The sequence below is a fragment of the Candidatus Nitronereus thalassa genome (assembly GCF_032191465.1).
GTDB lineage: Bacteria > Nitrospirota > Nitrospiria > Nitrospirales > UBA8639 > Nitronereus > Nitronereus thalassa.
Window position 1 is genome coordinate 2125790 of record NZ_JAQOUE010000001.1, and the last position, 57062, is coordinate 2182851.

General features: G+C 49.3%; 56 protein-coding genes, 2 tRNA genes and 1 other RNA gene (1 of these 59 cut by a window edge). 30 read left to right on the plus strand and 29 right to left on the minus strand.

Annotation, left to right across the window (positions count from 1 at the left end):
* From nagZ to PPG34_RS09540, 3 genes are all read left to right on the plus strand, one after another.
* A protein-coding gene (gene nagZ, locus PPG34_RS09530) for a beta-N-acetylhexosaminidase (RefSeq protein ID WP_313833024.1) crosses the window boundary here: on the plus strand, window positions 1-759 show its 3' portion. Its footprint begins 327 nt before the window's first position; the window shows 759 of its 1086 coding nt (coding positions 328-1086); its start codon lies beyond the left edge, outside the window; it ends in the stop codon at window positions 757-759.
* 263 nt (window positions 760-1022) lie between these two features.
* Window positions 1023-1418 carry a hypothetical protein gene (locus PPG34_RS09535; protein ID WP_313833025.1) on the plus strand — a complete coding sequence of 132 codons (396 nt, stop codon included), beginning with the start codon at window positions 1023-1025 and terminating at the stop codon, window positions 1416-1418.
* Between the two features lie 129 nt (window positions 1419-1547).
* Window positions 1548-2045, plus strand: coding sequence for a hypothetical protein (locus tag PPG34_RS09540; protein ID WP_313833026.1), 498 nt, complete (start codon window positions 1548-1550; stop codon window positions 2043-2045).
* Window positions 2046-2110: 65 nt separating this feature from the next.
* Here the strand turns inward: PPG34_RS09540 and PPG34_RS09545 are convergent, their stop codons facing one another.
* The 3 genes from PPG34_RS09545 to PPG34_RS09555 all read right to left on the minus strand — a co-directional run bounded on the left by PPG34_RS09545 (window position 2111) and on the right by PPG34_RS09555 (window position 3897).
* Entirely contained in the window at window positions 2111-2857 is a 747-nt protein-coding gene (locus PPG34_RS09545) for a gamma-glutamyl-gamma-aminobutyrate hydrolase family protein (protein ID WP_313833027.1), read from the minus strand.
* 59 nt (window positions 2858-2916) lie between these two features.
* Window positions 2917-3240 carry a hypothetical protein gene (locus PPG34_RS09550; protein ID WP_313833029.1) on the minus strand — a complete coding sequence of 108 codons (324 nt, stop codon included), beginning with the start codon at window positions 3238-3240 and terminating at the stop codon, window positions 2917-2919.
* 204 nt (window positions 3241-3444) lie between these two features.
* Window positions 3445-3897: a hypothetical protein gene (locus tag PPG34_RS09555; protein WP_313833030.1), complete on the minus strand. Its 453-nt coding sequence runs from the start codon at window positions 3895-3897 to the stop codon at window positions 3445-3447.
* A 265-nt stretch (window positions 3898-4162) separates the two neighbouring features.
* Between PPG34_RS09555 and tatA the strand changes: the two genes are divergently transcribed.
* Complete coding sequence (gene tatA / locus PPG34_RS18365; RefSeq protein WP_420888067.1) at window positions 4163-4990, plus strand: twin-arginine translocase TatA/TatE family subunit; 828 nt, start codon at window positions 4163-4165, stop codon at window positions 4988-4990.
* A gap of 8 nt (window positions 4991-4998) precedes the next feature.
* Complete coding sequence (locus PPG34_RS09565) at window positions 4999-5811, plus strand: HEAT repeat domain-containing protein (RefSeq protein ID WP_313833031.1); 813 nt, start codon at window positions 4999-5001, stop codon at window positions 5809-5811.
* Window positions 5812-5899: 88 nt separating this feature from the next.
* Here the strand turns inward: PPG34_RS09565 and PPG34_RS09570 are convergent, their stop codons facing one another.
* From PPG34_RS09570 to leuC, 5 genes are all read right to left on the minus strand, one after another.
* Window positions 5900-6571: a response regulator gene (locus tag PPG34_RS09570; protein ID WP_313833032.1), complete on the minus strand. Its 672-nt coding sequence runs from the start codon at window positions 6569-6571 to the stop codon at window positions 5900-5902.
* A gap of 64 nt (window positions 6572-6635) precedes the next feature.
* Window positions 6636-7031 carry a response regulator gene (locus PPG34_RS09575; RefSeq protein ID WP_313833034.1) on the minus strand — a complete coding sequence of 132 codons (396 nt, stop codon included), beginning with the start codon at window positions 7029-7031 and terminating at the stop codon, window positions 6636-6638.
* A gap of 332 nt (window positions 7032-7363) precedes the next feature.
* Window positions 7364-9370 (minus strand): monovalent cation:proton antiporter family protein, encoded by a 2007-nt coding sequence (locus PPG34_RS09580; RefSeq protein WP_313833036.1) that lies wholly within the window; start codon window positions 9368-9370, stop codon window positions 7364-7366.
* A gap of 141 nt (window positions 9371-9511) precedes the next feature.
* Window positions 9512-10141: a 3-isopropylmalate dehydratase small subunit gene (gene leuD, locus PPG34_RS09585; RefSeq protein WP_313833038.1), complete on the minus strand. Its 630-nt coding sequence runs from the start codon at window positions 10139-10141 to the stop codon at window positions 9512-9514.
* A gap of 80 nt (window positions 10142-10221) precedes the next feature.
* Window positions 10222-11625 carry a 3-isopropylmalate dehydratase large subunit gene (gene leuC / locus PPG34_RS09590; RefSeq protein ID WP_313833039.1) on the minus strand — a complete coding sequence of 468 codons (1404 nt, stop codon included), beginning with the start codon at window positions 11623-11625 and terminating at the stop codon, window positions 10222-10224.
* Between the two features lie 512 nt (window positions 11626-12137).
* On the opposite strand from leuC, the gene PPG34_RS09595 reads away from it, so the two are divergent.
* From PPG34_RS09595 to topA, 8 genes are all read left to right on the plus strand, one after another.
* Complete coding sequence (locus PPG34_RS09595) at window positions 12138-13181, plus strand: rod shape-determining protein (RefSeq protein ID WP_313833040.1); 1044 nt, start codon at window positions 12138-12140, stop codon at window positions 13179-13181.
* 13 nt (window positions 13182-13194) lie between these two features.
* Window positions 13195-14097: a rod shape-determining protein MreC gene (gene mreC, locus PPG34_RS09600; protein WP_313833041.1), complete on the plus strand. Its 903-nt coding sequence runs from the start codon at window positions 13195-13197 to the stop codon at window positions 14095-14097.
* Window positions 14094-14582, plus strand: coding sequence for a rod shape-determining protein MreD (gene mreD / locus PPG34_RS09605; protein ID WP_313833042.1), 489 nt, complete (start codon window positions 14094-14096; stop codon window positions 14580-14582). Before mreC ends, mreD begins: the two co-directional genes overlap by 4 nt.
* Window positions 14583-14658: 76 nt before the next feature.
* Window positions 14659-16542 carry a penicillin-binding protein 2 gene (gene mrdA / locus PPG34_RS09610; RefSeq protein WP_313833043.1) on the plus strand — a complete coding sequence of 628 codons (1884 nt, stop codon included), beginning with the start codon at window positions 14659-14661 and terminating at the stop codon, window positions 16540-16542.
* 4 nt (window positions 16543-16546) lie between these two features.
* Window positions 16547-17656: a rod shape-determining protein RodA gene (gene rodA / locus PPG34_RS09615; protein ID WP_313833044.1), complete on the plus strand. Its 1110-nt coding sequence runs from the start codon at window positions 16547-16549 to the stop codon at window positions 17654-17656.
* Between the two features lie 141 nt (window positions 17657-17797).
* Window positions 17798-19321, plus strand: coding sequence for an Rne/Rng family ribonuclease (locus PPG34_RS09620; protein ID WP_313833045.1), 1524 nt, complete (start codon window positions 17798-17800; stop codon window positions 19319-19321).
* Window positions 19322-19387: 66 nt separating this feature from the next.
* Entirely contained in the window at window positions 19388-20506 is a 1119-nt protein-coding gene (gene dprA / locus PPG34_RS09625) for a DNA-processing protein DprA (protein ID WP_313833046.1), read from the plus strand.
* A 71-nt stretch (window positions 20507-20577) separates the two neighbouring features.
* Window positions 20578-22875: a type I DNA topoisomerase gene (gene topA, locus PPG34_RS09630; protein WP_313833048.1), complete on the plus strand. Its 2298-nt coding sequence runs from the start codon at window positions 20578-20580 to the stop codon at window positions 22873-22875.
* Between the two features lie 61 nt (window positions 22876-22936).
* On the opposite strand, the gene clpX is transcribed toward topA, so the two are convergent.
* The 4 genes from clpX to PPG34_RS09650 form a co-directional block, all read right to left on the minus strand.
* Window positions 22937-24196 carry an ATP-dependent Clp protease ATP-binding subunit ClpX gene (gene clpX, locus PPG34_RS09635; protein WP_313833049.1) on the minus strand — a complete coding sequence of 420 codons (1260 nt, stop codon included), beginning with the start codon at window positions 24194-24196 and terminating at the stop codon, window positions 22937-22939.
* A 33-nt stretch (window positions 24197-24229) separates the two neighbouring features.
* The gene (gene clpP / locus PPG34_RS09640) at window positions 24230-24838 is read right to left on the minus strand and encodes an ATP-dependent Clp endopeptidase proteolytic subunit ClpP (protein ID WP_313833050.1); all 609 of its coding nucleotides are present in this window, start codon (window positions 24836-24838) and stop codon (window positions 24230-24232) included.
* A gap of 108 nt (window positions 24839-24946) precedes the next feature.
* Window positions 24947-26272 (minus strand): trigger factor, encoded by a 1326-nt coding sequence (gene tig, locus PPG34_RS09645; protein ID WP_313833051.1) that lies wholly within the window; start codon window positions 26270-26272, stop codon window positions 24947-24949.
* Window positions 26273-26353: 81 nt separating this feature from the next.
* Window positions 26354-26436: transfer RNA gene (locus tag PPG34_RS09650), tRNA-Leu, on the minus strand.
* A gap of 289 nt (window positions 26437-26725) precedes the next feature.
* Here PPG34_RS09650 and PPG34_RS09655 point away from each other — a divergent pair.
* Entirely contained in the window at window positions 26726-26986 is a 261-nt protein-coding gene (locus PPG34_RS09655) for a hypothetical protein (RefSeq protein ID WP_313833052.1), read from the plus strand.
* An 18-nt stretch (window positions 26987-27004) separates the two neighbouring features.
* Window positions 27005-27811, plus strand: coding sequence for a hypothetical protein (locus PPG34_RS09660; RefSeq protein WP_313833053.1), 807 nt, complete (start codon window positions 27005-27007; stop codon window positions 27809-27811).
* On the opposite strand, the gene PPG34_RS09665 is transcribed toward PPG34_RS09660, so the two are convergent.
* On the minus strand, window positions 27812-27955 hold the full coding sequence (locus tag PPG34_RS09665) for a hypothetical protein (RefSeq protein WP_313833054.1): 144 nt from the start codon (window positions 27953-27955) through the stop codon (window positions 27812-27814).
* 107 nt (window positions 27956-28062) lie between these two features.
* Between PPG34_RS09665 and PPG34_RS09670 the strand changes: the two genes are divergently transcribed.
* The 5 genes from PPG34_RS09670 (at window position 28063) to recR (ending at window position 31386) form a co-directional block, all read left to right on the plus strand.
* A tRNA-Ser gene (locus tag PPG34_RS09670) sits at window positions 28063-28152 on the plus strand.
* Window positions 28153-28276: 124 nt separating this feature from the next.
* Window positions 28277-28376: signal recognition particle sRNA small type (gene ffs / locus PPG34_RS09675), an RNA gene on the plus strand.
* 96 nt (window positions 28377-28472) lie between these two features.
* Window positions 28473-30335, plus strand: a complete 1863-nt coding sequence (dnaX, locus tag PPG34_RS09680; RefSeq protein ID WP_313833055.1) for a DNA polymerase III subunit gamma/tau — start codon at window positions 28473-28475, stop codon at window positions 30333-30335.
* A 2-nt stretch (window positions 30336-30337) separates the two neighbouring features.
* Window positions 30338-30664, plus strand: coding sequence for a YbaB/EbfC family nucleoid-associated protein (locus PPG34_RS09685; RefSeq protein WP_313833056.1), 327 nt, complete (start codon window positions 30338-30340; stop codon window positions 30662-30664).
* 113 nt (window positions 30665-30777) lie between these two features.
* Window positions 30778-31386, plus strand: coding sequence for a recombination mediator RecR (gene recR / locus PPG34_RS09690; RefSeq protein WP_313833057.1), 609 nt, complete (start codon window positions 30778-30780; stop codon window positions 31384-31386).
* Window positions 31387-31452: 66 nt separating this feature from the next.
* On the opposite strand, the gene PPG34_RS09695 is transcribed toward recR, so the two are convergent.
* Window positions 31453-31716 (minus strand): hypothetical protein, encoded by a 264-nt coding sequence (locus PPG34_RS09695; RefSeq protein WP_313833058.1) that lies wholly within the window; start codon window positions 31714-31716, stop codon window positions 31453-31455.
* A gap of 590 nt (window positions 31717-32306) precedes the next feature.
* Here PPG34_RS09695 and PPG34_RS09700 point away from each other — a divergent pair.
* From PPG34_RS09700 to PPG34_RS09710, 3 genes are all read left to right on the plus strand, one after another.
* Window positions 32307-33122, plus strand: a complete 816-nt coding sequence (locus tag PPG34_RS09700) for an inositol monophosphatase family protein (RefSeq protein ID WP_313833059.1) — start codon at window positions 32307-32309, stop codon at window positions 33120-33122.
* Window positions 33123-33161: 39 nt separating this feature from the next.
* On the plus strand, window positions 33162-33950 hold the full coding sequence (locus PPG34_RS09705) for a hypothetical protein (protein WP_313833060.1): 789 nt from the start codon (window positions 33162-33164) through the stop codon (window positions 33948-33950).
* 371 nt (window positions 33951-34321) lie between these two features.
* Window positions 34322-34909 carry a hypothetical protein gene (locus tag PPG34_RS09710; protein ID WP_313833061.1) on the plus strand — a complete coding sequence of 196 codons (588 nt, stop codon included), beginning with the start codon at window positions 34322-34324 and terminating at the stop codon, window positions 34907-34909.
* A 157-nt stretch (window positions 34910-35066) separates the two neighbouring features.
* Here PPG34_RS09710 and PPG34_RS09715 read toward each other — a convergent pair whose 3' ends face one another.
* Window positions 35067-35477: a VOC family protein gene (locus PPG34_RS09715; RefSeq protein WP_313833062.1), complete on the minus strand. Its 411-nt coding sequence runs from the start codon at window positions 35475-35477 to the stop codon at window positions 35067-35069.
* 304 nt (window positions 35478-35781) lie between these two features.
* On the opposite strand from PPG34_RS09715, the gene PPG34_RS09720 reads away from it, so the two are divergent.
* Window positions 35782-36084 carry a muconolactone Delta-isomerase gene (locus tag PPG34_RS09720; RefSeq protein ID WP_313833063.1) on the plus strand — a complete coding sequence of 101 codons (303 nt, stop codon included), beginning with the start codon at window positions 35782-35784 and terminating at the stop codon, window positions 36082-36084.
* Between the two features lie 59 nt (window positions 36085-36143).
* On the opposite strand, the gene PPG34_RS09725 is transcribed toward PPG34_RS09720, so the two are convergent.
* Window positions 36144-37025 carry a universal stress protein gene (locus tag PPG34_RS09725; RefSeq protein ID WP_313833064.1) on the minus strand — a complete coding sequence of 294 codons (882 nt, stop codon included), beginning with the start codon at window positions 37023-37025 and terminating at the stop codon, window positions 36144-36146.
* 184 nt (window positions 37026-37209) lie between these two features.
* Here PPG34_RS09725 and PPG34_RS09730 point away from each other — a divergent pair, with 184 nt between their 5' ends.
* The 3 genes from PPG34_RS09730 (at window position 37210) to PPG34_RS09740 (ending at window position 40233) form a co-directional block, all read left to right on the plus strand.
* Window positions 37210-37890, plus strand: coding sequence for a class I SAM-dependent methyltransferase (locus tag PPG34_RS09730; RefSeq protein WP_313833065.1), 681 nt, complete (start codon window positions 37210-37212; stop codon window positions 37888-37890).
* Window positions 37891-38016: 126 nt separating this feature from the next.
* Entirely contained in the window at window positions 38017-38739 is a 723-nt protein-coding gene (locus tag PPG34_RS09735; RefSeq protein WP_313833066.1) for an iron-containing redox enzyme family protein, read from the plus strand.
* On the plus strand, window positions 38740-40233 hold the full coding sequence (locus tag PPG34_RS09740) for a class I SAM-dependent methyltransferase (RefSeq protein ID WP_313833067.1): 1494 nt from the start codon (window positions 38740-38742) through the stop codon (window positions 40231-40233). It abuts the gene before it with no gap.
* A gap of 921 nt (window positions 40234-41154) precedes the next feature.
* Here PPG34_RS09740 and PPG34_RS09745 read toward each other — a convergent pair.
* Together PPG34_RS09745 and recG are read right to left on the minus strand one after the other, a co-directional pair.
* Window positions 41155-42087 carry a Ppx/GppA phosphatase family protein gene (locus tag PPG34_RS09745; RefSeq protein WP_313833068.1) on the minus strand — a complete coding sequence of 311 codons (933 nt, stop codon included), beginning with the start codon at window positions 42085-42087 and terminating at the stop codon, window positions 41155-41157.
* Window positions 42088-42231: 144 nt separating this feature from the next.
* On the minus strand, window positions 42232-44883 hold the full coding sequence (gene recG, locus PPG34_RS09750; RefSeq protein WP_313833069.1) for an ATP-dependent DNA helicase RecG: 2652 nt from the start codon (window positions 44881-44883) through the stop codon (window positions 42232-42234).
* Between the two features lie 129 nt (window positions 44884-45012).
* Here recG and rpmB point away from each other — a divergent pair, with 129 nt between their 5' ends.
* Entirely contained in the window at window positions 45013-45204 is a 192-nt protein-coding gene (gene rpmB / locus PPG34_RS09755) for a 50S ribosomal protein L28 (protein WP_313833070.1), read from the plus strand.
* A 135-nt stretch (window positions 45205-45339) separates the two neighbouring features.
* Here the strand turns inward: rpmB and msrB are convergent, their stop codons facing one another.
* From msrB to fmt, 10 genes are all read right to left on the minus strand, one after another.
* A complete protein-coding gene (gene msrB, locus PPG34_RS09760) occupies window positions 45340-45840 on the minus strand; it encodes a peptide-methionine (R)-S-oxide reductase MsrB (RefSeq protein ID WP_313833071.1) in 501 nt (166 codons plus the stop codon).
* A 245-nt stretch (window positions 45841-46085) separates the two neighbouring features.
* The gene (locus tag PPG34_RS09765; protein ID WP_313833072.1) at window positions 46086-47267 is read right to left on the minus strand and encodes a methyl-accepting chemotaxis protein; all 1182 of its coding nucleotides are present in this window, start codon (window positions 47265-47267) and stop codon (window positions 46086-46088) included.
* A gap of 351 nt (window positions 47268-47618) precedes the next feature.
* Entirely contained in the window at window positions 47619-48281 is a 663-nt protein-coding gene (locus PPG34_RS09770) for an HAD family hydrolase (RefSeq protein WP_313833073.1), read from the minus strand.
* Window positions 48278-48874: a hypothetical protein gene (locus tag PPG34_RS09775; RefSeq protein WP_313833074.1), complete on the minus strand. Its 597-nt coding sequence runs from the start codon at window positions 48872-48874 to the stop codon at window positions 48278-48280. The genes PPG34_RS09770 and PPG34_RS09775 overlap by 4 nt, the downstream gene beginning before the upstream one ends.
* Window positions 48875-48983: 109 nt before the next feature.
* A complete protein-coding gene (locus PPG34_RS09780; protein ID WP_313833075.1) occupies window positions 48984-49457 on the minus strand; it encodes a response regulator in 474 nt (157 codons plus the stop codon).
* A gap of 106 nt (window positions 49458-49563) precedes the next feature.
* Window positions 49564-50256 (minus strand): LolA family protein, encoded by a 693-nt coding sequence (locus PPG34_RS09785; RefSeq protein WP_313833076.1) that lies wholly within the window; start codon window positions 50254-50256, stop codon window positions 49564-49566.
* A complete protein-coding gene (locus PPG34_RS09790) occupies window positions 50253-52592 on the minus strand; it encodes a DNA translocase FtsK (protein ID WP_313833077.1) in 2340 nt (779 codons plus the stop codon). Before PPG34_RS09790 ends, PPG34_RS09785 begins: the two co-directional genes overlap by 4 nt.
* Before the next feature lie 152 nt (window positions 52593-52744).
* Window positions 52745-53548 (minus strand): 16S rRNA (adenine(1518)-N(6)/adenine(1519)-N(6))-dimethyltransferase RsmA, encoded by an 804-nt coding sequence (gene rsmA / locus PPG34_RS09795; RefSeq protein WP_313833079.1) that lies wholly within the window; start codon window positions 53546-53548, stop codon window positions 52745-52747.
* A gap of 179 nt (window positions 53549-53727) precedes the next feature.
* On the minus strand, window positions 53728-54075 hold the full coding sequence (locus PPG34_RS09800; protein ID WP_313833080.1) for a hypothetical protein: 348 nt from the start codon (window positions 54073-54075) through the stop codon (window positions 53728-53730).
* Window positions 54076-54177: 102 nt separating this feature from the next.
* A complete protein-coding gene (gene fmt, locus PPG34_RS09805; protein WP_313833081.1) occupies window positions 54178-55125 on the minus strand; it encodes a methionyl-tRNA formyltransferase in 948 nt (315 codons plus the stop codon).
* A 213-nt stretch (window positions 55126-55338) separates the two neighbouring features.
* Here fmt and PPG34_RS09810 point away from each other — a divergent pair, with 213 nt between their 5' ends.
* Both PPG34_RS09810 and ruvA read left to right on the plus strand, forming a co-directional pair.
* Complete coding sequence (locus PPG34_RS09810; protein ID WP_313833082.1) at window positions 55339-56091, plus strand: YebC/PmpR family DNA-binding transcriptional regulator; 753 nt, start codon at window positions 55339-55341, stop codon at window positions 56089-56091.
* A 33-nt stretch (window positions 56092-56124) separates the two neighbouring features.
* Window positions 56125-56727 carry a Holliday junction branch migration protein RuvA gene (gene ruvA / locus PPG34_RS09815; protein WP_313833084.1) on the plus strand — a complete coding sequence of 201 codons (603 nt, stop codon included), beginning with the start codon at window positions 56125-56127 and terminating at the stop codon, window positions 56725-56727.
* 144 nt (window positions 56728-56871) lie between these two features.
* Here the strand turns inward: ruvA and PPG34_RS09820 are convergent, their stop codons facing one another.
* Window positions 56872-57054 (minus strand): hypothetical protein, encoded by a 183-nt coding sequence (locus PPG34_RS09820; protein WP_313833085.1) that lies wholly within the window; start codon window positions 57052-57054, stop codon window positions 56872-56874.
* Window positions 57055-57062: the final 8 nt, after the last annotated feature.

Here is a 57062-nt window from a genome sequence, read left to right on the forward strand (position 1 = left end):
AAAGAATTACGGGCTGTCGGGATCAACATGAATATGGCTCCCGTGCTCGACGTGAACAGCAATCCCGCGAATCCCATTATTGGGAATCGCGCCTATGGAGATTGTCCCGAACAGGTCTGCACCTTTGGCATCGCCACCATGCAGGGGCTTCAAGACCATGGGGTGATTCCCTGCGGCAAACATTTTCCCGGGCATGGGGATACCACCACCGACTCGCACAAAGTCTTGCCCGTGGTTACGGCTGATCGAGCTCGACTCACCGCCATCGAGTTTGAACCCTTTCGCCAGGCCATCCAACAGGGTCTCCCCACGCTCATGACCGCCCATGTCTACTACCCGGCTCTAGATGCGGAAGCGCCAGCAACCCTGTCTCGTACGATCCTCACGGATTTACTTCGGAACGAGTTGGGCTTCCAGGGCATCACCCTGACCGATGACATGGAAATGCGGGCCATCCTTGATCATGGGTCAATCGGCGAAGCCTCAGTCCGCTCACTTCAAGCCGGCGCGGATATCGTGCTCATTTGTCATCAGCAGTCTCGACAGACTGAGGCCATCCAAGCCATCGAACAGGCGCTGGATCGTGGAGAGCTTTCCATGGACCACCTGAAGGCCAGCGTGGATCGAATTACTGCCCTGAAACATACGCGTCTTTCTACATTTCAACCCGTTGACCCCACACTCATCACTCACACCGTGGGAATTCCCGAGCACAAATCCTTTCTGGAAAAAATCCAACGAGTCGCTGCACGGGTATAATCCCCTCCCTCCCAATTTAGCTATTTTCAAAAACGTTCGGGTTCCTCACTCTCAGGGAGAACACCCGGGAATGAATCCAAAAATCGAATTTTGAAATCCGAATTTTGCATATGTTTCAAAATTCGAGATTTGCATGTTGATTTCTTCCAACTTACGTTTCCTGCCCTTTAAGGCTGGACTTTCCTATGCCCAATTTGTTTAGCTAGAGGCTTTGCATCACATAGTCCATTTTCCTGATATGTCGCATTTTTCCGGAGGAAATCATGGGGTTAAAAAAAGGAGATATCATCGATGAGCATCAACACTATCCGGATAGTTGCGGATTGATGATCAAGGTCATGTCCGGAGGAGAAGGATTTGAAAAAGTCATCTGTTGCGGCCATGAGTTGACCGAAAAGGACATCACCCCAACCTTTACCCGCGGTCGTGGCCGAAAGCGTGGGAAACTACCTCCGGCAGTACTCTTAGATGAAAAAAAACTCCACCCCGACTCTTGCGGACTTCGCGTGATGATTATGGATGGTGGAGCGGGATTTCAGGAAATTATTTGCTGCGGGCACTCACTCAAAATTAATGCCATGAAGGAATTCAAGTATGGGGAGGATCGTCGAGGTGGTGAGGCGCAGGTCGAAACCAACAGCCCCCCGGGGAATGCATAAAATTGGAGTCGCTCGTAACTTGTCGCCCGAATCTCGTGAGAAAATGAAACCGAGGCACAAGGTATTGAATACGCACCCCTAGATACTCCCACCCATTACAATTCCGGTCTTGCTTACAGGAAACCGTGTATGGCACTATCCCTCCCCGAGGCGTCCATGAGCACACTTCCTGAATTTGTTGGCACGATTCATATTTATCTCGGGCCCTACCGCGGCAATCCGATCGCGCTGTACTTGCGACAGGAGGGAGACTCCTGTCGGATTTCGCCAACCATCTATCCCTGGAATAAGTTTGTAGGGGTTGGGGAAACCGTGAATAAGGCCGCAGCGGATTTTGACCTCAAATGGAAAGAGAGCGACCTGACGGAGGACATGTATTCCGGTCCTCATTGGGAAGGCGGGATCAAGCCAGAAAAACCCAAACCACCACCAAAACCTGCGGCTCCGCCAAAACCCGCAGCACCAGAATCTGCGAAGGCCGACGCTCCTGGTGCCGTGCCTCAAAGTCCTGGCCCGGCGCCGAAACCCAGTCCTGTAGCGGCTACGGCAGAAACACCGCCCACTTCCCCATCACCCGAAACGGTCACATCAACAACAGATCCGTCCCAAGAAAACCCCACAAGCTAAACATTTCCTGGATCATAAAAGATTTCAAACAATCTGTAGGTACCGGAGAAGAGGGAAGGGTATTCTTACTTGCGCCGGGAAAAGTTTTTGGCAGCTTTGATAAGTGCCTGGAATAGCTTTTTTTGGATAGGATAGCGTTCGTACAGAAATTCGGGATGCCATTGCACACCCACCAGAAAGCGTTTGTCAGGTGCCTCAATGGCTTCAATCACACCATCCGAAGACACGGCCGTCGTCACAAGACACGAGGGAACGTCTTTCACCGATTGATGGTGCGAACTATTCACTTGAATGGTGGACTTTCCCGCAATCTGATGTAGCAAAGACCGGGGTTGGATCTTAACGCGATGAGCAGGTTTGGTGGCAGAAAAGGATGGTTGGTGGGGAATCGAAGTCTTCAATTGCGAATTAATATCTTGGAACAGGGTTCCTCCCAAGGCCACATTGATCGACTGCATCCCTCCACAAATCCCTAGTGTAGGCACATCGCCCTGATAGGCAAGCTTTGAAACGCCGATCTCCAATGTTGCACGTTGGGCACTCATCCGGTTGAACTTATAACGCTGCTTTTCACCATAAGTTTCCGGCGCAAGGTCTGATCCACTTCCCGTGATCAGCAACCCGTCCACGTGCGACACGATTCTCCGCCAGGACGCCCGATCGGGCATTAGAGGAAGAATGAATGGAATGCCCCCGGCATCTTCAATGGCCTTCGTGTACCGTGCACGTAGGAAATAGGTGGGCTCTTTTCCGCCCATATCCTGGCGATCGCCAGCATTGAAATCAGGGGTGACGCCGATGATAGGCTTCATGATTGCCTTCCCTTAAACAACAGCGCTCGTGCGGGCGACTACGAATGCACTCTATATCCTTATCTGGAATACACATCTTCTTGGTACGGACTTACACCAAAAAATCGTAATGGTCTTTTCCCAGTCAAATGATCTGGTGTAATGACATAATCGCCGTAAAAACTTGGCTCCCATACTGTTTGCGCCGCTTCGGTATTTCCTCCGGTCAGTACCCAGGTCGCACCACCAATAATTCCACCCAGTCCCGCATAAATAATTTTGGCTGGACCATAGGGAAGCGTGAGCAACGCGCTGGCAACTCCAAGCCCGGCTTGTTCCACCTGATCAGAGCCATCATCGGCCAACGCAGGCGAGAAACTACCCACCACAAGACATAGACTCATGAGTACCACGCACACATTTTTCGAACATGAGTGTCGGATTGAGGGGGACGAACCTCCACGGATGTACTTTGGGCCATTCATTGGTAATTCCTCCTTGCACTATGGAATGACAGAAATTTTTCTGAATTCAATTCGAAGAGAAGGGAAAACCCTTCCAATTTATTTAACCGATCTTTCCGAATCTTGCAAATGAGATGAGGCGCTTTAGGCTGGAAGCTCGATATCCAATTCTTGCAACACTTCTTCCTTCATCGTCGATTCCACCTTCTTGAGCATTTCCACCAACTCAGACACCAAGTCGTCATGAGCAATGCGGCTATTTTCTTGGCGAATTCCTACCTCGATCGCCAATTGGAGTTTTAACAGGCAAAGCTGTTGGATGACGATATCTTGTCCACGTTCGAAATAATCCTTCCGTTCCGGTGGTAGAAGATGAGCCAGAGAGGCTTGCAGCCACGCATCGACTTGGAAGCATTCGCGGATATCTGACACTTGACGACGGCTCAATTCCACGGCCACTTGTACGCCTCCCTTCCAACTTCGTTTTTTGACATTAAACACACAATACATCACTTCTGAATCGGATTCGTGCTGTTCTGGCCCGTAAAACAAAGTCATTCGGTATTGGGGAATTTTTGGAAAGGATAACTCTGACATGCGCGAATTGTAACATGGCGCTATTGAAAAAACCTGCACTTAGATATCCGGCAGTGACCTTTCATTCGTTCCCCAGGCCTATTTCGCTGAAGTTCGACTACTACCATAGTAGCTCGACAGGGCCATAATGGGGCATCGAACATACCCAAGCCTTGGAGTTCTTAAACCGCAATTAGGTTGACACCACAAGTTCTAGGTCATTACCATTGAGTATTAGACCTACAAAAAATGACCTAATGCACTAGTCAGGGTGAGGTAGCGTTATATGTTTGGAACAATGGGGTTCTCTGAACTGATAATTATTCTGGTAATAGTGTTAATTATCTTTGGTGCAGGGCGTCTGCCACAAATTGGAGAAGGTGTCGGAAAAGCCCTGAAGGGCTTTAAAAAGGAAGTCAATGAAATCCCACCCTCCCCTGAAGAACAACAGCCCATGCCCACCGCTGATAACGTCGCGCCAGAACAACCTGGGCCCATGTCCAATTCGGGAACACCTGAAGCTGACGCCGCGCCACCTGCAACTCAATCCGCAACCCAACAACCCTATAAACCTGGTCCCGAACGCACTCCGGGAACTTTAGCGGCGACGGTTTATAGTGGCGTCGGGCCGGAACCCGTTCAGCCCGCCTCCCCTCAACCAGCCATTGCAGCGGAGGGGGCCACTCCCTATGTGGAACAACATTCCCCTGTGACCATGGAACAGCGAGCCTCCAGCTCTGTCCCTCGCCCCATGGCCCAGTATCCTCCTGTTCCTACTGCTGCGGCACCAACCCCAACGGGCAAACGTCCTGCCGCGGTGGTGAACAAAGAAGCCGTGGCCCGCGTCCAGGCTCAGCGGGCTGCGCTGCAAGCCAAGGCCGCCAAAGCAAAAGCCGCTACGGGATCACCAGAAGACTTACAAAGTTTGGGTGAGGGACTGGGCAGTGCACTTCGCACCTTCCGTGAGGCCACCGCAGATGTCCGGAATTCTATTGATCCAGAGATGCGCACCATTCAAGCCGAGCTCGATGCGGCACAAAAAGAAGTCGAGCAAACCATTGAAGTGGCCAAACAGCCACCCTTACCTAAAGAACCTCCTCCTTCCTCTACCTAAACCCATTGATGACAAGGCCAGTTCAAACATTTTCTCCAAGTTTTGTCTTGTCGCTGCTATTGTTGGTAGGTAGCGTCGGTTGCCAAGGAGAATCCACGCACCACGACCCTTTGACACTCACCGCCACCCTCCTGGAGTTACTCAAAGATCCATCTCCCGATGTCCGACGAACGGCTGCCCTTTCACTTGGGAAAATTGGCCATTCCGCCGGAACCGAAGGCCTGGTTCAGGCCCTTTCTGATTCTGATCCATTGGTCCGAGAATATAGTGCCTGGTCATTGGGTCAAATCGGAGAAAACGTCAACACCGACGCTGCCTTCGCTTTGGTGTCTGCCCTGGGAGACCCAAACACGGCAGTAAAACATCGCGCCGCCAAAGCCTTAGGAAATATTGGTCCACGAGAGCCGACCATTCCGTTGCTTCTCGAAGGATTGGCCGTAGGAGCCATCGAAAGCCGACGTGCGGTTGTCGATGCCTTCATGAATCTTGAAGAAAAATCTGCCTATTCTGCCCTCCTTTCCTCATTGACAGACCCAGACCCCAAGGTAAGACAGGGTACCATTGCAGCCTTAGGTGAAATGGGAGATCGAAGGGCATTGCCCACGTTTGAAAAGATCTTGCTACGGGATGACAATGTAGGCGTTCGAACAGAAGCTGCTTATCGGCTTGGCAAACTTGGCAGCCAAGAGAACATTCCCTCGTTAGAGAAGGCAGCCAAACAAGATACCACCCCCATTGTTCATCTTTGGACAAGCTGGGCAATTAACAATATTACCCCGCCGCCACAAGCACCCGCATCCCCAACTACTCCTGAATCTTAAAATAGGAATGCTAGGGGTTTACAGATTTTATTAACCTTTTTTTGTAATGGGGCGAGAAACTTTGAAGAGGGGATCAGACCTACCGAACTCAACCTCGGCCTTCATTTTTCAAGGCCACCAACTGGGGAACCATTTCCTTCTCGTAGCATGCCGGACAAATTCCATGGCTGAATTTTACTTCTGAATGTTGCCCGATATACTCCTCGACTTGTTGCCAATAATTTCCATCATCACGAATTTTTTTACAATACGAACAAATTGGCAAAAGTCCATGGAGTTGTTTGATTTGGCAGATGGCCTGCTCTAATTCATGCACTCGATTGGCCAACTTTTCCTGGAGATCAAGTACACGAAATCCTACCCGCACCCGGGCTCGCAATTCTTCGGCATCAAATGGCTTCGTAATATAATCGTCTGCCCCGGCCTCCAGGCCCTTGACCACATCCTGACGTTCGGCTTTTGACGTCACAAGAATTACATATCGAGCCCTCCCATCGCCAAGCTTCTTTACCTCACGACATAATTGCAACCCATCCAATTCTGGCATCATCCAATCCAATATCGCCAGCTGCGGAGAATCAGAGCCTTGAAGCACCTTCCAGGCTTGCGCGCCATCTTCCGCTTCCACCACATGATTTCCACCTCGGCTCAACGCCGATACGACTGTTCTTCTTGAAATCTTATCGTCCTCTGCGACTAAAACGCTTCGTCTTGAGGTGGCTTCTGTTTCTCCATCACTTGGGGTATTACTCGTGCTCATTGTTTCTACCCTCGTATTCAATCAACTCAATTTAAAAATCCCCTGCGTGAACAAAAGACAGGTTTCAAGAACAAGATACCGGAATGCATTCAGTTTGACCTAAAGCCCCTCGCACCGCCATCATCATTTCCGCGAGTTCAAAAGGTTTTGGCAGCGTCCTATGTGCTCCAAACTTCTTGGTGAATTCCAGGGAAGTCGCCTCCCCAAAGCCCGTCAATCCTGACATGATGATAAAGTTAAGAGTTGGAAAATCTTCAACCAGTTCCCGGATCATCGTAAGACCACTTTTTTCCGGAAGCATTAAATCACAAATAATCAAATCCGTTGGATAGGCTCGATACTTCTCGAGACCTTCGGTGCCGTTGGCTGAATCGAAAATGGTATGGCCTTGCGATTCCAAGGCATCGCGCAGCATCACCCGAATTTGGGAATCGTCATCTATAATAAGAATAGTAGCCACGTTGCCCAAAAATTTATCGATTCATAATTCTAGATCATTTCAAAAAATCGACCTGAGATGAAAACCCTCACCCCGAAGAGGCAGGTCCGTTCCCTGAAAACCTACCTACGCTCCTTTTTACTAGTTCGGTTCAGTCTTGCCTGGTCTGAAGTGATTATTTTTGGTTTTGTTATAATTTGTTCTATTTTGATATTCCCTCCCACAACGCACAAAGTTTGGGCTCTACAGCGGCCTCTTAAAATAGAGAAACTCTCTCAATCTTATAATTGATTTCGTTGATTTTTAGAGGGGATGATGATGAAGGAATACAACGATGTTGCATCCTGAGGAAATTATTCGTGTTTGGGGTCAACCAACAAACTGATCGCGCGACGAATGTTTTCTGCCGGCCCCAAAAGGGCCAAAACGTCCCCAACCTCTAGCACAGATTTATTGCTGGGATTTGACTGAGTGACACCCGCTCTCAAGAGGGCGACCACAGAAACTCCCGTTCGTTGGTGAATCGACAACTCTTCCAAAGATTTTCCAAGGGCCGGAGAATTGTCATCGATCCGGCAGGTTTCGACTTCGACGTCACCTAACGTCCCTGTTCCTAAATGATGGGCCAATTCCGGCAATTCCCCACGTCGCAGAAGTGCATACCCTTCCCGACGAATTTGTTCGGCCTTTTCCCTGATAGTCTGCGATGGCAAATTAAAAGATTGCAACACCAGAGAGGAAATCTCTATCGAGGTTTCGAATTCTTCGGGAATTATTTCATTGGCTCCCAGCTTTTGAAGCTCTTCCAATTCTTTTAAATACCTGGTGCGCACCACGATATGCAGTGAAGGATTCAGTTCCCGCGCCAACTGTACCATCCGCCTTGCGCCAAAGGGATCGGACGTCGCAACCACAAACACCTTGGCCTGTTCGATTTGCACATGACGAAGCACCGTGGGATTTGTAGCATCCCCATACTGAAACGGCACGCCTGCACCTAATTCCATCTGGATGACTTCTCCACGAATCTCTAGGACCACATAGGGAATTTGAAACTCGCTCAGAACTTTGGAAAGATTCCTGCCATTTAATCCGTATCCAACAATTACTACATGCTCTTTGAGTTTCAGTTGCGATAGGTCCGTGCGAAAGCTCGTTCGGCCGGGAAACCATTGATGGAGTCGTTGAAGGGCCTCGGCTCGACGGGCAATTTTTGGAGACCATTGAATGACAATAGGAGTAATGATCATCGTGAGCACAGAGACAGCCAAAAACACGTTGTAGGTATCGCGATACAAAATGCCAACTTTTAGACCCTCTTGCGCCAAAATAAACGCGAACTCCCCAACCTGAGCCAATGCCACCCCTGCCAACACAGCTGAACGCACTGGCACGCCCGCGGCGAGGGCTGCCCCAGCCCCTGTCACAAATTTCCCAATGAAGACAGTGGCCACCATGGTCACAATAAGTAACGGATGATCCAGCAGAACACGAGGGTCCATCAACATTCCAATGGATACGAAAAACAGGCTGTTAAAGCTATCGCGAAAGGGAAGCACTTCGGCTAACGCTTGATGGCTATACTCCGATTCTGAGATCAACAGGCCCGCGATAAACGCACCCAACGCTAAGGAGAGTCCCACCAACGAAGTCAACCATGCGGTACCCAGTCCCAACACAATGACCGTCAGAAGAAATAATTCTCGACTTCGGGTCCGAACAATATGTTCGAGAAATCGAGGCACGAGGACTCGAGCCGCAATGACCACTCCAACGACCAAGACGAGTGATTCCAATAACGTCAATAAAATCTGTCCCATGCCGTCTGCTCCTTTATCACTTATATCACTTAAAAAAGGAGTCATAAGCATCATGGGCACCACTGCCAAATCCTGAAAAATTAAAATCCCAATGGTGGAACGTCCATGCAAGGTATCGTTCTCCTTCCGTTCCGCCAGCGCACGAAGAACAATGGCCGTACTACTAAGCGAAAGGAGCATGCCCCAAAAAATAGCGGCTTTCACAGATAGTCCAAAGACCAACCCCCCGCCCATGATCAACACCAGGACGCCAAAAACCTGAGCCGGACCCGCAATGAGGAATAACGATCGCGAAGATTTCAATTTGGCAAGAGAAAATTCCAAACCAATGGTAAATAATAGGAGGATGACTCCAACTTCGGCGAGGACTTGCACCTGCTCTCGATCGGAGATGAGGTTCAGGCCATACGGACCGACGACGGTCCCAGCGACCAGAAAACCTGCAATGGGAGGCAAGTGGACTTTTTGGAATAAAAATACTACTCCGATGGAGACTGCAAAGATCACGACGATGTCGCGTAAAACACTGATATCTTCCATGATATATCCGGGTAAGTAGGGAGGGTGAATTTCTACTATACCTGACTCACCCAAATGGCAAAAGGGGAATCCGGGTCGCACAAACCCGATTCGGTCTTTGGATGTTGAGATGCAGGCACACCATCCCAACAACTGAAGAAGTTATGAAGAGGGCAATAGATCTTGAAACAACCAGGGCGCTTCGGATGCTCTTCGCTGTTCGTAGGCCGTAATCGCAGATTCACGTTGGAGGGTTAAACCAATGGCATCGAGTCCTTTCATCAGACTATTCTTTCGAAAGGGATCAATGGTAAAGGCAAAGGTTTTGCTAAGAGACAGGGCCACCGTTTGATTGGGCAGATCAATCGTCACCTGCACGGACTCTTCCTGGGCAACGACATCAAACAATTGCTGGATTTCTTCTGCCTTGAGAACCACGGGTAAAATTCCATTTTGAAAACAGTTGTTATAAAAGATATCGGCAAAACTTGGTGCCACAATCGATCGGATACCATAATCCAATAAAGCCCAAGGCGCATGTTCCCGGGACGAACCGCATCCAAAGTTATCACGAGTCAACAGAATCGTCGCATGCTGGAAGCGAGGTTGATTCATAAAAAATCCTGGATCAGGGGAACCATCGGGTCGAATTTTCCAATCTGCAAACAACCCCTCTTTTAACCCTGTTCGTTGGATGGTCTTGAGATATTGCTTAGGAATAATTTGGTCAGTATCCACATTCACGCGATCCAACGGAGCGACAATTCCTGTGAGAGTAGTAAATGGTTCCATACGATTTCCTCAGTAATAATCTAAATACCTTAACCCCAAAATACGAGATACTCGTTTCGAGCCACGAGATAGGGTATTATTTATGTCCATTGACGAATATCGACAAAATGCCCTGCAACCGCAGCTGCTGCAGCCATGGCTGGTGAAACCAAATGCGTTCGCCCGCCTTTACCTTGACGCCCTTCAAAATTCCGGTTGCTCGTAGACGCACATCGCTCTCCAGGTTTCAGCACATCGGCATTCATGGCCAAACACATGCTGCAACCCGCATCGCGCCATTCAGCTCCAGCCTCACGGAATACCGCATCTAATCCTTCTTCCTCAGCTTGTTTTTTCACTAGCCCCGAACCGGGCACCACCATAGCATGCACTCCGTCAGCCACTTTTTTCCCCTTAAAATACGATGCGGCAATGCGTAAATCCTCAATTCGAGAGTTGGTGCATGACCCAATAAACACTCGGTCAATCTTCAGCTCTTGAATAGGCGTGCCTGGTGTGAGTGCCATATACTCCAATGCTCGTTGAAGGGAATCACGGGCCTCCCCTTCAGGATAGGTCCGGGGGTCAGGAATTGCACCATCGATTCCACTCACCATGCCGGGATTGGTTCCCCAAGACACTTGCGGGGAAATCTCCTCCGCCCTAAGGTGGACCGTACGATCGTAGGAAGCTCCGGAATCTGTCACAAGACTCGCCCAGGCTCGTACCGCTTGGTCAAACAACTCCCCTTTGGGAGCTAAAGGACGACCTTTCACATAGGCCGCAGTCGTGTCATCCGGAGCGACCATGCCGGCCCGCGCCCCGCCTTCAATGGACATGTTGCACAAAGTCATCCGACCTTCCATGGATAACGCTCGAACAGCGGATCCAGTGTATTCCACCACATAACCTGTTCCACCAGCGGTCCCAATTTTGCCGATGATGGCTAACGTCATATCCTTGGCTGAACAATACGGGGACAATGTTCCATCGACTCGGATTTCCATGGTCTTGGGACGTTTTTGCACCAGGCATTGAGTTGCGAGAACATGTTCGACTTCACTGGTACCAATCCCAAAGGCCAGCGCTCCAAACGCACCATGCGTGGAAGTATGTGAATCTCCACACACAATAGTCATCCCGGGCAACGTCAAGCCCTGTTCCGGGCCAATGACATGCACAATTCCCTGACGAATATCGTCCATGGTAAACACGGAGATATTTGAATCACGACAATTTTGTTCCAATGTTTGGATTTGTATACGGCTCATGGGATCGGCAATGGCCACCTGACGATTGGTCGTTGGCACATTGTGATCCGGAACCGCGAGAACCGCTGCGGAACGCCGAACCTTGCGGCCGGCAAGTTTTAACCCCTCAAATGCCTGAGGGGAAGTTACTTCATGCACTAAATGACGATCGATATAGAGAAGCGTGGTTCCATCTGCTTCCTCATGAACCACATGAGCTTCCCAGATTTTTTCAAAGAGGGTCTTGGCCAACATCCCTAGCTCCTTTGGGTTAATTTCGGGACCGGTATAATGCGCTGAAGAGATGTACCCTTGCAACCCCAGAAGCTAGGGGGCCTCCATATTCCGTTTTTGGACCCTTGGCTCAAATCTTTCCTTTCTGACCCCGGGAGCAGCTCCTTTTTCCTCCAGAATTTTTCTGTCCCCCCCTTTTCATAAGGTCTCATCCAGAGTAATTTGGTAGGAGACGGAGGATTTGCTATACTTTTTGAAGGGTTTCGTTTACATTTCACCCAGTTGCGTACGGATGAGAAACGGAATGAGTTCTTTTCCGTAGAGTACTCTCTTCGAAAAAGAAGTCTCTTCTTTTTTGGGTTGGCCTACCTCCGTCACAGGACGTGACCCTCATGGCACCTCAGTGGTCAGTCTTCTTGGTGATGCGACAGGGCGTAATGTCAGCAGCGCAAAAGTTCCTTTGATTACGGTGTAGTTTCATTGAATAGATTGTGTGGAAAATTTGATGGGCCATTCAAAAAATGGGGTCCCCCATGGGGTTAATTAGTCGATTCCTTAGCTTGATGTCCAGTGATATGGCCATTGATTTGGGTACCGCCCATACTCTGATTTATGTGCAGGGTAAAGGGATTGTGCTGAATGAACCCTCGGTCGTCGCCATTGAAAAGAATTCCAATAAGATTTTAGCCGTTGGGAGTGAAGCGAAACGAATGGTGGGTCGTACACCTGGCAATATCATTGCCATTCGTCCCATGAAAGAGGGCGTTATCGCTGATTTTGAAATGACGGAGCGAATGCTTCGGCATTTCATTACCAAGGTGCATAATCGCAGTATGTTTGTCCGTCCACGCATTATTATTGGTGTCCCTTCCCGGATCACACAAGTAGAGCAACGTGCAGTCAGAGAATCCGCCGAATTGGCCGGCGCACGAGAAGTCTACCTAATTGAGGAACCAGTGGCAGCCGCCATTGGCGCCGGACTGCCCATAACCGAGCCCTCAGGCAACATGGTCGTGGATATCGGCGGTGGCACCACTGATATTGCCGTAATTTCTCTTGGAGGAATCGTCTATAGCGAGTCCGTCAAAGTCGCGGGCGATCAGATTGACTCCGCCATTATTAGTCATGTGAAACGCGAGTATAGCCTGCTCATTGGAGAGCATATGGCCGAACGAGTGAAATTTGAAATTGGCTCGGCCTATCCTCTTCCTGAAAAGGCCCAGATGATGGTGAAGGGACGGGATCTCATTTCAGGGATACCTCGGACGATTGTCTTGGAAGATACCGAAATTCGTGAAGCTTTACAGGAATCCGTGTCGACCATTGTGTCGGCCATAAAAACCGCATTAGAAAATACTCCACCTGAATTGGCTGGAGACATCATTGATCGAGGGATTGTGTTGACTGGAGGGGGTTCATTACTCAAGGGATTGGATGCCCGGTTACGTGACGAAACCGCGCTGCCGATTGTGACCGTGGATGACCCACTCACTTCCGTGGTCCTCGGTGTCGGAAAGACACTCGAGGAACTTTCCTTACTACGGAGCGTGGCTTCTATGTCAACCGTCCGATCATAAAGGACACGCGTATATGATCGGCCGGGTTCGGCCTTTAGTCCTGTGGAGTTCCAGCACCAGGCGGCTCATTGTCGTCGTGGTGGTGGTTGCCTTGATCCTGTTATTTCTCCTTCCTCGACAAACCCAGGTTCTCCTCCAACATTTAGGAAGGCCCATCGCCGATGTCGTCGGCATCCCCATGGAAATCATGGCTGGAGCTGATCGTGGTGTTCGCGATTGGTGGAACCAATATATCGCCCTTCAGGGCGTCTACGAGCAAAACCGCGAGCTTCAAGCGAAAATTCAAGATCTGGAAGGGGAACTGAATCAACTTCGCGAACAAGCCCTGGCCTCTCAACGATTTGCAGCAATATTGGACTTCCAGCAAAAAAGTGCGCTCCAGACGCTGGCAGCACGGGTAATTGGGCGAAGCGCCTCGAATTGGTATCGCGGGGTAGTGTTGAATAAAGGAGAAGAGGATGGCGTGGCCGTGGAGATGGGTGTCATCACTCCAGCCGGAGTGGTGGGGACCATTGTTAAAGTGGCCAGCTCAACCAGTATTGCGCTGTTAGTCACCGACCCCAATGTCGCTGTCACCGGCCTGGTACAGCGGACTCGGGATGAAGGCATCATTCAAGGAACCGCCAATGGGTATGTACGCATGAAATATATTCCGCCTTTGGCGGCAGTCAAGGAAGGGGATGCAGTCGTGACGTCGGGCTTAACTGGAGGATTCCCTCGCGGGCTCCTGATTGGTCAGGTTCTTCGTGTTGAAGAACGTGAGGGTGATCTATTTCTCACGGCACAAGTTGCTCCGGTCGTTGATTTTGGCAAGCTGGAAGAAGTGTTAATCCTCCATTCCACGGAATCGAAAGACCAGACAGGATCCATTTCAAATCTCCTACCTTCTCTAGAAGGGGAACCTACACCCCCATGAAAACAGGGATATTCCTCGGCCTCATCCTCTTTCTCGTTCCCTTCCAAGCCACGGTGCTTGGATCGATCAGCCCATTTGGCATTCGTCCTGACCTGTGCCTCATTGCTGCCTGTCTTATGGGGTTTTTCACCGGGCAGATCCAAGGATTTGTTTTGGGATTTTTTCTGGGTTTCGTGCAAGACCTGTTTTCGGCCAGCGACTTGTGGCTGAATACCATTACTAAATCTGGCGTAGGATTTTTTGCTGGATTGATTGCAAGAAACTTGGCCAATACCGCATCCCATTCGGCCTTTTTATTGATGGTGGCATTTTCACTTTTCTCCGGTGTGATATTTCTGATGACCTCGCGGGGCGGCCTGGACTTGGTTGAACTCTTGCAGGGATTTCCTGCGGTGCTTTTGCCCCAAGCGCTCTTTGATGGACTGGTGGCCGTCGGACTCTATTGGGTCATCACTCGCTGGACACCTGAATTCTCTAGCGTTTAGGAAGCAATGCGTCAAAAGACCATCCAGAGGCCCACAGCTTGGCGACGTCATGGGTCGTTTTTGAAACGGATATGAAATGAGTGACAGTGGAGTTCCCCAAACCGGATTAGCTGAGCTTCAGCAGCGACTCGTCCTCCTTAAAATCGGAGTGCTCGTCGTCGTCAGCCTCCTGACCTTGCGTTTGTGGCAACTCCAGGTTCGCGATGGCCCGCATTATCTTGAACTCTCGCAAGATAACCGCACACGCTCTATTCTGTTACATCCGGCCCGCGGACTCATTTACGATCGGAATGGGAAATTGCTGGCAAATAATGTTCCAAGTTTCAACCTGTACGTCGAGCTCAAGGATGTAAAAAATCGTGAAGCCCTTATTGAGAAACTTGTCGAGTATCTGGATGTTGACCCGTCGGAATTAACCGAAAAAGTTCTTACGAGGAGTAGCCGGACACGACAGAAACTGAAAGGTGGTCTCACGCTTCGCGAGGCTGCTCTCATTGAATCTCATCGGTTGGAACTTCCCGGTGTCTTCGTACAACCGGAGTTCCAACGGAATAACCCTCAAGGCCCCTACGCCGCTCATGTCATTGGATACGTGGGAGAGGTGTCTGAGCGACAAATGGCCAAGGATTATTTCGAGGGCCTTCATCAGGGAAGTATCGTTGGCCAATATGGTGTAGAACGCCAATATGACCAACTCTTGCGCGGACAGGCCGGGACCAAGCTCATCGAAGTAGACGCTCTCGGTCATGAAAAACGCACGATCTCAGTCAACAAACCACAGGCTGGACATGACCTATATCTGACCATTGATTTTGACCTTCAACAACTGGCCGAAGATTTGTTAGGAACCGAAGCCGGGGCAATTGTCGCCTTGGATCCTAAGACTGGAGAGACTCTCGCCTTGGCCAGCCGGCCTAGCTTTGACCCAAACACGCTCTCTCGAGGACTGAGCTCTAAGGATTGGCAAGATATCATACGTGACAATCGACATCCGCTTACCAACCGTGCCATACAGGGTGTATATCCTCCAGGTTCAACTTTTAAAATCGTGATGGCCTCGGCAGCACTGGAAACCAATGGCGCCGAGATGTCCGATACCATTCAATGTAATGGCAGGTTTTGGTTTGGGAACCGAACCTACCGTGACTGGAAAGCCAGTGGCCATGGAACAGTGGATCTTCAAAAAGCGATAACGCACTCCTGCGATGTCTATTTTTATAAAATGGGACATCGACTGGGGATAGATACCATTGCCACTTATGCAAGCCTTTTTGGATTGGGCAAGAAAACCGGGATAGATTTACCCTCTGAACGATCGGGAATTGTGCCATCCCCAACATGGAAACAACAGGCTCGAGGAGAACCGTGGTACCCCGGAGAAACTATTTCAGTTTCTATCGGACAGGGGTTCGTCTCGGTGACCCCTCTCCAAATGGCGCAGGTCATTGCCACGATCAGTAATAATGGCGTCGCGCACCAACCTCGATTAATTCGAGGAGTACGACGGAGAAATACTGGGCAAATAGAAACTTGGCCAAAATCTCAGTCCACCTCCCTGGGTCTTAACCCAGTATTTGTCGATGGGATTCAACAGTCCTTAGCCTCCGTCGTTTCAGAGGGTACTGCCCAACGTGCCAATTCGCCACTGGTCAGGATTGCTGGAAAAACCGGAACCTCCCAGGTTGTGGCGCTTCGTCCTGATAAGGAAAAAGAAACGCCGAAGGAATTTCGTGACCATGCTTGGTTCGTCTCCTACGCGCCATTCGAAGACCCCCGCATTGCCGTGGCCGTACTGGCAGAGCACAGTGGGCATGGTGGCTCCGCAGCAGCTCCTCTAGCCCGTGAATTGATTGAAGCCTTTATCAAGAAAACCGGGCATGAAACCCCAACAGGAGATCAACGCCCCATGTCCCAATATATCCCTAACACCCCTGACACCCCTGGAGCACTACGAGGATAGACGCATGACGAGAACTCCAAGATTTGATGGTATGGATTTATCCCTTCTCGGTGTCATTGCTTCACTCCTGAGTGTAGGCGTGCTCACCATTTATAGCGTCACATCTACGGCACCCGGAGGGAGTTTTCCTATTTTTGCCAAGCAGGCAATTTGGATTGGAGTCGGAACATTAGTCTTCCTCGTCATGGCCAGCTTCGACTACCATAAACTCGCCCGGCTTTCCTACATTCTATATGGGCTAGGATTACTGCTGCTGGTGGTCGTCATGTTCAGTGGTAAAGTCAGTCGCGGCTCTCAACGCTGGATTTCGTTGGGTCCCATCGCCATTCAACCCTCTGAATTTATTAAACTCCCTCTGTTACTTATGCTTGCCACGTATTATTCCACACAGACACGAACCGGATGGTTGTATCGCGTGATCGTTCCCGGCCTGTTGGCTCTTCCAGGATTTCTGCTTATTCTCAAACAACCGGATCTTGGCAGCAGCCTCAGTTTTTTAGCCATCTATATTACCTTGCTATTAGCAGTGGGAGTAAAGTCAAAAGCATTTGGTCTCGTCTTGCTGACAGCACTCATGATGTTTCCTTTTGCCTGGGGCGAACTGTGGGGATCGCTCCATGATTATCAAAAAGAACGTATTATCAGCTTTGTGGACCCGGGTTATGATCCAGGAGGAAAAGGGTATCAAGGACTACAATCTCGTATCGCCATCGGTTCTGGAGAACTCCTGGGAAAAGGTCTCCGTGGCGGAACCCAAACCCAATTTAAATTTCTCCCCGAAGGTCATACGGATTTTGTCTTCGCCGTGTTTGCCGAAGAGTGGGGATTTTTAGGTGCTGTCGTTTTAATCATGCTGTTTTTAAGCTTATTTCTTCTCGGCCTGGACATCGCCTCAAAAGCCAAAGATATGCTCGGAGCACTTTTGGCCATCGGCGTCGTCGGCATGATTACGTTTAATGTGGTGGTCAATATCGCTATGACCCTCGGTCTCGCGCCCATTGTTGGAATTCCACTACCCTTACTGAGTTATGGGGGCAGTGCCACAATTATGACAATGGCCGTTTTGGGATTGTTGCTGAGTGTGAAACGGCGCCGATTGACCTTAATTCAATAATCTTAAATACGCTTCGCAGTCTATGGGAAACGAGTTCATCATTCCAAGATGGTTTCACTCAACATCTCTCGTGCGGACTCATCGCGAGATGGAAACCGCCTCACTCGTTGCCACATAGGACTCGGAGACGAAGGAGTCAGTATGGGTGTAGAAATTGCGTTTAACGTCACTCCGCAAGAAACGCGGGTGGCGGTGCTCGAAAACAAGGTGGTCACAGAGCTGTATGTAGACCGGGCCAAGAAAAAGGACTTTGTTGGAGATGTGTATAAAGGCAAAGTCGTAAAGGTCTTACCAGGAATGCAGGCCGCATTTATTGATATTGGGTTGGACCGGGCCGCCTTTGTCCATGTGTCGGATCTTTCCATCGGCACAGAACCAGGAGATATCTTGGTTGATAATGATGGCGACGACAAAGGCCAGGAAGTTCCTCGCCCTCGTCGGCAACATCTTCTCCCTATTGAAGATTTGTTATCCGAAGGCCAAGAGCTCATGGTACAGATTTCCAAAGGCCCCATTGGAACCAAGGGACCACGTGTGACCTCATATTGTTCATTACCCGGCCGCTTTTTGGTTTTGATGCCCAATGTGAACGACATCGGCATTTCCCGACGCATTGCCGATGACGAAGAACGCAGACGGCTGAAGGACATCATGAAACGAGTGCGAGAGCCTGGGTATGGATATATCGTACGAACTGTGAGCGAAAACGTCAGCGAGGAGGACCTTCGGTCGGACGTCGATTATTTAACCGCTCTGTGGCAGGACATTCTAAAAAAACATGAACAATACCCTGCCCCAGCCATGCTTCATACCGACCTGAGTTTGACGCTTCGTGTGGTCCGGGATTTATTTACCAAAAAAGTGGATCGCCTGCTCATTGACTCCCGAGAAGAATGTGAAGCCGTGCGAGATTTTGTGAAACGGTATCTTCCGGAGCAATCTTCCCGCATATATCATTATGATAAAGAGGAAGGACTCTTCGAGCACTTAGGTGTGGAAATGGAAATTTCCCGCGCCTTAAGCCGAAAAGTCTGGCTCAAATCAGGAGGCCATCTGGTGATCGATCATACCGAAGCCATGACCGTCGTCGATGTGAACACCGGACGGTTTGTGGGAAAACGGGATCAAGAAGAAACGATTTTAAAAACCAACATGGAAGCCGCCAGAGAAGTAGCCTACCAAATCAAACTGCGAGGAATCGGGGGCATCATCATTGTCGACTTTATTGATATGGAACGTGAACGCAATCGCGATAAGGTCTACCATGCCATGGTTGATGCCATGGCCAATGACAAAGCCAGGACGCGGATTTCACGGATTACCGATTTGGGACTCATTGAAATTTCTCGTGAACGCGTGCGCGAAGATATTCTGCGCACGTTATCCGACCTCTGTACCGACTGTGATGGGCGCGGGTATACCAAATCTGCCACCACGGTCATTTATGATATTTTTCGTGACATTCGTCGGATTGGACGAGGGCCTAGCCTCCAGAAAGTCATGGTAGGGGCGAACCCCATTATTGTAGACATGCTGCGAGACACAGAGAATGAGGGGTTAGAGCAACTCGAACGCGAATGCAATCATCGGATTGTTGTGCAATCTGATCCACTTCTTCATTTGGAACATTATGACATTGTCGTCATTGGAGAAGGATCACGATAAAGCACCACTCGACTAGTTTCCATTGACGCCACTCATGATTAACGCATTCCGAGATTAGGATTTTCCGTGAACTCTCTCGAACCTTGGCTTGTATTACGATTAGTCAAAGGTTTGAGCGATGGAACCCTCACAAGGCTCGTTCGAGAGTTTGGCTCGCCATTGGCAGTCTCTTCAGCATCCCTGCAAGAGCTTCAGAATCGGGGAAACCTCAGTCACAATTTGGCAACGGCTATTCGTCAAGGACCGAGTCCGCAAGCTCGGGCAAAGGCAGAGCATGAGGCCCATCGTTTGGAAACTGAAGGGCATACGGTTCTTACGATATTAGATCGTCTCTATCCTGAAAAACTTTCTCACATTGCCGATCCTCCCCCGATTCTTTACCTGAGCGGCACCATAGAGCCTTGTGATAATCGTGCCATCGCTATTGTGGGCGCAAGGAAGGCTTCCCCCGCAGGTCTGATCTTCACAGAAGAATTGAGTCATTCCTTGGCAAGCCTAGGATTTACGATCGTCAGCGGGATGGCACGAGGCGTGGATGCGGCGGCGCATCGCGGGGCACTGAAGGCTCAAGGACGAACCATTGCTGTCTTGGGATGTGGAATAGATCAGACATATCCTTCTGAACATCGAAAGCTGCGGGAGGCTATCGAAGCCCAAGGAGCCGTCATTTCAGAATTTTCATTAGGCACTCAACCTCGACCGTTTAATTTCCCTCGACGGAATCGGATCATCAGTGGATTGTCTTATGGCGTCGTGGTCACACAGGCAACGCGAAAAAGCGGTTCCCTCATTACAGCACGCTATGCGCTGGAACATAACCGGGAAGTGTTTGCGGTGCCAGGAAATGTCAAAGAGGGAAAACATGAAGGTCCACATAGGCTCATTAAAGAAGGCGCCAAACTCATTGAAAACGCAGGAGATATCATCGAAGAGCTGTTGCCCCAACTTGACGAGTCGTTTCAGGATCAAGTAAAACGTGCCGCCTCAGAGTCACATCAATCCACACCGGACCTCAGCACACAGGAAAAAGACATCTTCGACCTGGTGATGGATACGCCTACGTCGGTTGATGAAGTCTTGGCTCAAGCTCATTATCTTCCAGCCGAGGTAATGGGTATCTTGCTGGCCCTGGAACTGAAAGGGATCATTCAGCAAGTACCAGGGTCGTGTTATATACGACGATAAATCTGAATAATAATGTAGACCTTCCTCTAAGGATTGCTTGTTAATATCAGAAAGAGAAAGAACCGCAGCTGGTGGCAAAAAACCTAATCATTGTTGAGTCTCCTGCAAAGGCGCGAACCATTTCAAAATATCTGGGTCGCGGCTATCAAGTATTGGCTTCTGTGGGACATGTAAAAGATTTACCCAAGAGTAAGTTGGGAATTGATGTCGACAACGACTTCCAGCCGCACTATGTCGTCATTCGGGGAAAAAGCAAAACGCTGACCGAGATTAAAGCCCAAGCCAAAAAAGCGGAAAAAGTATTCCTGGCTCCTGACCCTGACCGCGAAGGAGAAGCCATTGCCTGGCACATTGCTGAAGAGTTGAATGGCAAAGCCGACAATGTGTACCGAGTCTTGTTCAATGAAATTACCGAAGGCGCCATCAAGCGGGCCTTGAAATCCCCCGGTGTCATCGACATGAAAAAGGTCAATGCGCAACAAGCCCGCCGCGTGCTAGATCGTATTGTCGGGTACATGTTGAGCCCTTTGTTGTGGAAAAAAGTTCGACGTGGACTCAGTGCCGGTCGAGTGCAGTCCGTGGCCGTACGGATCATCTGTGAGCGAGAAGCCGAACGCGACGCATTCGAACCCGTTGAATATTGGACGATCACAGCAAACTTCCAGGGGCCCAATCCACCAGTTTTTGAAGCTCGCTTGCAAGAGTTCCAAGGTGCACCACTAGAGATTCACTCACAAGATGAGTCTGACCGAGCATTGCAGGCTCTTCAAAATGCGACCTTTACGGTCTCGGCAGTTGATAAGACTGAAAAACGTCGAAACCCTCCTCCGCCATTTATCACAAGTCGTCTTCAGCAGGATGCGTCAAGAAAGCTCCGTTTCAGCGCCAAAAAGACCATGATGTTAGCTCAACGGTTATATGAAGGCATTGAAATTGGTAAAGAAGGCCCAGTCGGATTGATTACTTATATGAGAACTGACTCAACGCGAATTTCCAACGACTCGCAAACTGAAGCTGCTGATCTTATTCGTGAGAAATTTGGGGATCAGTACCTTCCCGACAAACCCAATGTGTATAAGACATCGAAATCCGCTCAAGAGGCACACGAAGCGATTCGCCCGACCTCGGCGCAACGTGACCCTGAATCCTTGAAGCCATTTTTGGAAGACGACCTCTACAAACTGTACAAGCTTATTTGGAACCGGTTTCTCGCATCGCAAATGACCAAGGGCTTGGACGAAGCCACCAAGGTCACCATCCAGGCAGGCGAGTATGGGTTTCGCGCGACGGGAACGGTGGAAAAATTCGACGGCTTTCGACGAATCTATGTAGAAGGCACCGATGTCCCCGAAAGGGGAAAAGGAGCCCTAGATCCACAAACGGTTGCCAATGACGAAGAGACCAAACGATTGCCGGAACTCGCAGTCGGGGATGATCTCAGTCTCGTGGAAATTGAGGATCAAGGTCTCATCCCCAAACAGCATTTCACGCAACCACCCCCCCGATATAACGAAGCATTATTGATTCGCGAACTCGAAGAAAAAGGGATTGGAAGACCATCGACCTACGCCACGATTATTTCCACGATTCAGGATCGCCAATATGTCCAAAAGGAAGAAGGTCGGTTTAAACCGACCGAATTGGGACAAACGGTGAACAATCGGTTGGTCACCTATTTTCCACGAATTTTTGACGTGGCATTTACGGCTCGAATGGAATCCGAACTGGATGACATTGAAGAAGGTGAAAAAAATTGGGTCTCAACCATTTCCGAATTTTACACGCCCTTTTCCAAGGACCTTGGAGATGCCGAAGCCAACATGGAGGATCTCAAGGGGAAGGAAGAACCCACGGACATTGTCTGCGATAAATGTGGTCAGAACATGGTCATTAAATGGGGACGCCATGGCCATTTCTTAGCCTGCCCAGGTTATCCAACTTGCAAAAATACGAAACCATTTACCAAAGACGAATCGGGAACCATTACCGTAGTTGAACAGGAACAGGAAACAACTGGGGAAGTGTGCGAAAAATGTGGGAATGCCATGGTAGTCAAACAGGGTCGCTTTGGCAGCTTTCTCGCCTGCTCCAATTACCCCGAGTGTAAGACCACGAAACCGTTGTCTCTTGGAGTCAAATGCCCAGCCGAAGGCTGTACTGGCGATCTTGCTCAACGTCGGACAAAAAAAGGCCGGACCTTTTATTCCTGCAGTACCTACCCGAAATGCACCTTCGCGATTTGGAACAAACCCATCAACCGCGCTTGCCCAAAATGCCAGGCCCCATTCCTCATCGAAAAGTACAGCAAGCAGGCTGGAAAGAGCATTGAATGTTATCAGGAGAGTTGCGATTTTCAGGAGGCAGGATAGTAGGGAAGACGTATCTCGTATTTTGTATTTCGTTTTTTAACGAGATACGAAATACGACTTTTTAAGTTCCCACCGCAGGCTTCATCCCTTTGGATTGCTCGAATATTTTAATCGCTTCACCCTTTTTCAGAATCACATCTTCTGTAATGACGACTTCTCGTATTTCATTCTGAGAAGGAATATCGTACATAATATCCAGCATCACTTCTTCCAGGATGGCCCGCAACCCCCGGGCTCCCGTTTTTTGGGCATGTGCCTTCGCAGCAATTGCAGTCAGCGCCCCCTCTGTAAATTTCAGTTTCACTTTGTCGAAAGACAACAACTTTTGATATTGCTTGATTAGCGCGTTACGAGGTTCTGTAAGAATTCTGACGAGTGCTTTTTCATCAAGTTCATCCAGAGTGGTGACCACCGGCAGCCGACCAATAAATTCTGGGATCAGCCCATAATGGAGCAAGTCTTCTGGTTGCACCTGCGCCAACATCGACCCCGATCGTTCATGACGAGATTTTTTGGCCTCGGATTTGAACCCCATGCGCTTTTGATTCAAGCGACGCTCAATAATATCTTCTAAACCAACAAAAGCACCTCCACAAATCACCAAAATATTTTTGGTATCGACTTGGATGAATTCTTGATGGGGATGCTTGCGCCCGCCCTGGGGAGGCACATTGGCGACTGTGCCTTCAATCAATTTCAATAACGCTTGTTGAACCCCTTCTCCAGAGACATCTCGGGTAATCGAAGGACTGTCGGACTTACGAGTAATCTTGTCGATCTCATCAATATAGATAATCCCACGCTCTGCCCGCTCAACTTCGTAATCCGCAGCCTGCAACAATTTTAAAATAATGTTTTCGACGTCTTCCCCGACATACCCTGCTTCCGTTAAGGTGGTGGCATCTGCCAAGGTAAACGGCACATCTAGATAATCCGCCAACGTTTGCGCAAGAAGGGTTTTCCCGGTCCCCGTGGGACCAACCATCAAGATGTTCCCCTTTTGGAGTTGCACATCCCCAGCATCATTTGCGGCAATCCGTTTGTAGTGATTATGCACCGCCACCGAAAGAATTTTTTTGGCACGAGGCTGACCAATAATATATTGATCGAGATGGCGATTGATTTCTGCGGGCTTACGAAGCTTTGAGGAGATCTCTTCCTTAGCCTCCTGCCATTCTTCGGCCATAATTTCATTGCACAGGCCCACGCATTCATCACAAATATAGACAGTAGGGCCAGCGATCAGTTTCCGAACCTGATCGCGGCTTTTCCCGCAAAACGAACATCGAAGATTCGCTTCTGTTTTAATTTGTTTTGCCATAATGTTTAAACAACCAGTGCCTTATTGCTGGGCTTACTTCCCGTTTGTCCCCTTGCCCTTTTCTGCCACTCGGACAATGACTTCATCGATGAGACCATATTCTTTGGCTTCATTCGCGGATAGAAAATAATCCCGTTCCGTATCCTGTTCAATTTTCTCCAAAGGCTGCCCCGTGTGCTGAGCCAAGACCTGGTTCAGTCGTTCACGAATTTTCAAAATTTCTTTTGCATGAATATCAATTTCCGTCGCTTGTCCTTGAAAGCCCCCCATCGGTTGATGAATCATGACGCGTGCATTGGGGAGAGCATACCGTTTGCCTTTGGCACCTCCTGCTAGGAGGAACGCCCCCATACTCGCGGCTTGCCCTAAACAAATGGTGGTGATCGGCGGCTTCACATATTGCATGGTATCGTAGATGCCCAGCCCAGCCGTGACGCTCCCTCCGGGAGAATTAATATAAATGTTAATATCTTTTTCGGGGTCTTCCGCTTCTAAGAATAGCAGCTGCGCAATAATGAGATTCGAAAACACATCATCAATCGGGGCTCCAAGAAAGATAATCCGATCTTTCAACAAGCGGGAATAAATATCGTACGCGCGCTCACCGCGGTTCGTCGTTTCAATTACCATAGGAACTAACATAACTGGTCTGCCCTTTCTGTTCTGATAACTGTTTTCACGGTATGGATGATCGAATTCCAAATCAGGATGGCACCCATCATGATTTGGGAGAGACACCCCCTCCCGCAATTATCCTTGAATCACTGCAAATTGATAGACGAGTTGCAAGGCCTTCTCCGACCGAAGCCGATCCTGAAATTCTTGACGCGACGACTCCCCACCCGATTTTATCATTTCCTGAATATTTTCCACTGGAATTTGAAGGCTGTGCGCTAATTTGGTGATTTCCTCTTGAATCTCTTCCTCGGAAATGGATACACCCTCTTTGTCCGCAATGGCTTCGAGGATCAAGGCGAGTTTCACGCGCTTTTTGGCATCAGGAGCAAGATCTTGCTGCAACCGCTTTACCTCGGCTTCCCAAAAACTCTGATCATCAGGGGGATGACTGCCACCCTTTTTCCTTTGCTCTTCCATTAAGCGCTGACGGACCATGGCTTTAACTTCTCGATCCACCAACACTTCGGGGAGGTCAAAATGATGCATTTCCACTAAGCGCTCGATGATTTGATCTTTATGGGCTTCCTCAATCGTTCGCTTAAGTGAGTTTTCCAATTCAGTGCGCACTTTGTCTTTCAGTGCTTGCACAGTTTCATACGGGCCGCAGTCCTTCGCGAATTCGTCATCCAACGCTGGGATAATTTTTTGCTTGACTCCAATAATAGAAAGCCGAAACGTCACCGACTTTCCCGCCAACCGTTCGTCTGGATGAGTAGCAGGATATTCTTGAATGACTTCCGCGGTTTGCCCTTCGGTTTTGCCCATCAACGCTTCGTCAATCTTGATCCCCAGAACGGGTTCGTTGGATCCCACGTTATGGAGATGACCGTCTTTCTTTGATCCCTCAACCGGTTCCCCATCGAGAAAGCCTTCAATATTCACCACGGCAAGCAGCCCTTCGTCGAGTGTAGTCTCCGCCGGAGCCGCATCAATCCTCGCCTGAGACTGGCGCAGATTTTCCAAAGCCTTATCCACATCTTCATCAGAAACGGTTCGAGGATCAGGCTTTAAGGAAATGGGATTGGGAGGACGATAGTCGCGCAATTCGATTTTCGGTTTAATCTCCACCGTGGCGGTGAAGGTGAGGGTCGCGTTGCGCTGGGCTTTCATCCGTTCGAGCGGTGGAATTTCTACCAAAACGGGAGACACGTCTGCTTCCCTCATCGCGCGGTGATAATAGTCAGGTACCAACCGTTGAATCACATCCTGCTCAGCCGCCTTCGCATATCGTTTTTCCAACATCGCCAAGGGAGCCTTCCCGGGGCGAAACCCTGGGATACGAACTTGCCGTTTGAGATCGGTATAGACCCGGTCGAATTCTTTATTGACCGCATCTTCAGGCACCTCGATCTTGATGGCGCGTTTGACTGGGCCTAATTCTGTGACTTCCAATTTCATGATGTGTGTCTACCTTATCTACTTTAATGATACTTTATAATGATAAATGAATGAGTCAATGAGAAAATTAATGAGGAAGCGTGGTGCGAGAGGGGGGACTTGAACCCCCACGGTAAACCACGAGATCCTAAATCTCGCGCGTCTGCCAATTCCGCCACTCTCGCTTCAATTAATCAATGTCCTTCGGTATGGAGGGTCATTCAAATTTTTCTTCACGCGCATCGAACCGAACAATGGCATTCCCATCGCCACAGGCCCTTGTTTGTGAGGGTGTTTTTCCTATTTACCCACACCTTGCGTGTAGTGTCAACGACTAACAAAAGACCGTGAAGCGCATCTCGTCGCTCGTATTTCGTAAGGGAAGGACATCCTGGGGAAGTGCCACAAAGACCTCTCACCATCGGTGATTCTGCCGTTGCGATTATTGCGTCAAGTAGGATAAGGTAATCCGTTATGGGACTCAAGAAACTCTACCTTGATATTTACGAACAGTTCGCCAAGAAACACGACACGGTCAAGGGCTATAGCTTTCAGGAAAACCATCAAGGAAGTATGCGCCCCAAGATGGTCACGTTCAAGGACCGGGTCAAATGGTGGACCCTTGATCGCCCGAAACGATTAAAAATGATCAAGGAAGAACGAGACCGACAGCAACAGGATATTCTCTCGATCAAACAGCCGTCTAAGTCTCAGCCTCAACCTCCTCAAGCCTGACTCTCTGCACGACGACACATGTCTGAGTTCGTCAGAGCGACATTGCTATTATATCGCCAAGCCTTACAGGCGACCGGTTCATCCCTGATCCGAAACTGGATTCTCATCATTGCCGTCATCGCACTAACCATCTTTATGTTTCTCATCACGGGGGTCGCCAGACCCTTGGGAATGCTCGGGGGGTTTTTACTGGGAGCCGCGAATGCGTTTGCCGTGGGGGCCCTTTTGGGGCTCTTGGAACAAGCCGTGATGAGTACTCGACGGATGACCTGGGAAGATTTGTGGCAGGCAGCCGGTCAATATTTCTGGGATGTCCTTACCATTGGGTTTATTGTCTTGCTCCCCTTGCAATTTCTCGAGCTCGGCATGCAAAACAACCCCTATGGCCCCATGATCGTCTCAGCCATCTTTTTCCTGCTTTTTCTTTTGCTGAATCCCGTTCCTGAAATTATTTATCAAAGCCGCCTGGGATCACCCCTCGACAGCCTAAAGGAAAGCTATGAGTTCGTGTTAGAAAATTGGATTGAATGGTTTTTGCCCTTGGCGTTTGTACTCGCACCGTTCGGGCTCTCTTTTTTCTTTGGAATATCCAGCCAAGGCGGTCGGCTCAGCGGGCTAGATTTTTTACAATTGCTACAATTACCTTTGGCAATACTAAGCCAACTCTTTCAATTCTTCGGATTTTCCTCCTCTCTTGCTACCGTCATGGTCCTCCTCTTCACCCCCATTGGGGTCGTGGCAATGATGCTCTTTCGAGGATTCCTTTTTAAAGCCCTACATGGATCATCAAGACGTCAACGCCAATTTCGGGCACGGTCTTTGTAATCATAAAGAGACTCTGGCTGCTGGTCGCTGGTTGCTCGTATTTTTTGATTTCCCCATTCTTTTTCCACCGACAGGCAACAAGCAACCAAGAAGAATCATCCGTGCACATCCAGCCGTCGGGCTTTCAATGGAAAAATGCCCCATGTGCTCTCCTTGTGGACCAGAAGGGCCCATGATAAGATGTCGAGCCTTGCTGGGAACAAGAAAAAACCTTGTTGATTCGTCAACAATTTTCTAGGGAAATAGGGTGCGGAGAGGTGCGAGAGTGGCCGATTCGGCGTGCTTGGAAAGCACGTGTACCGGCAACGGTACCATGGGTTCGAATCCCATCCTCTCCGCCATAAAAAATCGTTGCTCGTATTTCGTCGTTCGTATCTCGTAAAAGAACGAAATGCGGAATACGAACAGCTAAACAATAGCGCATCCACAGGTCGGATTCGCCTTGAAGAATTAGTGCGGAAAAGGGGCCGGGCCCTGTGCAACAGAATCTTGTGAACCCCGCCAGGTCCGGAAGGAAGCAACGGTAAGCAGGCGAGTCTGTGTGCCGCAGGATCACCTGGCCCCGGTTTTTTATTGTTAAGGTGTATTTGTATCTCGTCTTTTATTTTACGTATCTCGTATTTTTGCGAGCGACGAGCACCCAGACACGAACAACGAATAAATGGAATACCAAGTCTCCGCGAGAAAATTTCGGCCCGGCACCTTTGACGAACTCATTGGCCAGCCGCATGTTGTCCAAACCTTGCGCAATGCGATTCTTCGAAAGCAGGTAGCTCATGCCTATTTGTTTTCCGGCATGCGCGGCGTGGGGAAGACCACGGTGGCGCGTATTCTGGCCAAGGCGCTGAATTGCGAAAATGGCCCCACGACCGACCCCTGCGGACAATGCGAAAGCTGTAAAGAAGTCACACGCGGAAACTCAGTGGATGTCATCGAAATCGACGGAGCGTCCAATACCGGCGTCGATGATGTTCGAGAGCTTCGGGAAAACGTGAAATATTCCCCATTTCGTGGCACTTATCGAATTTACATTATCGACGAAGTCCACATGCTCTCGAATTCCGCATTTAACGCCCTTCTCAAAACTCTTGAAGAACCTCCGGCCCATGCTGTCTTTGTCTTTGCCACGACCGAGGTCCATAAGATCCCGGCCACGATAACCTCACGCTGTCAGCATTTTAATTTCCGCCGCATCCCGCGCCGGGAAATCATTGCTCGCCTGCTTGAAGTCGCTCAACGGAATGGGGTCAACATTGAAGAACGAAGCCTCGGTGCTATTGCCCAGGCCAGCGAAGGCAGCATGCGCGATGCCTTAAGTTTGCTGGATCAGGCCGTGGCCTTTGGAGGAAAATCGATCACCGATCAGGATATTGAAGAAATGCTCGGCTCGGTCCCTGACGAATTGGTGCGCCGATTAGTGGAAACCGTGGTCAGTCAGGACGCTGCCGCTGCCGTGGAATTGGTCGGGGAAGTGATCGATCACGGCTATGATCTTCGCGCGTATTGTGGCGCTGTCGTGGAACGCATGCGGAATCTCATGATCGCGGCCGTCGTGCCAGAAGCAGGACAGGCTGAAGGGTTGATGGATTTACCAAGCGAAGATGTCCAGCAACTGATGACCGAGGCCAAAGCTTTTTCTGTGGAGCAATTACAGGAACTCTTTCAATTGTTTGCCCAGGCTGAAGACCGTCTTCGTGCCACTGCCCATCCGCGATTCGCCTTTGAAGTGGCAACAGTTCGAGCCGCTCGTCTGCGGCAACGCCCACAAGCGGAGACCAACAGTCCTGCGAAAGACACGAGGCCCAAGCCTCAGGTCAAAAATACAGAAGCCCCTCAGGCCGCCACACCAAGACAGCCAGTCCCGGAATCGGCCACGAAACAAAAAACATCACCTCCACCGGAGCGCCAAACCACATCGGGTTCGACTCCAGCACGAAATGAGCCCCGTCCCATTCCCAGGCCCCCAATACCCAGCAACCGCCCACCACAGGCTACGGTTCCTCCTAGTGCCCCGGAGCGGCCGCCCGCCGTATCCACGACATCCCCAACCAAGGCGGCTCCACCAAGAGGTCGACCATCCCCCGCTTTGGCCCCGGCGATTCGACAGGAGGATTGGCACAAAGTCGTCGAAGCAATGGTCAAAAAATATCCGAACATCGGCACGTTTCTCGAAATGGGGATGCTGGTCAAAGTCGAAGGGCATCAAGTCATTATTGGATTTCCCAAAACCGCGTCGGTGGCCTGTTCTCGGATTCAAAAAGAAGAAACTCGGACCTTGGTCTCCACTGTTTGCCAGGAAGTCGTCGGCGCCACCGTACAACTGCGCGTGGTCGAATTAACCGAAGGTCATGAGAGTGGACCAAGCATCAAACAGATACGAGCCCAACAACAGAAACAAGATGAAGACGCCTTGCTGCAAGAAGCAAAGGCCAACCCCCTAGTGAAGCAAACCATGGAATTATTTGGCGGTGCTGTGATCAAAGCCAGCCGCATGGTCGAGAAAGTCGAGAATAAGGAGGCATAAACATGTCGAAAAATCCATTTGGCAATATGGGCAACTTGATGAAACAAGCGCAAGAAATGCAAGAACGATTGGGCAAGATTCAAGAAGAGGCCGAACATAAAACTGTGGAAGCATCCGCGGGCGGAGGCATGGTCACGGTCACCGCCAATGGGGGAATGAAAATTACCAAAATTGCGATTGACCCTGAGGTTTTGAAATCCGAAGATCCGGATATGCTCCAAGACTTATTAGTCGCAGCCACCAACGAAGCCCTTCGAAAAGCTAAAGAACTCATGGCCGAAGAAGTGAAAGGGCTGACTGGCGGCATGGGCATCCCGGGGATGTTTTAAATGACTCGTTGCTAGGTACTGGTTGCTCGTCGCTAGTAAAAAAATGAACAAAGATCGACTATCTCTCACCAGCAACAAACGACCAGCGAATTTTCTATGATGAGCAATCAATTATGAGCGTACAACAGCAATCCCAAGGCCTGTTGGCTAAACTGACGAAAGAGTTTGTCCGTTTGCCGGGCATCGGACAAAAGACAGCCCAACGACTAGCCTTCCACATGATGAAAGCCAATAAGGAAGACGCATTGCGGCTCGCCAATGCCATCCGTGACGTCAAAGAATTCGTGACCTTCTGTGTCCAGTGCCGCAATATCGCGGAATGCGAGTTATGCGAGATCTGCCAAGACCCGAAGCGAGACCGTACGAAAATCTTAGTGGTCGAAGAACCCAGCACTCTCTTTGCCATTGACCAAAGCCGTGGATATAAAGGCTTATATCACGTGTTGATGGGATCGCTCTCTCCACTGGATGGCGTAGGCCCAGCGGATATTCGCGTAAAAGAACTGGAACTCCGTGTGCAAGGCGGAGGCGTAGAAGAAATCATTGTCGCCACCAACCCCACCATTGAAGGCGAAGCCACAGCGATTTATCTCACCAAAGTGCTCAAACCCTACGGAGTAAAAATCTCTCGTATCGCCTATGGCATCCCGGTCGGCATGGATATCGAATATGCCGATGATGTCACCCTCACCAAATCCATCGAAGGTCGGCGGGAACTATAAAAACGTCGTTCGTATCTCGTCGCTCGTATTTCGTAAAAAACCAAAGACGGATTACGCTTTACGTTCTTAGCTTCCCAACAGCCTGGCAAAATCTTCGAGATCAGACTTCCAACTTTTGCCGGAGGGGTCATCCGCTTTCGCAAATTGGGAAAGACCTTGAAGTACTACACGTCGGGTTTCCTCTGACGGCAATCCATCGGCAAAGAGTTTGGGAATGCGTAACCCATGCGACACACGGTAAAGATTGGCTTGATCCATGTCCGACAGGTTGAGATGCTTCAACACGCGAAGCAATCGCCCTTGCCCCTTTTCCGTGAACGTCTCAATCACACAGGCACATAACCCTCCTACGTTGTAGCGCACTTGCGGAGATAGCTGGCTGAGGTTCGTGGAGGACGATTTGGCCTTTCCTGTGGAGACAGTTTGGGATTTCGCTGCTTTCCTGGCAGACGAAGGTTTGGACGTAACCGCCTTCTTCGAAGCTTTTTTCTTAGAAACGGCGGCCTTTTTCCCCTTAGTTTGAGTAAATGATGTTACCTTTTTCTTTTTAGTTTTAACCGCAGATTGTGACGTTGAAGCCGATGATAAAGACTTTTTTGATTTGGTGGTTGACTTCTTTTGCGCAGTAGGTTTTTTTCCTTTGACACTCTTCGTTTTTGCTTTGGCCTTGGTGGAGCTTTTTTTGCCATTAGGCTTTTTGCTTGATGCATGGGGAAACTTGCCAGAGGTCTTCGAGCCCTTGGATTTTTTAGATGGTTTGCTGTGTCTCTTTTTTGTGGCCATGAATCCTTTCTCCCAGTCGCTCAATAATAAAAAAGACAAAAAAATTTTGGTCCAGAAATATAGCCCTTTCCTCATAGGGCGGCAATACCCAAGGATCTCGTGTGGTCTTTTCTTTCCGGTATGATAGGATAGCTTTCATGTCACAATCCAAACTTCCTCCCCCTTCGGAACTGCAAGCGTTGAAAAAAGTTGCCATTGAGGCCGCCCAGGTCGGCGGCGAGATTCTGCAAAAGTACACCAAAGCCGGTTTTGCCATTGAACACAAAACCCGGCTGAGTTTGGTCACTGATGCCGACAAAGAGTCCGAGCGAACGATTGTCGCTCTCCTCAAACAAGCCTATCCCACCCATCAGATTTTGGCCGAAGAAGAAGGCATTCACTCGGCTCAACAATCCCCCTATAAATGGGTGATCGACCCCCTCGACGGCACAACTAATTTCACCCATGGGCTTCCTTTATATAATGTCTCGATAGGCCTGGAATATGAAGGCGCGTGTATTGTCGGCGTTGTCTTTGACCCGACTCGTCCTGAACTGTTTGTCGGCGTGAAGAATGAAGGGGCCACCTGCAATGGGCAACCCATTCAGGTGTCTCGGATTGCTGAATTAGGCAAATCCCTACTCGTGACCGGGTTTGGATACGATATCGCGGAAAGCGGCGACAACCTCGATGAGTTTTGCCGCTTCACGCTCAGGACACAGGGCGTCCGGCGAACCGGCACCGCGGCCATCGACCTGTGCTACGTAGCCAGTGGCCGATTTGATGGCTTTTGGGAAATGAACCTCAATCCTTGGGATACCGCGGCGGGAACCGTCATTCTGGGGGAAGCGGGGGGGAAGGTGACCTCTTATGACGGAGCGCCGTACACCATCTACAGCAAACAAATGGTGGCCAGCAATGGACTTCTTCATGAGGCCATCATCGATGTACTTGGCCAGTCAACGAAAAAATGATTCGGAAAGCATCAATGTGAAAGGCAAAGGCACACATACATGAAATTTTTTCTCAGATTGCTTGCGCTGCTTGGCGTGCTCGGCGTGATTGCCATTATCATTGTTGGCATGTCCTTGAATGCCCTTGTGAAAACCGGTGTGGAAACCATGGGGCCGAAAGTTTTGGGGGTCCCCATCACGCTGGAAGACGTAGATATTTCGCTTCTCTCTGGCGGGAAGGACATGCGGGCCAGCCTGGAAAGGCTCATTATCAAAAACCCCGCTGGCTATGAAACCGACTATGCGTTTTCTCTTCCGAATATTCGGGTTCAGGTAGATCGAAATTCCGTACTCACCGATACGATCATCATCGAAGAAATTTTAATTGCAGGCCCTGCCATTACGTTTGAAGGTTCCTTGCTCGGGAGCAACCTGGGAGACATTCAGGATAACGTGAAACACAACACGGCCTCTGCGTCAGACGATGAGACAGAAAAGAAAGGCGAACAGCATGAAGACCGAGAGAAAACCGTTCACATTAAAAAAGTGACCATGAAAGATGCGAAAATTAATTTGAGTTTGTTCGGTGGGGAAGCCGAAATGATCGAATTGACCTTGCCCGATTTTGAATTACGCGATATCGGCAATAAACCAGGAGGCACAAGTTTTCAAAAAGCCTCAGCTGAAATATTCGATGCGATTTATGCGGCTATTATTAAGGCCGTCACAGAGTCGGGAAAATTAATTCCCAAGAGTCTTAAACAGTTTGGGAAAACGGCGGAGGAGTTGGGGAAGTCGGCTGAGAAGGTTGGGAAGGAATTGTTGAAGGGGTTGTTCAATAATAAATAAGAGAACTGAGAGACCCGTCGAATTGTCATTTCGACCAAAGGGAGAAATCTGGTTTTAACCTTCGCAAAAATGGATTGGTTGAAATTTACCTTAGCAGGGTTTCGCCCCTGCAGACGAGGTCCTTTTGTTTCGGCAAAAGGACCCAAAACCATGTTCGCCCGTGCGTGGCCCTGCGGGTCCCTAGTCCACAGGATCGAATTAAATGGCTGCGCAACTCGCTCCGCTCAGACAATGCTCGCCAAAATGTTGAATTCGATCCTGCGGCCCAGCCACGCCCAAGGCAAGTTGATTTGGATTTTGAATATATATGGACTCTGTAAACACCTAATAAACGAGCTACTTCTGAATTTCTTTAAACAAAAAGGACTTTCATGAACGAGCAAGAAGCCCTTCGTTCATTTACAACTCTCGGGGCAGTTATACTTGGCTTTTTACTTAGCCAAATATCTGAGTGGGTTAAATCAAAGAGAAAGTCAGACAAAAAAAGACTAGCTATTCGAAGCCTTATCGAACTTGAAACAAAAAATAATATTTCTTACATATCAGAATTTTGGCAAAGTATTTTGGCAAGCAAGGAAAAGTGGAATGATGAAGGAGGGGCCTTTCTATATGTACAACTCGCTGAACAAGCATCGAGGAAACCCTTTCCTCAATTAACAACAGATGCATGGAAAGCTAATCTTGGAGAAATGCCAACAGTTTATTCACAAGTTGAATTAGAAAAACTTTGGAAACTCCAAAGAAATATTGAGCGGCTATTGTCATTGCACTACTTTTTTTGTGAAGCCAGAGAAGAAAAAATGGAAACTAGTCGTTTTTACAAAGGCCTAAATAAAAGTAGTGTGGGTATGATATTTAGTCAGCTAGGGTTTACGGATTCAGTGCTTGAACTTGCGAAAGAGTTTAAAAGTCTAAGTGAAACAATTCTCCTCTTTAACTTCAATGAAACAAAGTCTTAAAACCCAGGCTAATTCGTTTTACTTAACGTTAAGCTCTCCCTTCTGATGTAGATTTTTGGGTAACGGGTGCATCTAGCCTAACCGAAGACGCTACAATTTGGCGTAAAAGGAATCTATTCCAAATCTTTCCTCCCGTTGCGAACAAAGGTAAAAAAGATCATGAAAACTGAATTCCAGTATCCTGGACCTCGCGGTAGGGGAGGAGCCAGACTAGGGATTCGTCGTGGAGGTCGCCGACTTGGATGCGGTTACCCCAGGGGTCGCGGAAATCGCAGCGGAAGTTGGGCTCCATTTTCAGGCCATATTTGTTAACCAGTTTTTCTCGCACTTCGTTGATTTGGGCTTCGTCCCGGACCATGATGCCAAAGTGTTTCATGCGATCGGGCTGAAGTTTTTCCACTTCGAAGATCGCCAGGAATTGATGCTCGCCGAGTTTGCACCAGGCTGCTCCTTCTCCACCTTGTCGTAGCATTTCGAGATTAAACACATCTGAATAAAATTCCACCGCCTTCTGCACATCATCCACCTCAATCACCACATGATTGCAGCCATACACTTGAACCGCCATGTTTGAATCTCCTTTTTTTTATGTGTAATTCCCAATTGTCATTTTTATTATAGCGGGGTTTCGCCCCCGCCGACGAGGTCCTTTTGTTTCGGCAAAAGGACCCAAAACCATTTTGCCCGTGCACGGCCCTTCGGGTAAACTCCGCCACGGTACCGAATTATATGGCTGCGCAACTCGCTTCGCTCAGAAAATACTCGCCATAGAAGTGGAATTCGGTACCGAGGCTCCGTCGCGCACAAGGGCATAGGATTAGGAAATATAAGCTGGAAGATTAAAATACTACAGAGAAAAAAGGGGAGAAATCATGTTATTTTTTGTGAAGGTTCGAGTGAAGCACGAGGGGATGTCGTTGGATGAGTTGTGGACTCTTTGGGAAAAGGAAGCCAAATCGGCCCTTGGTGCCAAACAGGCCGGAAAGGTGCAGGCATTATACAAAGTCGTCGGGCAGCGGCGCGTGTTGGCCATTGCCGACGTGGAATCCCACGACGAACTGGATCGCATTCTCATGGCCGGAATTCCCATGGCCAACGTAGTGGATGTCGAAGAAGTGCTGCCGATTCGGGCGTATGAAGATTTTGCTAACGATTTAAAGCGACGGTGGAAATAATTTGGTGGACATGGCTGGCAGCATAAAATACTGCGGCTCCAACATACCAGGCTCTTCCCCTAATTTTCTTTTCCTGTCGGTCGGATGAGCAACACCGAATGGGTGGAGCGATGCAGCACGGTATGCGACACGCTTCCCAGGACAAAACGAGAGAGGATAGAGGGATTGTGGGTTCCCATAACAATTAAATCCGGGTTGGTGGAGCCCTCCTGTTCCAAAATGGTTTCCGCCGGAGATCCCATGCCCACCCTTCCAATCACCGAATAGTGAAGGGCTTTCAATTTCCCCACCACATGATCGGTAAACGTCTCCGCGCTTTCCAATGCTTGTTGTATCTTGGTTTCTGAAGCCGAGACGCCTGCGCGCAAAATGGATCGTGGAATGGGAACGACATTGAAGACCGTAATTTCCGCGGTGCTTTTGAAAGGATGATTACCAAAGAATTCCACGGCGGTTTGTTCATCGCCCTCTCCCTGAATGGGCAATAAGATGTCATCTAATTTCGCCACAGGGGATTTTACAATACAGACGGAACAAGGCGCATGCGTCAACACCCGATGAGAGACACTGCCAAAGATGACTTCTTGCACTTCGCCCAACCCTCTGGCCCCGATGAGAATTAGGTCTGTTTTTTCTTCTTCCACTATCGTTAGAATGCGATCCGCCGGGGAGCCGATTTCCAATCGTTTTGAGACCGGGGCATTGTGGTAGGACAAATGAGCCATGGCTTGTTTGAGGATGTGCTCCCCTTCCTCCCGCATGGCTTGTTCTATGGTCATGGCCAAATCTTTAGTAATATCAGGACCGAGTGCCGGATAGGTAAGTCTTGGCAAGTTCACGACATGCACCACGGTGAGACTTTTTACCGATGAGAGTTGCCCCACGACCTCGACAGCGTGCTGAGAATGCGGAGACCCGTCTACAGCTAATAGCACACGCATCAGTGTTTCTCCTTGTTCCCTGTCACAGGGTCCCGTTTGGTTTGCCGTAATTCCCACACGGTTAGATAAATTTTTACTATCATGGGTAAAGAATAACGAATCGAGAAATCGCTCACAAGGTTGGAGAAGGGCTTAAAGTGAGGTATGATAACCGTGACCAATTAAATTTTTCGAGTTGTTCGCCATGAGTGCATTGACTTCTCTCATTCACCGTTTGTTTGTTCGCCCTTCGATGGTCTTCCGTCTGCTGATCGTGGGTTCGACTTTTATGATGGTTTCCGTCGTGGAAGCGGCACCGAAAGATAAAGAGCGCTGGGACCGAAAATATGGCACCGAGGAATATATTTTTGGAAAAACTCCGATCGCCTTCTTAAAAAAATATCTTCATCTTCTCCCAAAAGGAAAGGCCTTAGACATCGCCATGGGCGAGGGGCGCAACGGAGTATTTCTCGCGGCCCAAGGATTTCAAGTGACAGGAATTGATATTTCCGAGACAGGATTGAGCAAGGCTAGAACCCTTGCTAAAGAACAGGGCGTGTCCATCGAGACCCAAGTGGTGGATCTCGAAACCACTGAACTCCCGGCGAACACTTATGATGTCATTATTTGCACCTATTACCTACAAAGGAATCTATTTCCACAAATAATCAATGCCCTTAAACCTGGCGGCATGGTCGTGGTAGAAACCTATACTGTAGATCACCAAAAATACCGTCCCCGCTTTCCTCGCCAATTTCTCCTGGAACCCAATGAACTTCTGCATCATTTTAAAGACCTCACCGTCTTACAGTATCAATTACAGGATGATGGACAAACGGCCTATGCCAGCATTCTGGCAGCGAAACCGAAACCCGTCCGTCACTGAACAGTTGGGTCTCCGTAGGTCACCCTACGGATCTTCCTCCCTTGCGACATATTGAGACCTTCGTGTACTCTTCCCCGGCTTATTAGTTTTTATATTTTCTTGCTCTGGTAAGGGGGATTTCGAATTATGGGCCCTGTTCAAGAGTTACCAGTCGACGTCGATTCCCTTATTCATGAATTACAAAGTCATCCGGTTAATACCAACGAATTTTTTAGGACCTTTAAAACACGCCAGCTCAACCCTCGTCAGTTACGTGTTTTCATTCGTCAGTATCACTACTTTTGTTTTCACTTCGTCAAAGTCTTGGAAGGGCTGCTGTATCATACCCCCATTGACCAAGTGGAAATGCGCACCCAGTTGGCGAAAACTCTCTATTCCGAATTAGGAAGCGGTTCTCACGAACACGTGCACATTCGGCAGTTAGAACGATTTGCCCACAGCATCGGCTTACATCCGCAAGATCTGGAAGAGACCGAACCCATTCAGGAAGTCACGCAGTATTTGGAAACCCTACGCCGATTATTTTTGCAGTCGAGCCATTTAACGGCCTTGGGCGCCGAACTCGCCGTGGAAACCACGGCCATTTCCGAGTTCCAATACTTTCTCCCAGGCCTTCAGCAATATGAACACTTCGATCGGCGAGATCTCGCTTTTTTTGAATTGCATGTGGCCGAGGAAGAAGTGCATGGCGAATGGCTCATCGAGGCCGTGCGCAAAACCGCCAAGTCAGATGAAGATTTATTCGAAGTCGCGTTTGGCGCTCGTGAGACTGCCGACGCCTGGCTCGAATTTTGGGATGGCATGTACCTTGCTGTCTTTGATGCTAACCCTTCCGACGCTCTCAATTGAATGTCGGATTTTCCCCCAACCTCACCGTCCACCATCCAACCACAGGCTCTTGAAGGCGCAGTCCTCCAGCAACGGGCCTGGCGCATGCCCGATCTTATCGTGTATCAATACGGCCCCGAAGAATGGTGGGTCACTCCGCTGGATGAAGATCTTCCCCTCGTCAAATTGAACCGCATGGGCGCTTCGCTCCTTGGGGCCATGGATGGCCGGTCTTCCATTCAAACGTTGCTCGCTCAATTCGGAAAATGGGTATGCGGTCCGCATCAAGAAACTGGGCGCTATTTTTTAGAGCGGTGGGCCACCCCTCGCTATTCGCTCTGCTATTACGGTGATGAAGCACCGAGCGGACATAGCGTGAATGCCAAATGGGATCTCTTGCTGCAAAAGGTTCGGGAACAATGGCATGAGAATGTCGCTGAGGAAACCGATGAACATCTCACCGATTTTCACCACAAAGGCATTCAAAGCCACCACGGCCATTTTGAAATCGTCGAAACCACGGTCTCGCATTTACTCCGCGAACCCTGCGAAGCGCTGAACGGGCTATCGTATGGGCAACTTCTCGCGAAAACCTTGCGGCAACTCGGCTGGTGGAACCCCAAACCCAACCGGATCGTCGAAGTCGGCGCAGGGCTCGGTTATTTGTCACACGAAATGGCAAAGGAACTGACCCCCGTCGAACGACGAAACGTCGAATATATTTTTCTGGATCTGACTCGCCCATTTCTGCATTCCCAACTCGATCTCGCGACGAAAGCCGGATGGAATGCCCTCGCGCTGAATGCCAATGCGGAATTTTTGCCCATTGCTGATGCCAGCGTAGACCTCGTCATCGACAATGAAAACTTGGCGGACATGACGCCAACTCATTTCAGCAAGGAAGAATTGGATTCAGGCAAAGGAGCCAACGAAGAACATCAACGCAGTTTGGATTTGATTCATAAACTTCGATTGAATTTGGACAAACCGTATCCTGATGAAGCCATCTTCAACTACGGAGCCATTCAATTTCTGATTGAGCTGTGGCGGGTGTTACGTCCGGGTGGGAGAGCATTACTGATTGAATTTGGCATTGACTCAGGCTGGCCCGACCCAGTACGGCTTCCCGGTCATACCGAGTACGAGGTGCAATATTCGCACATGCGCCATACCGCAAAGTGGCTTGGTTTTAACGAACAATACTGCGCCCTACCGCAACTGCTTTCCATCAAACGCGACACCCAAGTACTGTGTACCGGAGCAGCCTATGCTCTCCGGCGATTGCAAGAAGCCGAAGGAAAAAAGTTCGCCGTCCGTGCATACACGGAATCTGAACTAAAACAGTCTCTCGGCGATGCCCTGCCCAAAATTACTGGACTGCACTACCACAACATCCTCGACCCCGCTTGGTTTGGCCTCTGGGACTTCAAAGCCTTGATTCTAGAAAAACCCGGCGGCTTCAAACGGCCCGCCTACCAAGAGTCAGGCGGCTTCCGCTGGTATAGTCAGCGATAGTCTTCTTCTTGGCTATTTACCCTGCTCCCTTTGGTAAAAAATGATCGGACGGTCCCCCGATATCATTTTTCGGGATTTCGCCCCCACATAAAATAAATTCTGAATAAGATTGCGGCACAAGCAGGCAGGACAAAATCAGGCGGCTCCGGTAGAATCCCAGCTGCCTATCAGGAGAGGGGCAGCCTTCCAGGGCACACAGCCAGCGATAATTCACTTCTTTTTCCAGAAATTGTCTGCTACGGTGAAATATGGAAATGAATGCTCAGTTAGCAAATGCTGGCCCCCTGATACGAATGGCCCAATCAGAAGAGGCTCAACCAATCTTTTGGGTGGCTCTTATCATTTCATACCTTATTGCCATATTTCTTATGTTTGGCCTCTGGAAACAACCGGATACTTATAAAAAACGACTTATCTGGACTCTTCTTTTACTATTTCCATTTTTTGGTCCCATATTCTATGGGGGTCTTTATCGCCCTCCAAAAGTTCAACCCAAAGACATGAGGGCTAAGGAAAATATTACATACGGAGCAGGATGAGCAGGATAAGGAATTCACACTTTTTATTATGGAAGGAGAAAAAATGGCGGTACTTGTTACTCAACTTTGCTTGTTTCAACTTGAGAGCATAACTTCAGATCAACCTTAGCCGTTTCGCTGTCCGTTTGATTCACCTCTTACTTCCATATTCCTCCCCCGCTTTCGTACGCGGCGGAGCTGCGGTACCGAATTCGACTATTATGGCGAAGGCTGTTTGAGCGAAGAGGTGGATTTAAACCTCGAAGCGAGTTCCTGAGCCATCTAATTCGGGACCGTGGCGGAATCCACCCGTAGGGACGCGCACGGGTGGAAATGGTTTTGGACACTTTTGCCGAAACAAAAGTGTCTCGTCGCGCGGGGACGGAACCCCGCATAAAAAATACTAGTAAATTGTGTTTTGTCGTGCCAAATTCACTAGCACTCCTTCCCGTAGCCCGTACTCACTGACTAGGCATTGATCTTGGTCAAGTTCTTCCATGACGCAGCGGAGGATAAGGGTACCGGCGGCAATGACTTCTTCACGGCCTTTCTCTAGCCCGGGGATGCCGGTGCGTTCGGATTGTTTTCGAGGGAGAATGGTGCGCTCGAGGTTTTTTATTGTTTCAAGCTTAAGAGAATAATTATGAACACGGTCGGGATCGTAGATGGTAAGTCCTTGAGCGATAGCGGCTAAGGAGGTAATGGTTCCGGCGGTTCCGACGAACGTCAGTCCGGACGTATCGCCGAGGGCGCCTAAGGCCTTTCGTGTTAATGAATGGATGAGTTGTTTTGCTTCATGAACCTCTGAAGTCGTTGGCGGATCACTTTTCAGTACACGCTCAGATAATCGCACAACGCCCATGTCAATCGAAATGGTTTGCACTTCCTGGCCTTGCCGATCCACGATAAACTCTGTGCTTCCACCGCCGATATCAAGGCCAAGTATGTCACCAACAGAAGTTGGCAGCCCAGAACGAAGACCTAAGAGTGTTCTCCTGGCTTCCTCCTGACCATCAATAACTTCTACCTCTATGCCGGCTTCTTGTTTGACCCGCCTGAGAAATTCCTCACGATTGCGCGCTTCGCGGACTGCGCTTGTGGCAACGGCAATGGAGGCTCCAACGTCATGCTGTTTAATCACGCCGTGCCATTCTTTAATCGCTTCGACGACACGAGTCATGGCCTCCGGCTTGAGTCGCTTAGTTTCATCAACACCTTCACCCAACCGAAGAATCTTTCGTCCGGAGAACACGGGCTTCACTGGACCAGGGCCCTCAACGTCTCCAATCAATAATCGGCAGGTGAGTGTGCCAATGTCGATCGATGCTACTCTCATAAGAAAATCGTTGCTCGTTGCTGGTTGCTTGTCGCTCGTGAAAAAACGTCGTTCGCATTTCGTATCTCGTATTTCGCGGGAGGAAGATTGCTATCTTCACTTCTTTTGCGTTTCACGCTTCACGAGATACGCTTCACGATCTCCTCATCCTATCGATCCCAATTCTAACTTTTTTTGCCACCGTCGCAGCATGGCGGTTTTTAGTTCTTGATGTTCGGGTAAGGATAGGTGTGGATCTTGTTGCACCAAGAGAAACGCTTCGTCGCGGGCCTGCTCAAGCAATTGGCTATCTCGCACGAGATCAGCCACGCGAAATTCAGGAATGCCCCATTGACGAGTGCCGAGGAATTCTCCAGGACCACGAATGAGTAGGTCCTGTTCAGCTATCGCAAACCCGTCGGAACAGTTCACCATCGCCTTCAATCGTTGTTGTGCACTCTGGGTTACAGATGCCGTATTGCGTGCTGCCCATGTTTCTTGAATGCCCAGCGGTAGTTCTGGTGCAAATTTCACATCCTTCCTTTGAGAAAATTCTTCTGTCGTATCTGGTTCCATAGCACCTGCCTTACTCCTGGCCGAACTTATTAGCAGGCAAAAAGATTGATGGTCCCCTCGTCCTACGCGTCCGCGCAATTGATGCAACTGCGCCAAACCGAACCGGTCGGCATGTTCAATTGCCATCACCGTGGCATTAGGAATATCTAAGCCCACTTCAATCACCGTAGTGGCCACCAACACTTGCAGGAAACCCTCTTTAAAGGCTGCCATGACCTGGGCTTTTTCTTCGGACTTCATGCGTCCATGCAACAGACCTATTGTATAGAAGGGAAACTCTTCCTTCTGAAGCCGCGCCGCCGCTTGAGTGGCCGCTTCCAGATCAGTTTTTTCGGACTCCTCCACAAGCGGGTACACAATATACGCCTGGCGACCGGATTCGATTTGTTTTCGAATCAGGGAGTAAGCTCGCGATCTTGAACTTTGGCGAAACACTCTGGTTTGAATGGGCTTTCGCCCGGGCGGCATTTCATCAATAACCGACACATCCAAATCCCCGTAGACCGTCATGGCCAAGGTTCGTGGAATGGGAGTGGCCGTCATCACGATGACATCTGGATGAATGCCTTTGGTTCTGAGGGTCCCACGTTGCAACACCCCAAACTTGTGTTGTTCATCCACCACCACCAAGCCAAGTTTGGCGAATTGCACGGTTTCTTCCAGCAGCGCATGAGTGCCAACGATTAGTTGGACTTCGCCCGAGGTGATTTGCTCATAGACTTTTTCCCGTTCTTTGGTGGAAAGCCCTCCCGATACCCGTGCCATTTTGACACCAAGATCTGCGACGTATTTTTGGAGATTCAAATAATGTTGTTCTGCCAGGATTTCTGTTGGGACCATGAGCGCCGCTTGATAGCCAGACCCTACGGCAATCAACATGGCATTCAAGGCCACGATGGTTTTTCCTGACCCCACATCACCTTGAATCAGCCGATTCATGGGACTGGGTTTAACCATATCTTGTTGAATCTCATGAATCACACGAGTTTGGGCTTTAGTTAAAGGGAAAGGGAGTTGCTTGTGCAGTTGAGCTACCAATGGAGTGGCGGGCGTAAAGGCAATTCCAGGAGTTTCTTTTTGGTTTGTCATTTGACGAATGGCCAGTGCAACCTGAAGAACAAAGCATTCTTCAAATGCCAGCCGTCGATGCGCAGGGGTCTGCCACCCATTCAATTCATTGAGATCGATGTGTTCCTCGGGAAAGTGCACCAGGCGCATGGCCTCACTCATAGTCGGCCATTGGTACCGTTGTCGGAGCGACAGAGGTAAAATTTCCTGAAACTGATAGTGGTATTCCTCAAGCAGGCCCTGCATCATTCGACGTAAATGACGAGAGGTCAAGCCTTTCGTCTCATGATAAACCGGGACGATACGTCCTACATGCAGGAGCCCGTCCTCTTCAGGATCCACCACTTCAAACTGCGGCGATCGCATTTGCCAATGTGCTCGTCTTCCCGGCGCCACACTGACCAACCCACTCAGAACCACGCGCATCCCAGACTGAAACGTTTTTTCCAAATAAGGCTGATTAAAAAACACCACTTCGATGACTCCGGTTTCATCTCGAACAAAGACCGACACGAGCGTCATATTGCGTCTGGGGATCCGGCGTAGGGTGGTTCGATCCACCACGCCCGAGACGGTGGCTCTTTCCCCAGCCACGAGCGTAAATATCGAGGAGATGACCGACCGGTCTTCATAACGCCAGGGCAAAACCCACAGAGCATCTTCGATGGTTCGAATCCCTAATTTTTCAAGCAGAAGAGCGCGTTTTGGCCCAACCCCCTTGGCATAGCGAATAGACACTTCATGGAGGGGTCGATGGCCTTGGCTCGTTGAGGGATCTACTTCACGGGCGTTGCTGCAGGATCTGGCAGTCTGAGATGCAGGAGATAATTCTACAGACTTTTCCACCTTGGGAATGTCCTTAATCGAAAAGGAAATCCGATCCAAAATACGCCTAGCTTGGATCAGTTGATTCAGTTCGTTTGGTAACGTGACCTTGGTATCATTTTGGAAGAGCGCGCGAAGCGCGAGTAATTCCGATTCAATTTTTCTGGGAAAGACGACCTCGCCCAAGGCCTGTACGATTTGCCCAGTAATGAACGTCTCGAGATTTTTAATCTTGGCTTTTTTTGCCCCTCCCTGCCGGTGCGCCAACTCAATGGGTCGATTTAGTCTCGCGAGTAAGCCACGGAGGTATTCTAGGGGTTCCCTTCCAATCAATGGAGAAGTGGGCATTTTCAAAGGAGTTATCCAGTTTAGGACCCACGTGAGGGCCTGGGTTATCAGACAGGCTTGTCAGAAAGGCTGGGGGTATGGTAACAAGAGTGACCCTCGGGTACAATCTTGGAAGGAGGAAAGACAATTATGGCGTTTTCATGTTCAATTTGCGGAAAAAATCGGATGGCTGGCCACAATGTCAGTCACGCGAATAATAAAACCAAACGGGTGTTTCGACCCAATCTTCAAAATGTCCGGGCCTTGGTCAATGGAGCCACGAAGCGGATTCGGGTATGCACTCGATGCTTACGGTCTGGATTGGTCAAAAAATCCGTCTAATTTTTCGTTCTCTCGAAAATAGAAAGTATCGGGGCAATACCACCATCCTTCTTTTTCCTCCCAGGTTTCACACCCTAACTATACCACCTCACAATTTTTTCTAAATGGCGGGAGAGCTTGACCATCGGTCGGCCATTAGGCCGCCCGAAACACTAATGCCGCTGAATTGATGCAGTACCGCAAACCAGTGGGTGGTGGTCCATCATCGAACACATGGCCTTGATGCCCACCACATCGGCTGCAATGCACTTCGGTCCTTGGATAGAGAAGCTTCCAATCGGTTTTTGTTCCAATCGCCTTGGGCGAAATGGGCTCCCAAAAACTTGGCCATCCGGTTTGGCTGTCAAACTTTTTCTCTGATGAAAATAAAGGAAGATCACAACCCGCACAGTGATAGATTCCTTCAGCCTTGCTGTTATGGTATTCGTTTTTAAATGGGGGTTCGGTGCCCTCTTTCCGAAGAACTGCATATTGTTCCGGAGTGAGGATCTTCTTCCACTCCTGGTCGGTTTTTTCGATTTCAAATTTCATCGGACTCTCCTTTGCCAAGGCTTGACCAAAACCTAGCGCCTTGCCCAATGCACCCACCCCCATGAAAACAGCCATTGCCATGACAGTCCGTCTGCTTACTTCCATATCATCCTCCTTTCTATTCACGGGAAGATAGTTCCTGCTTCCCCAGCTATTATAACAAACATGAAAGCGACGATGAGTTACAGTCTTGATGTAAAGAAGAGTGTTACAGGAGGGTCATGCGGTGATTTGCTCAGGGAGAATTCCCAAAGGAAATCACAAGAATTTATAAGGTAGCGGGAAGAAAAAGTGTTTAACGATTGCAGATGGCTTTCAGCCAGGAAAAGGGGACCCAGTCGCAAGGGCGTTTAGACCTTAAACGTTCCCACAATATCCTGGAGTTCTTCGGCAAGACCACGCAATTCATGGCTTCGCTTGGCTGACTCCGCAGCTCCCCCACTCGTTTCTTCTCCTACTTGGGTAACCGCCTCGAGATCTTTGGCGATTTGATGAGTGGTCGTGGATTGTTCTTCGGCAGCTGCAGCAATTCGGTGAATCATCTCCGCGGTTTGTAGGACAAGACTTTGAATACGTGTGAGCGCATCACTTGTTTCATTGGCTAACATAACGCCATTCCCAACCCGCTGCGTCCCTTCCTCCATGGACATGACCGCTGTTTTGGTATCGTCTTGGATTTGGCGAATCATTTCAGCAATTTCTTTGGTTGCTTTGGTGGTGCGTTCGGCAAGTTTTCTTACTTCGTCTGCGACTACCGCAAATCCTCGACCTTGCTCGCCAGCACGAGCCGCTTCAATCGCGGCATTGAGCGCCAACAAGTTGGTTTGATCGGCGATGTCTTCAATAGTTCCCACGATTTCTCCGATTTGATCAGAGGATCGTCCCAAGGCTGCAATGACTTCGGAGGATTGCCCGACGGCCTCCGCCACATGCTGCATACTCGCCACCGCCTCGGTGACCACACGATGTCCATTTTTTGCGGTGTTCGAAGCCTCTTGGGCAATATTTGAAGCTTCTTGAGAATTGCGGGCGACTTCACCAGCGGTCATTGTCATTTCTTCTACCGCGGAAGCAGACTGGGTGATCTTTATTTTTTGGGTATCCGCGCCACGAGCCATATCATCTGCGGTGGATGACATTTCCTGGGAATCGAGTGCAACCCGGTTGGTTACTTCTCCTACTTTGGTAATAGACCGTTGAAGTTTTTCAATAAAGGTGTTGAACAATAGTCCCAACTGCCCAATTTCATCTTGGTCTGTCACCGGAACACGTTTGGTCAAATCGCCTTGGCCTTGGGCAATATCCTCAACAATTGCCGTCAACTTCTTGAGAGGAACAATAACCATTTTATGGACGAGCCATTGAACCATTACTAAAGTAGTAACGATGACAGCAAACAAATGGCCAAACGATTGCAGCCAGTCTTGGCCTGAACCAACCACGACATATAATTGAATGCCCGCCTGGACCAACGCGATAGCTCCCAGGACAAGGGCAATTTTTATTCCGATTCTAAAATTGTGAAATGGCATGGTTTCTCCACAAAAAAATCTGTTCTGAATTTTTCTAGTGGTAAGGGAAAAAATTATTAAGCCAATTTTCTCGTATTCTATTCAGCAAAGTCTTTCGGAAATTTTTCAGGCCCAAGACTTTGGCCGTTTGGCTCAAACCTATTGGTTTGTATTGATAATCCATTCGGGATCTGGAGGTCTCTTCTTGATAGGTACTGGATCATACCCACCCTTTCATGAGCAATTTTGACCAAAAAGGCTGAAAATGCTCCATAAACACGATGGTACTTGGGTAGATCTCTGCAAGGAGAGTGAGATCAGTAAAATAGGCCATCTGTAGGGAAAGCTCATATACAGGAACAGGGTAGGCCGTTAGGAAAAAATGGCTAGCAGATCTTCGGGTTTTTCACAAAAGAAGTCCGGGCCAAGGGCCAGTACTTTTTCACGATTTCCATAGCCATATCCCACGGCACAGGCTTTCATGCCGGCCGCCTTTGCCGCTCGAACATCGTTGGTACTGTCTCCGACAAGTACTGTTTTTTCTGGGGCCACTCCTAATTGTGCCAAGATCCGAAACAGCATACCGGGGTCTGGCTTGAGATCGGCCTGGTCGTTAGGACATTCAATAGCGGAAAATGTGTTTCGAACGCCTAACCCATCGGCAATCCTCAGAGTATATTCCAAGGATTTATTCGTGGCTAATGCCTTGGGTTTTCCTTCCAAGATATTCAGCACCGAATCGAGTCCTTCATAGATTTGTGTCGAATCCAGGCAATGAGCCAGGTAATGTTCTCGAAAAATTTTGAGCGCATCTTCATATTGGGCCTCATTGCCTTCGCCAACGGAAAGTCGCAGCAACCGTTTGACCCCATCTCCGACAAAACTAAAAATTTCATCACGAGATCGGGGAGGCAGAGCCAAATCTTTCAAAGTTAAATTGACCGAAGTGGCAATATCGTATTTTGAATCAATGAGAGTACCGTCAAAATCGAAGATGACTAAATCAAAAGAGGTGTTCCCGTTATTGATTATCATGATTTGGCATTTCCTATGGAAGTGCTGAGCCGTTGCAAAGCGGCCTTTCTTCCCTCGTCAGTCTCCTCCAACATGGCCGCGCGAACAAAATCCTTGAGCCGCTTCCTTCCGACATGCGGAGGGAACATCGGCCCGATTATTCGCCAATGGTTCAAAACAGCCCGCACACGAAACAAAATGGTTTCCTCACGTTTTTCTGGTAAAAAGGTGGCAGCCTCCCAATGCATCACCCCCAATATTTGGAACGTCACAGGAATGACAGCTTCAGTGCTACTGATGATATCCCACTCTTCAATATCATCACTCACCTCATAATCACCAACAATCACGACCTGGCCCCAGGGTGGTTCTTCGTCCCAAGCAACATAGGGTCTGACGGCTTCATAAGACAGAGCCTGCAATCGAGCACCTCGTTTATCCAACGAAAGGTATTTTTTTATGATGTCCGCTGGATCGTTCGTCAGATCCCCGGTCAATCCAAGAGCCAGGCCAGGATTGAGCATACCAGCGAACATGCCTATCACACCGACAAAAAAAAACGATGCGGGAATGGGTGTCTTAGAAGCGCAAAATTTTTGAACAAACCGTCTCATGTCATAACCAAAGAGAACGCATGGTGTTGTATAGAGATAACCGTTGCAAACAGAATGAGGGTGAACACAGAAGGTCAAGGCAATAACAGAGGAGAACGTGGCGCGGGCATTAACCTTTGATCAATATGACTAAAATAATTCCGAGAAGAAGCCACAACGGAATGGATAACATGAGGCCCCAAGCCAAACCCTGTGCCGTTTTCAGGCGTCCCTTCAAAGACCGTTTTTCGAGTGCCTTGTCAATTCGAAGTTTGACATCCTCTAAATGAAACGGCTTGGTGATATAGTCTTCTGCTCCACAACTGATCGCTTCCACGGCCGATCCAATAGAGGGATGGCCGGTAATCATGAGAAAGATTACATCTTCGTCCACTTCGCGGATTCGTTTTAGCAACCCCATCCCGTCAAGATTCGGCATCATGAGATCAGCCATAATAATCTCAAAGTCATCCTTTTGATATTTATTAAGGGCATCTTCGCCATCCTCAGCTGTGACCACTTCAAAGTCCAGCGTGAGCAAAAACTGCTTCAACGCATCACGAACTCCTTCATCGTCATCGACTACGAGTATGCGTCCTGACACCGGTCTTTACTCCTTAACATTTTTTCGATCCAACATGTCGGGTGGGATCAAACCGCCACCAAATATATCACAGGTGATCCCCTTGGCCAAAATGCCTCCTTACAGGTCAACCCTGAGGAAGGACATCTTCCACAATTACCACATCTTCTGGGGGATTTAAGGTAAATACCGTATCGTCAATACCGGTATTTGCCTTCACATTGGTGAAACGGAACGTGGAAATATTTCCACTCACTTCGTGCAGAGCAAGCGATCGAATGAAGTAAGTACCTGGTTGGATTTCCGAAATAATACGGGTGACCGATGAGGAACCTAGCTGACCATGATTTTTCGGAATAAGGGTGAGCAAGGGCAATCCGCCTTCACCAGTGCGGCCATTGTCTGTTGGGTGCACCTCAAAATGTTCAGCGAGTTTTCCGGCGCCCTGCAACAAGGCAAGCGGGGCTTTGGTCGCCACCATCATCGTCAGATTGCCCTTCAAAATTTGATTATGCTGTGGCACATACATCTCCAGCCGATCATTGTGGACGTAAATGTGCTCTACCGAGGGTTCAAGATAATCCCACCTCAAACGCCCAGGTTTTTTAATGAAGACACGGCCCGAAGATTGAAGAGGAGTCTCGAATCCCTCAATACGAGTTTCCTGGGTGAACTCTGCACGGAAATCCTTGGTGGCAGCATACCGAGCATCAACGCGGGCGACCAATTCATGGACCTGCTGGTCGAGATTTTCCTTTCCCCAAGCAGGAAAAGAAATCAAGCTCACCGCCATGAGAAACCCTGCGAGAATAATTTTCATCCTGCCCTTTCTTGGATCATACCCTGCGGACCGAGAATTTCCCGACGTCCATCACGTCCCGGCGCACTGACGAGCCCTTCTTCTTCCATTTGTTCGATCATACGGGCGGCCCGTGGATATCCCACACGAAGTCGCCGTTGCAGTAGAGAAGCCGAGGCTTGCCCTGAAGTAAGCACGACTTCCCTAGCTTGCTCATAGACTTCATCTCGTTCCAGATCGTCTTCCAACACCTCGGCGCTTTGAAAAGGCGTTTCGTCACTATAGTCGGGACCGGCCTGGGCTTTGACGTATTCTACCACGCGCCGCACATCCTCATCCGACACATAGGAACCATGGAGGCGAATCAGCCTGCCGGTCCCCGGTGCTAAATACAACATATCGCCAAGTCCCAAAAGCGCCTCGGCCCCATTCGAATCCAGGATGGTGCGGGAATCGGTTTTGGAAGACACTTGAAAGGCAATACGCGCGGGGAAATTCGCTTTGATTAGCCCAGTCACCACATCGACCGACGGGCGTTGTGTCGCTAAAATCAAATGAATGCCTGAAGCCCTCGCCATTTGCGCCAAGCGGGCAATTTTCTCTTCGATCTCTTTGGGGGCCACCATCATCAAATCTGCAAACTCATCGATCACTACCACGATGTAGGGAAGTGGCTCTGTGGTCAGCTCCGCATCTTGATCCGCAAGCAAGTCTGGGGTAGAAGCCGAAGTGGTGGAGTTGGCTTTCGCATCAAGCACCTTGGTGTTATAGGCCTGAACGTTTCGCACACCATGTTCGGCAAGCAATCGATAGCGACGCTCCATTTCTTGTACGACCCAGCTTAACCCGCGCGCTGCGGCTTTGGGATTCGTGAGGGCGGGACGCAACAGATGCGGGATCCCATCATAGACCTGAAGCTCCAGCACCTTGGGATCGATCAACAGAAGTTTGACTTCATCGGGATGGGCAGAGAATAACAAGCTCAACAACATGCTGTTCAAGCCCACACTTTTTCCGGCTCCGGTCGCCCCTGCGACAAGCAGGTGAGGCATAGTTCTCAAGTCAGCTACAAACGGACGACCGAAAATATCTTTTCCCAACGCCATGGTAAGTTTCGAGCGCGATCGCGCGTAGGCTTCACTCGTCAGCACTTCTCGAAAGGCAACAGTTTCTCTAACCGGATTCGGGACTTCGATTCCCACTGTTGATTTACCAGGGAGGGGAGCAACAATGCGCACTCTTGTGGCTTTCAGAGCCATCGCGAGGTCATGTGCCAAATTCACAATGCGAGCGACTTTAATTCCCGGCCCAGGCTCAAATTCATACATTGTAATAACCGGGCCCGGATGCACTTCGGTCACCTTCCCGGAAATACCAAAATTTTGAAAAGCCGCAGTAAGCACACGGGACTGAGATTCCAATATGTCATCAGTCTGTTGCGATTTGGAAACTTCCCCGGGTTCAAGGAGAGCCAATGGGTCTGGTAAATTGTATCCTTCAGACACCTTGCGGTTCATTTCAAAGGTTCTACGGACTGGAGGAATTTCATCAGGTTCCCCCACTTCTAATTCTAATACCTCTTCGGGTACATCCAATTCGGGAAGTGGATCCTTTTTGCCCAAAAAGGATAACGCACTCTCCCGCATGCCCAAACTCCGATTAATTTTCAGTGGCTTATTGGCTTTAGGCGTCCGCCCTCTAGTGGGAAACCTTAACCAACTGAAGGACAGGCGAGGTATTTGAAATCGAAGATTGCTAAGAAAACTCAAAATATTACCCAAGGCCGTGGCGACGGAAAATGGAGCAATAAGAATGACCGCCACAAGAATTAGTGCACACAAGACAATCGTGCTGCCGGTTTCCCCGAACAGGGGAGACAAAACAGGCATACACCATTGCCCCCAAGCTCCACCCGTAATGGAAGTCGCTATCACATTGATGGCAGAGGGACCATAAAATTCAAACAGGGCACTGAGAGACAACACCAACAGAATCCCGCCGATCAGGCTTCGGGCTTTGGTTTCAAGGGTTTCTTCCTGGAACGCTCGAATCCCTTGCAACATGATCAAGATTGGAATCATGAGGGCCGCAGACCCCACAAGCCACACTAAGCCCGCGGCAATGGTGGCACCCACCATCCCAACCACATTCTGCGAAACGCCGTTGGATTCATTGGATGGAGATATCAGAGGCCCGAGCCAGGAAGGGTCCTGTGGTGAATACGACCACACGCTCAAAAATACTAGGACCCCCAGAGTGAAAAGGGAGATTCCAAGGATTTCACGGCTGAGTTTGAAAGGGGGGGAAGACACTTCAGACCTGATGGATTTTCCCCTAGACCTAGGGAATGTACTCATGGGAGAAACTCTAGCACAGGGGGTGAGGTTAATCAAATAAAACCCTTAGTGAAGACTATGTGGTTAAGGCGGTATTACCATTATGATATCAGTCCAATTTTTCCTAAACTCCAAATCCAAATATTGAACTCTATGGAATGGAAACACCCCCCTCAAATGGATCGAAGATGAATGGCCTTCGCAAGAGTGATAAATTCTTGGACAGTCAGGGTTTCAGCACGACGCTTCGGATCGATACGCGCCTCGTCAAATGCCTCCTGAAGGATAGGCATGAGAAATCCTGAGTCACGAAAGGAATTCACCATGGTTTTTCGTCGGTGCGCAAACGCCGCACGCACGGTTTGTGTGAAGAGTTGAGAAAAGGGCTCATCTTCTTTTTCCCCAGAGAATAAGGACAGCGTCACAACGGCAGATTCCACATCCGGCCTTGGACGAAAACACGAGGCAGGAACTTTGAAAGCGACCCGTGACTTCCCCCGGTATTGGCTTAAGACAGATAACGCCCCGTAGTCTTGGCTCCCTGGCTTGGCTGCTAATCGTTTGGCCACTTCCAGTTGCAACATGACGATCATCCGGTTGATCCGAGACGGCTGTTCAAGTAACTGAAACAATAAAGGCGTAGACACATAATAAGGCAAGTTGGCCACCACAACCGTTCCCGGGGGCAAGGTCTCGACAGGAAACTCGAGCGCATCACCCACTTTGAGATCCAGGTTGGGATATGGACAGACCTGCTTTAAATAGGCTGCCAATTTTTTATCGAGTTCAATGGCGATAACCTGCGAAGCTAATTCACACAGCGGCCCCGTGAGCACCCCCCGCCCGGGTCCGATTTCAAGCACGGTGTCTTCGGGACTGATCGCGGCTTCGTGAATGATCTTCCTGACAATATTCGGATCGATCAGAAAGTGCTGTCCAAGCCGTTTAAGGGGGGGAGGAGGGGAGGGAATGGTCATGTTCCCAGACAGGGAATGTTGAAAAAGGGTGTCAGCAGCGTTCTCCCCTTTTTGCCGTGCTCACGTACTAATCCGTACGATCCGCGCGTCAAAAAGGCTGCGGCCTTGCTGGACACACCTTTTTGACCATTCCCTAGTTCTCTTGAAGCTTCATAAGGCATGTTGTTCATTAGAAAAAATTATTTCAATTCAGGTGCATCATCGGTGGGAAGGGGTTCAAGCCCTTTGGTTCCCACTTCTCGAATCAGGTGTTTGAGTTGGCGAAGACACATTTCGATATCGTCGGCAATTTCATCGTACATGTCCCCTCCAGCAAATGCGGTTTCGATCCAATCGATTTGCAAGCGTTTGCCATAAGTGGGGCCAAGTTTTTCTCCCACGGCACCGATCACATAGATTTTCCACTTGTGAAATCGCTCCTTGGCCAATATCGCATTGGTCGTTTGGAGAGCATGAGGCTGGATGGTTTCCAAGTCCTGCAGCTGTTTTTTAAGAAACTCTAAGGCGGCTTGTTCACGATCAGTCATAAGTCCAATCTATCCTTCTCAAATAATTTTGCAACTATGGCTCCTTACCAAGCCCTTACCCTTTGAGAGCATGCTTTTGTTTCATAGAAATCAAGAGGCACCCTAAGGATCAGAAACAAATCGGTCACTGAATTGCAAACCTCGTCCCTGAAGAAATTGCTCTACGGTCATCCGTTTTTTGTTGGCCGGTTGAACCTCCGTGACTCGGAGAAGGCCTTCGCCCGTCCATACCAAAAAATCTTTTTTGCCTACCTCTTGAATCGTTCCGGGTATTGACCCTGATTTTGCTCCTTCCACTGGTTCTGCCGTGGCTTTCCAAATCACCAATCGTTGATCATGCAAAAAGGTATAACACCCAGGCCAAGGAGAAAGGCCTCGGATGCGGTTGGCAATATGCCAAGCAGGGTGGGTCCAGTCGATAAGACCCGCTTCCTTGGTTAGTAAGGGAGCATAAGTCGCCAGCTCCGAATCCTGCGTCTGTGGCGTGATGGTCTGGTTTCCCAATCCCTTCAAAGTTTCCACTAACAACTCGCCTCCGACCTTGGCTAACCGATGGCCCAATTCAGCGGCCGTATCATCGGGTTCAATCGGAACAACCCGTTGCAGCAACATCGGGCCGGTATCCATGCCTGCATCCATGAGCATGGTGGTAATGCCTGTTTCAATATCACCATTGATTAATGACCATTGGATGGGGGCGGCCCCACGATACCGAGGCAACAACGAGCCATGGACATTCACACATCCTCCCGGTGGCAGATCCAAAATGCTTTTCGGAAGAATTCGACCGTAGGCTGTGACCGCTATCACATCAGGACGCCACCCAGCAAGCGATTGCAACAGTTCAGGACTTTTCATTTTTTCCGGCTGCAAAATGGGCAATCTCTCCGTTTGCGCAAGCTGCTTAATAGGCGAAGCCTCCACCGACTGCCCTCGCCCTTTGGGGCGATCTGGTTGAGTGACAACCCCCACGACCTCATGCTCACTCTGGAGTAATGACTCTAACGAAGGGACAGCAAACTCTGGTGTTCCCATAAAAATAATACGCATGAGATTTCCTTACCATTCCAATTTTTCCGAAGCAACAGACAAGTTCACCAACAAGATTCTCGTTGGGAATCTTGGCACATTAACTAATCTTTAACGCCTATATGTTTTTACTTATTATCTCGTTGACACCCCTTGAAACTCTATGCTACAAGCCGAGCCCTGACACGGACCAGATTTAAGTCAAATCTGACAGTTTAACTGAAGGGCTTTTCAATGGGTGGACATAGTCATTGGTCAACCATCAAGCGGCATAAAGGCGCGGTGGATGCCAAGCGTGGCAAAATCTTCACCAAAATTATCCGCGAAATCACCATTGCCTCAAGAGCGGGTGGTGACCCGGATGCCAACCCCACTCTCAGAACCTGCATTGCCAAAGCCAAAGAAATGAATATGCCCGCCGATACAATTAAACGCGCCATTCAGCGCGGGACTGGCGAACTTCCCGGCGTAAACTACGAAGAATTTACGCTTGAGGGCTATGGCCCAAGCGGCACGGGCGTTCTTCTTGAAATCGCGACGGACAACCGAAACCGCACCGTGGCGGAAATTCGAAACCTCTTCGGGAAAAACAACGGGAACATGGCCGAAGCCGGGGCAGTGGCTTGGCAATTCCAGAAAAAAGGTCTCTTCATCGTAGAAGGCAGCGATATCGACGAAGATCAATTGCTCACTTTGGCACTAGAAGCTGGTGCCGAGGATGTCAAAGAAACGGCCGGCGGTTTTGAAATCACCACGGAACTTGGCGAGTTTGAAGCGGTGAAGGAGGCCTTGCAAAAGGCCAATATTGAAACAGCCGTGGCAGAAGTCACGTTTCTTCCTCAAAATCTCGTAAAGCTCGACGAAAAAGCCGCCATACAAATGTTGAAATTGATGGAAATCCTCGATGACCAAGACGACGTGCAAAAAGTTCACGCCAATTTTGACATCCCCGAAGAGATCATGGAAAAAGTCGCGGCGGCAGAGTAATCACCCATACTTCTGCTGGGGCTACCCCTTCCCATGATCGCTAAGCTCACAGGCCAACTCATCACCAAGTCGCCGACCACTATCATTCTCGATGTCCAAGGCGTCGGCTATGAAATCTTTATTCCACTCAGCACCTATTTCGCACTTCCTGACCTTCAAGCCGCCCTGTCTCTCAACATTCTCACCCATGTGCGGGAAGACGCGATCCAACTCTTTGGATTCTTAACTATCCCTGAAAAAGAAGCCTTTGTGATGCTGACTGGAATTTCCGGTGTAGGAGGAAAGCTCGCTCTCAGCGTACTGTCCACCCTCAGCGTGTCGGATCTCATCACCGCCATTCAAACGGATGACACCGATAAACTCGCTTCCGTTCCCGGAATTGGAAAAAAATCGGCAAGCCGCATGGCCCTGGAGTTAAAAGATAAAGTCGCCCGGCTTAACCCAGACTCAGCTGTCCCTACCCAAGCAACCCTTCCCGATCAAATTCAGGACGATGCGGTCTCCGCACTCGTCAACCTTGGCTATCGTCCACGAGACGTCAAGGACATGGTCACCAAAATTAGCCGGGACCAACCCAATTCCTTGCCCCTCGACGACCTCATTCGAGAAGCCCTCAAGCAGCTTTCAAAACACTAGACATTTCTCTTTGCTCTGGTTGAAATCCTCCCTGAGGGTCCGCTCAATTAATCATCGGGAAAACATCTCAGGGCCAGATAACCAGATGGGAAACAAAAAAAGGAATTATAAAAAAGGCATCACGGGATGGGAATTATAGAGGAATTACAACGTCTCGCGAATTTTAGCTCCCCGGTAGGCGTTGTCGACGACGCGATGGAAAAATCTGAGGACATCCACCAGGTCAAACCAAAAGCCGCAATTGAGACAGCGAGCATAGAGTCGTTTCGTGATAGAGGTATAATGTCGTTCTACCATCATGAGCCCGTTGCATTTAAGACATTCCATTCAATGTT

Bases quoted from the DNA above. Each gene is read 5' to 3' on its own strand.
- PPG34_RS09555 (WP_313833030.1), bottom strand. From the start codon at position 3,897: ATGTCAGAGTTATCCTTTCCAAAAATTCCCCAATACCGAATGACTTTG.
- PPG34_RS09715 (WP_313833062.1), bottom strand. From the start codon at position 35,477: ATGGCGGTTCAAGTGTATGGCTGCAATCATGTGGTGATTGAGGTGGAT.
- PPG34_RS09800 (WP_313833080.1), bottom strand. From the start codon at position 54,075: ATGACTGATCGTGAACAAGCCGCCTTAGAGTTTCTTAAAAAACAGCTG.
- PPG34_RS09595 (WP_313833040.1), top strand. From the start codon at position 12,138: ATGGGGTTAATTAGTCGATTCCTTAGCTTGATGTCCAGTGATATGGCC.
- PPG34_RS09705 (WP_313833060.1), top strand. From the start codon at position 33,162: ATGAAATTTTTTCTCAGATTGCTTGCGCTGCTTGGCGTGCTCGGCGTG.
- PPG34_RS09545 (WP_313833027.1), bottom strand. From the start codon at position 2,857: ATGAAGCCTATCATCGGCGTCACCCCTGATTTCAATGCTGGCGATCGC.
- PPG34_RS09735 (WP_313833066.1), top strand. From the start codon at position 38,017: ATGGGCCCTGTTCAAGAGTTACCAGTCGACGTCGATTCCCTTATTCAT.
- PPG34_RS09745 (WP_313833068.1), bottom strand. From the start codon at position 42,087: ATGAGAGTAGCATCGATCGACATTGGCACACTCACCTGCCGATTATTG.
- PPG34_RS09710 (WP_313833061.1), top strand. From the start codon at position 34,322: ATGAACGAGCAAGAAGCCCTTCGTTCATTTACAACTCTCGGGGCAGTT.
- clpP (WP_313833050.1), bottom strand. From the start codon at position 24,838: ATGTTAGTTCCTATGGTAATTGAAACGACGAACCGCGGTGAGCGCGCG.
- ruvA (WP_313833084.1), top strand. From the start codon at position 56,125: ATGATCGCTAAGCTCACAGGCCAACTCATCACCAAGTCGCCGACCACT.
- rsmA (WP_313833079.1), bottom strand. From the start codon at position 53,548: ATGACCATTCCCTCCCCTCCTCCCCCCCTTAAACGGCTTGGACAGCAC.
- recR (WP_313833057.1), top strand. From the start codon at position 30,778: ATGAGCGTACAACAGCAATCCCAAGGCCTGTTGGCTAAACTGACGAAA.
- PPG34_RS09535 (WP_313833025.1), top strand. From the start codon at position 1,023: ATGGGGTTAAAAAAAGGAGATATCATCGATGAGCATCAACACTATCCG.
- msrB (WP_313833071.1), bottom strand. From the start codon at position 45,840: ATGGAAGTAAGCAGACGGACTGTCATGGCAATGGCTGTTTTCATGGGG.
- PPG34_RS09740 (WP_313833067.1), top strand. From the start codon at position 38,740: ATGTCGGATTTTCCCCCAACCTCACCGTCCACCATCCAACCACAGGCT.
- PPG34_RS09720 (WP_313833063.1), top strand. From the start codon at position 35,782: ATGTTATTTTTTGTGAAGGTTCGAGTGAAGCACGAGGGGATGTCGTTG.
- leuC (WP_313833039.1), bottom strand. From the start codon at position 11,625: ATGTTGGCCAAGACCCTCTTTGAAAAAATCTGGGAAGCTCATGTGGTT.
- PPG34_RS09725 (WP_313833064.1), bottom strand. From the start codon at position 37,025: ATGCGTGTGCTATTAGCTGTAGACGGGTCTCCGCATTCTCAGCACGCT.
- PPG34_RS09660 (WP_313833053.1), top strand. From the start codon at position 27,005: ATGTCTGAGTTCGTCAGAGCGACATTGCTATTATATCGCCAAGCCTTA.
- recG (WP_313833069.1), bottom strand. From the start codon at position 44,883: ATGCCCACTTCTCCATTGATTGGAAGGGAACCCCTAGAATACCTCCGT.
- mreC (WP_313833041.1), top strand. From the start codon at position 13,195: ATGATCGGCCGGGTTCGGCCTTTAGTCCTGTGGAGTTCCAGCACCAGG.
- PPG34_RS09770 (WP_313833073.1), bottom strand. From the start codon at position 48,281: ATGATAATCAATAACGGGAACACCTCTTTTGATTTAGTCATCTTCGAT.
- mrdA (WP_313833043.1), top strand. From the start codon at position 14,659: ATGAGTGACAGTGGAGTTCCCCAAACCGGATTAGCTGAGCTTCAGCAG.
- rodA (WP_313833044.1), top strand. From the start codon at position 16,547: ATGACGAGAACTCCAAGATTTGATGGTATGGATTTATCCCTTCTCGGT.
- PPG34_RS09655 (WP_313833052.1), top strand. From the start codon at position 26,726: ATGGGACTCAAGAAACTCTACCTTGATATTTACGAACAGTTCGCCAAG.
- tig (WP_313833051.1), bottom strand. From the start codon at position 26,272: ATGAAATTGGAAGTCACAGAATTAGGCCCAGTCAAACGCGCCATCAAG.
- PPG34_RS09775 (WP_313833074.1), bottom strand. From the start codon at position 48,874: ATGAGACGGTTTGTTCAAAAATTTTGCGCTTCTAAGACACCCATTCCC.
- PPG34_RS09570 (WP_313833032.1), bottom strand. From the start codon at position 6,571: ATGAGCACGAGTAATACCCCAAGTGATGGAGAAACAGAAGCCACCTCA.
- PPG34_RS09685 (WP_313833056.1), top strand. From the start codon at position 30,338: ATGTCGAAAAATCCATTTGGCAATATGGGCAACTTGATGAAACAAGCG.
- fmt (WP_313833081.1), bottom strand. From the start codon at position 55,125: ATGCGTATTATTTTTATGGGAACACCAGAGTTTGCTGTCCCTTCGTTA.
- PPG34_RS09730 (WP_313833065.1), top strand. From the start codon at position 37,210: ATGAGTGCATTGACTTCTCTCATTCACCGTTTGTTTGTTCGCCCTTCG.
- leuD (WP_313833038.1), bottom strand. From the start codon at position 10,141: ATGGAACCATTTACTACTCTCACAGGAATTGTCGCTCCGTTGGATCGC.
- PPG34_RS09620 (WP_313833045.1), top strand. From the start codon at position 17,798: ATGGGTGTAGAAATTGCGTTTAACGTCACTCCGCAAGAAACGCGGGTG.
- PPG34_RS09550 (WP_313833029.1), bottom strand. From the start codon at position 3,240: ATGAGTCTATGTCTTGTGGTGGGTAGTTTCTCGCCTGCGTTGGCCGAT.
- PPG34_RS09665 (WP_313833054.1), bottom strand. From the start codon at position 27,955: ATGGGGCATTTTTCCATTGAAAGCCCGACGGCTGGATGTGCACGGATG.
- mreD (WP_313833042.1), top strand. From the start codon at position 14,094: ATGAAAACAGGGATATTCCTCGGCCTCATCCTCTTTCTCGTTCCCTTC.
- PPG34_RS09785 (WP_313833076.1), bottom strand. From the start codon at position 50,256: ATGAAAATTATTCTCGCAGGGTTTCTCATGGCGGTGAGCTTGATTTCT.
- PPG34_RS09540 (WP_313833026.1), top strand. From the start codon at position 1,548: ATGGCACTATCCCTCCCCGAGGCGTCCATGAGCACACTTCCTGAATTT.
- dnaX (WP_313833055.1), top strand. From the start codon at position 28,473: ATGGAATACCAAGTCTCCGCGAGAAAATTTCGGCCCGGCACCTTTGAC.
- PPG34_RS09580 (WP_313833036.1), bottom strand. From the start codon at position 9,370: ATGGAAGATATCAGTGTTTTACGCGACATCGTCGTGATCTTTGCAGTC.
- tatA (WP_420888067.1), top strand. From the start codon at position 4,163: ATGTTTGGAACAATGGGGTTCTCTGAACTGATAATTATTCTGGTAATA.
- PPG34_RS09700 (WP_313833059.1), top strand. From the start codon at position 32,307: ATGTCACAATCCAAACTTCCTCCCCCTTCGGAACTGCAAGCGTTGAAA.
- clpX (WP_313833049.1), bottom strand. From the start codon at position 24,196: ATGGCAAAACAAATTAAAACAGAAGCGAATCTTCGATGTTCGTTTTGC.
- rpmB (WP_313833070.1), top strand. From the start codon at position 45,013: ATGGCGTTTTCATGTTCAATTTGCGGAAAAAATCGGATGGCTGGCCAC.
- PPG34_RS09790 (WP_313833077.1), bottom strand. From the start codon at position 52,592: ATGAGTACATTCCCTAGGTCTAGGGGAAAATCCATCAGGTCTGAAGTG.
- PPG34_RS09765 (WP_313833072.1), bottom strand. From the start codon at position 47,267: ATGCCATTTCACAATTTTAGAATCGGAATAAAAATTGCCCTTGTCCTG.
- PPG34_RS09810 (WP_313833082.1), top strand. From the start codon at position 55,339: ATGGGTGGACATAGTCATTGGTCAACCATCAAGCGGCATAAAGGCGCG.
- PPG34_RS09820 (WP_313833085.1), bottom strand. From the start codon at position 57,054: ATGGAATGTCTTAAATGCAACGGGCTCATGATGGTAGAACGACATTAT.
- PPG34_RS09565 (WP_313833031.1), top strand. From the start codon at position 4,999: ATGACAAGGCCAGTTCAAACATTTTCTCCAAGTTTTGTCTTGTCGCTG.